Genomic DNA, 57,671 nt, shown 5'->3' with positions numbered 1-57,671 from the left:
CTGTCTAGCCATGCTTCTACATCGCTTGCGCGGTAGCGGATGTTGCGGCCCAGCTTGATGAACTTAGGTCCAACTCCGAGATATCGCCACTGAGCAAGGGCGGCCTGGGACTTGCCCAGCCTCGCGCCCAATTCAGTGGGTGCCAACAAATCATTCACCATCATTCCTCCATCTTTGATCGCTCTATATGCAACTTTGATTGCGATGAAGCCATCGAAGCATGGTTGATGCCAAAGATGCAAAATTGATCTTGATATCTCCATCTTTGATCGCTACAGTAGCGGAATGGTAGGTAAAGAACTCGCACCAGGGACGACTGGCGTGGCAACGATGGAAAACCTGAAACGCGCTCGAGGCGAAATGACTTACGCTGAGCTCTCGCGGAGGCTTGAGGCGATCGGACGCCCGATTCCGCCCTTGGGTCTTCGCCGCATTGAGGCTGGAGACCGCCGTGTGGATGTTGACGACCTTGTGGCGCTGGCCGTGGTACTCAACGTTTCCCCGCTAGCACTGCTGCTGCCCCACGGCGGTCAATCGGAAACAAGTGAAATCGGGGGCGATAAAGTCCGCAACGATGAACTGTGGCAATGGGCTATTGGCGAGCGCCCGTTGACCGGCGGTGATCCCCGCCGGTTTCAGGGGGACTCGTTGCCGCCTTGGCTGGAAGTGCGTAGCCTGACGGCCACGGTCGGTCGCGACCCTATTCCAGTAAAGGATTTTTCAGCTTTTTGGGATGGGGGCGGGAGTGGCAAGCGTTGAGAAATATCAGACGGGGGCGGGACCGCGCTACCGTGTGCGGTATCGCAAGCCCGATCACACACAGACGGACAAGCGAGGATTCAAAACCAAGAGGGATGCTGAGCTATTCCTGGCTAGTGTCGAAGTGTCGAAGGCCCGCGGGGAGTTCGTAGACGCGACTGCCGCCCGGGCGCTCATAGGGCCGCTGGGGGCCGCGTGGCTGGCTCGGCAGACGCATCTGAAGCCGTCGTCCTATCGACCGCTCGAATCAGCCTGGAGGATCCATGTGCTGCCGAGGTGGGGGAGCATAGCCGTGGCCGACGTACGGAAAACCGCCGTTCAGCAGTGGGTCTCCGAAATGACTACTGGAGATCCCGGCGCAACGCCTGCCCGGAAGCCCAAAGGGGCGACGCTGGTTATTCGGGCCTATGGTGTGCTGGCCTCGATCCTGGATGACGCCGTGAGTGACCGGCGGACCCTCAGCAACCCGTCCCGGGGCGTCTCACTTCCCCGGAAGGTGAATAAACCTCACGTCTACCTTAGCCATGAGCAGGTGCACGCCCTTGCCGCTGCGAGCAAGTACCCGGGCTTGGTCTTGGTGCTGGCTTACTGCGGCATCCGGTGGGGTGAAGCCACCGCTCTGAGGGTGAAGCACCTGGACATGCTGCGCCGTCGGCTGATGATCGAGGAAAACGCTGTGCAGGTGGGCTCTGTGATCGAGGTGGGCACTCCGAAGAACCACAAGAAGCGCACTGTGCCGTTCCCTCGGTTCCTGGGTGAGCACCTAGCCCGGGCCTGCGAGGGGAAAAAGCGGGATGCACTGGTTTTCCCCGGTGAGAGCGGGCACCACTTGCGGCTGGCCAGAGTGCATGAGGACAATATGAGCTGGTTTGGCAGTGCCGTGAAGCGGACAGGCATTCCCCGAATCACGCCACATGACCTCCGGCACTCTGCGGCTAGCTTCGCCGTGTCGTCTGGCGCAAATGTGAAAGTGGTTCAAAAGATGCTGGGACACAGCTCGGCGGCCATGACTCTGGATACATACGCGGACCTCTTCGATGGTGACTTGGACTCGGTTTCAGACGCCCTGGATCACGCCGTCTCTCAGGCGAGTGTGGGCAAAATGTGGGCACAGCCCTAGCCCAGACAAAGCGAAAGGCCCCGCTTCCCTTTGTTTGCAAGGGAAGCAGGGCCTTTCTCATTCGCGGTGACGGTGGGATTTGAACCCACGTTGGCTTTGACACCAAACAACATTTCGAGTGTTGCACCTTCGGCCGCTCGGACACGTCACCAACCTGACTAGGGTACCGGAGCAAGGCGCCCATCCACAAAACGAGCCGCGACGGCACCCGAACAAACCCGTTGCCCGCGCGCGCCGCCCTTCCCCGCACACGGGCAGGGCACTAGATTCGGAAGCACCATGACTACTTCTCAAGGGCCCGCCACCGCGACCGCCTACTGGACTGTCGGCCCGGAACAGGGTGAGCTCCGCAGCGAGGAACTACCCGCCCCCGGACCCGGCGAGGCACTCGTCCGGACCCTGTACTCGGGCATCAGCAAGGGCACCGAGCTCGTCGTCCATCACGCCAGCGTCCCCGAGTGCGTCGCCGGGGCCATGGCCGCCCCCAACCAGGAGGGGGACTTCCCCTACCCCGTGAAGTTCGGCTACCTCACCGTCGGGGTGGTCGAGGCCGGCCCGGACGGCTGGGCAGGCAGAACCGTCTTCTGCCTCTACCCGCACCAGGACCGCTTCATCGTCCCGGTCGGATCACTCACAGTGATTCCCGACGGCGTCCCCGCCCGCCGCGCCGTGCTCACCGGCACCGTGGAAACCGCCGTCAACGGCCTCTGGGAAGCCGGACCCCGTCTGGGGGACAGGGTTGCCGTGATCGGGGCCGGACTCGTCGGAGGAACCGTGGCCAGGCTCCTGGCCGGCTTTCCGCTGGCGCGGCTGCAGCTGATCGACGTCGACCCCGCCAAGCGCGCGTTCGCGGACGCCCTCGGCGTCGACTTCAGCCACCCCGACGACGCCCTCCCGGACTGCGACATCGTCATCCACTGCTCCGCCTCGCAGGAAGGCCTGGAGCGGAGCCTGCAGCTGGTGGGCGACGAGGGCGACATCATCGAAATGTCCTGGTACGCCGACCGGAGAATCAGCCTGCCGCTGGGCGAGGACTTCCACGCCCGCCGCCTGTCCATCCGGGCCAGCCAAGTGGGCAAGGTCGCGCGCGCCCGCCGGCACCGCCGCACCAACGCCGAGCGCCTCGCGCTTGCCGTGTCCCTGCTGCAGGACCCGGTCTTTGACGTCTTCCTCACCGGATCCTCGGAGTTCGCGGAGCTCCCCGACGTCGTCCAGCGACTTGCCGACGGAACCCTGGACGCCCTGTGCCACGTCATTGAATACCCGTCCGACGAAGCCCCGTCCACTGATCCATCCATCGCCCAGCCCATCGAAGCCACGAGGTAGCCCGTGTTCAGTCTGACCGTCCGCCGTAACTTCATGATCGCCCACAGCCTGCCCCGCGAAGTCTTCGGCCCCGCCCAGGGCCTGCACGGGGCCACGTTCGTCACCGAGGTGACCTTCCGTCGTCGTGAGCTCAATGACGACGCGATCGTGCTGGACATCGGCGCGGCGGGGGTCGTGGTGGATGAGGTCCTCGACGAGCTGAACTACAAGAACCTCGACGAGCACCCCGACTTCGCCGGCAAACTGAGCACCACCGAGGCCCTGGCCCGGTACATCGGCGACGGCGTCGCCGCGCAGATCCGCATCGGCAGGGACGGCCGCGCGCTCACCGGGCTGGACGTCACCCTGCGGGAGACCCCCGATGCCTGGGCCAGTTACTCGCTGGACTTCGACGCCAGCTAAGCAGATGCCGCCGGTCAGCCTGCGCATCCGGTTCGTGGTGCCCGGGAACGTCCGGCACAACTCCGGCGGGAACGTCTATAACGCCGCACTTGCCCGGGAACTTACCGCCCTGGGCGCGGACGTGGAGACGTGCCCGCTCGACGGCGACTGGCCAGGCGGCAGCGGCGCGGACCGGCGTCGCCTGGCCCGGCTGCTGCACGCGACGCCCGACGCCGGCGCCCCTGCTGAGTCGGGTCGCGCCACTTTGGGGTCAGACCCGACGGGCCCGACGCCTGGTTCCGTGACGCTGGTCGACAGCCTCCTCGCCTGCGGAGCGCCCGACGAACTGGAAGCGGCCGCCGCCGCAGGCCAGCAGGTCTGGATCCTGCTGCACATGCCCCTGCCGGACCGCCCGGAGCGTGAACACCGGGCCCTGCAGGCCGCGGCCGGGGTCATCTGCACGAGCGGTTCGGCCGCGGCAGACATCCGCGCCCGGCACGGCCTGGACGGCATCAGGGTGGCCCTCCCCGGCACCGCGCCCGCACCGTTGGCACCGGGCAGCCTGTCCGCCGGCTCCGGCGAGCCGCACTTCATTGCCGTGGCCGCACTGCTGCCGAACAAGGACCAGGCGCTCCTGCTGGAAGCGCTATCACGGCTCACGGACCTCCCATGGACGGCGTCCCTCATCGGCTCGGACGCCGCCGATCCGGCCTATGCCGCGCAACTCCGGGACACGGTACAACGGCTGGGCCTGGCCCGGAGGGTCAGCGTCCCCGGGGAGCTCCGGGGCTCAGCGCTCGACGCCGAATGGAATGCGGCGGATCTCAGCCTGCTGATTTCCCGGGCCGAAACCTACGGCCTGGTGGTCACCGAATCGCTGGCCCGCGGCATTCCCGTGGTGGTGCGCGAGGGCACCGGCGCCGTCGAAGCCCTCGCCGCCGGCACGCCACAGAACCTGCCGAGCAACTCGGCTGGGAACCCCGCCGGCAGGCCGCCCGCCCCGCCGGTGCCGAACCCGCCGCTGCCGGGCGCCGCCGTCGGCCTTGGAACGGACCCCGCCCCGCTGACAGGCCTGCTGCGCCGCTGGCTGGGCGACCCCGCGCTCAGGCAACGCTGGCGGGACACGGCAGTCGCCGCACGCGGCCGGTTGCCCGGCTGGGACACCACCGCCCGTACCGTGCTGGGGTTCCTGGCGACGGAAACGGCAGAGGCCGGAAAGCGACCGGCAAACCCGACGGCGCGGGTTGATACCCTTCTTGATACCGCTGACGGAGAAGCTGTTGGAGAATGAGCCCATGAGCACCCAGCCTGTGACGACGCACGCACCGTCGGTCAAAGAGCCCGTGGACATGCCGGAGCCGCAGAGCCTGACCCGGGAACGGCTCCGGGCTTGGGCCTGGCACCGGCAGGGTCTGGACGGATCGCTGGCCGGCTCCACGGCGGAGCAGGTGCTCGCCCGGGCCGGCTGGGCCCGGTCCGTGGGCGGCGCCAATCCGTACCTCACGCTCTTCGCCCGCGCCGGCATCCGCCGCGAACAGGTGGACGCCGACGTCCTCGCCCACCGGATCCTCGAGCTCCCCGCCGCCCGCGGCTGCACCTACGTCCTGGGCCGTGACGACTTCGCCTGGGCGCTCCAGCTGGGCCGCGACGCGGCCGAATCGGCCTTCAAGGTGGTGGGCAGGCTCGGAGTGGACCGTGGCGAAGTCACGCTGCTGGAAGAGCAGGTGCTGCACACGCTCGCCGAAGCGGACGGGCCCCTGGATCCGCGGCAGCTCAAGGACGAGCTCGGCGATTCCGTTCGCAACCTCGGGGAAGAAGGCAAGAAAAAGGGCGCCACCACCACGCTGCCCACCGCGCTGGGGCTCTTGCAGTCGGACGGCAGGATCCGCCGGGTTCCCGCCAACGGGCGCCTGGACCAGCAGCGCTACGCCTACGAGCCTTGGGGCCTGCCGGCTAGCAACTTTGACGACGACGCCGCTCGCACCGAGCTGATCCGCCGCTACCTGGGCTGGACCGGCGGCGCCACCTTCAAACAATCGCAGTGGTTCACAGCGTTCACCGTGGCGCAGACCAAGGCGGCGCTCGCCGCCGTCGGCGCCGTCGAGGTACCCACCGCCCAGACCTCACAGGACGCCGCCGGGGGAGACGCGCTGTGGATGCTGCCCGACGACGTCGGACTCCTCGCCGCCTTCGACGAACCGGCAGAAGAACAGGTCCAACTGCTTGCCGGAACGGACTCACTCTTCCTGCTGCGCCGCAACGCGGCGGACCTGCTCGCCGACGAAGACCAACACAAGCCGGCGCTGGAATCGCTCGCTCTGCAGGCGGACCTCCCGGACCACCCCATCCTGGACCGCGGCCGGATCATCGGGCTCTGGCAGTACGAACCGGCCAAGGAACGGATCGTGCCGTGGCTGTTCCACGGCCCCACGCCAGCCGTGTCGCAGCGGATCGCCGAGGTGGAAGCGTGGATCCGCGAGGACCTCGGTGATTTCCGGGCCTTCAGCCTCGACTCGCCGGCCACCCGGCAAAAACGCATCGATGCGCTCGCAGCATCTGCGGAAGCCTCCGGGGCCGGGTAGCCGGAACGGATCAGGCGCGGTGTCCGGCGAAAAAGTCCCGCAGCAGCGCGGCGCATTCCTGCTCCCGGACGCCGGCATAAACTTCCACCCAGTGGTTGAGCCGGCGCTCGCGGAGGATGTCGAACACGGACCCCGCGGCCCCGGCCTTCTCATCCCAGGCCCCGAACACCACCCGCGGAATCCGGGCCAGGACAATCGCCCCCGCGCACATCGCGCACGGCTCCAGCGTGACCACCAGGGTGCAGTCCTCCAGCCGCCAGCCGTCGTCGTCCCTGCCTTCCAGGGCCCGGCGCGCCCGCAACCGCGCGGCCGCCTCGCGGATGGCCACCATCTCGGCATGCGCCGTCGGGTCTCCCAGGGCCTCGCGTTCGTTCCGCCCCGCGCCCAGCACGGAACCGTCCGGTCCGATCACGACGGCGCCGATCGGCACGTCCGCGGTGGCCAGGGCATTCCGGGCCTCGGCCAGGGCAAGGCCCATCCATTGGGCATGGCGGGGCTCCTGAGAAGTCATGGGTCAATGATAGTTTCGATCCTAAGTATGCTGTTCAGCCGGGCTGTGCAGCCCGCGGGTTAAATTAGTCAAGTATCCGGGAGACGGCCGTGACCACCAGAACAGAGAACTGGCTGACGCAGCGCTGGGGCAAGTGGGTGGTGCCCTACGCGGCGCTGTGGATCACGATGCTGATCGGCGGCGTGGTGGTGGTGATCCTGGCACTGACCAGCGCCGAGGTCTACGACAACGTGGTGGACGACGCCGGCCTCGCGAACCTGGACAAGCCGGCGCTGGCGTTCATGGAAAATTTGCGCAGCCCCGGCCTGGACGCCTTCATCACCGGGTTCACCAACATCGGCGGCGGCATCGGCATGCCCATCCTGGCCAGCATCCTGACCGCGATACTGATCTATACCTCCCGCAGTTGGCGGCCGCTGATCCTGATCGGCGGCGCCGCCGCCGTCTCCGTGACCGCCACGGCCCTGGGCAAGAAACTGATCGGCCGCGCCCGCCCGGACCACGCCGACGCCGTGCCGCCGTACGAAAACTCGCCGTCGTTCCCGAGCGGGCACACGCTGAACACCACGGTGGTGATCGCGCTCGTGGTGTACCTGGCCTGCCTGCAGATCAAACGGACCAGCGCCCGGATCGCCCTGATCACCGCGGGGGCGATCTTCATCATCGCGATGGGCCTCAGCCGGGTCTATCTGGGCCACCACTGGATGACGGATGTGATCGTCGGGTGGGTGCTGGGACTGGCCTGGGTGGGGATTGTGATCCTGGCCCACCGGCTCTTCCATGTGCTGCGGCACCGCGAACACGCCGGCCCCCCGCCGACCTTTGAGCACCCCGCGCACCTGCACGAAGGCGCCGCCGGCGCCAGTGCCCGGGCAGGGACGGACGACGCCGATACTCCCGGCCCGGCGGGACGGTCCCCGGGATCCGGATGATAGTTTTGACCCATGCGCACTCTCGTTGTGGACCACCCGCTGGTCGCCCATAAGCTCACCGTTCTGCGGGACAAGAACACCCCGTCCCCGGTCTTCCGCCAGCTCACCGAAGAGCTTGTGACGCTCCTCGCCTACGAGGCCACGCGTGATGTCCGCACCGAACCGGTGACCATCGAGACGCCCGTCAGCACCACGATCGGCACCGCGTTCACCAAGCCCACCCCGCTGGTGGTCCCGATTCTGCGCGCCGGGCTCGGCATGCTCGAGGGCATGACCAAACTGGTCCCCACCGCGGAGGTCGGCTTCCTGGGCATGGCCCGCGACGAAGAGACCCTGGACATCATCACCTACGCCGAGCGGCTCCCGGAGGACCTCACGGACCGCCAGATCTTCGTCCTCGACCCCATGCTGGCCACCGGCGGAACCCTGCGCGAGGCCATCAAGTTCCTCTTCAAGCGCGGCGCCTCCGACGTTACCTGCATCTGCCTCCTGGCCGCCCCCGAGGGCCTGGCCAAGCTGGAAGAAGAGCTGTCCGAGGCCAACGTGACCATTGTCCTGGCCTCGATCGACGAGAAGCTCAACGAAAAGTCCTACATCGTGCCCGGCCTGGGCGACGCCGGAGACCGGCTCTACGGCATCGCCGGCTAGGGCCGGCTCCCCGCGGGGGATCCCTTCCGCATTGCGGCGGCCCGCGTTAGCCTGTGCGCCATGGACTGGAAACTTGAACTAGTGTTTGTGCCCGTGTCCGACGTCGACCGGGCGAAGGATTTCTACGTCAACAAGGTGGGCTTCAACGCCGACTACGACGAACGCCCCATGGAAGGCATCCGGTTCGTCCAGTTGACGCCGCCGGGCTCCGGCTGCTCGATCGCGATCGGGGAGGGCCTCAACGACGCCCCGCCCGGCACGGCGCCGAGCCTTCAGCTCGTGGTGAGCGACATCCAGGCTGCGCACCGGCAGCTCAAGGACAACGGCGTGGACGTCAGCGACATCGACGTCCAGGACTGGGGACACTTCATCTACTTCGCCGACCCCGACGGCAACAAATGGGCCGTGCAATACATCCCCGGCCGGCCCAACGGCTGAGCCCGCCACATTGCGCCCGGTGACGCCTGCGCCCCGGACCGCAGGGCCTAAGCCCGGGGGCATGGGGCAGGATGGAACCATGAGCCTTCCCTCCCGCCGCAGGGCCACGACCCTGACCGCCCGCGCCGTCCTGTTCGATATGGACGGCACACTGGTGGATTCCACCAGCATCGTGGAACAGGTATGGACCACCTTTGCCGGGCGTTACGGCCTCGACATCGCGGAGATCCTGCGTTCCTCCCACGGAGTCCAGGCGATGGATACGGTCCGCAGGTTCGCCCCGGCCGGCGCGGATATCCACGCCCTCGCGGCGGAACTGGGCCGGATGGAGCTGGCCGAGACCCGCGGCATTGTCCCGGTGCCGGGCTCGCTGGAGCTGCTCGCGAGCCTGCCGCCGGATGCCGTGGCGCTGGTGACGTCAGCGTCACGGGACCTGGCAGAGGTCCGGATGGCCGCCGCGGGGATCGGCATCCCGGCCGCCGCGGTCACCTCTGAGGACGTGGCCCGGGGCAAACCGCACCCCGAGGGATACCTCCGGGCGGCCGCACTGCTGGGCGTGGACCCGGCCGACGCCGTGGTGTTCGAGGACGCCCCGGCGGGCATCGCTGCGGGAGTCGCCGCCGGCATCCGGACCGTGGCGGTGGGCCCGAACGCCGGCGAGCTGCCCGACGGCGTGCTCCACATCCCCGACTACTCCGAGGTTGCCGTGACCACGCACTTCACGGTCGCCGGCGTGCGCACCCTGTCCTTCGACTTCTAGGGCCCGCCCGCCGTCCGGACGCGGCAGCCTACCGCGCCAGCTGGTACACGCTGGTCCCGCCCACGGTCTGGGCGGTGAAATTGTCCTGCACCCACGCGGCAATCTGGGCGGCGTCATTGGATCCGCTTTCGCCCTGCATCATGCGTCCGGCGATGAAGTAGTGGATCTTGCCGTCGGCCACGTACTGCTGGAACTGTGCCAGCGTCGGCGCCGGGTCCGTGCCGTTGAACCCGCCGACGGCCATCACCGGGAGCTGTGTGGCCAGCTGGTAGCCGGCGGCGTTGTTGGATCCGACGACGGCGGCAGCCCACGTGAACTTGCCGGCGTCCGTCTGCAGCGCGGTCACCAGGGCCGTCGACGGGGTGCTGGCCCCCAGCAGGCCGCCCATGCCGCCCGCGCCACCGGCCCCCGGGCCGCGGCCGGCACCCGTGAACGTGCCGTTGCCATTCCCCGCGGCTGGACCGCCAAAGCCGGCGCCGCCGCCGAAGGCCGCCGGCATCCCCGCCCCGCCCCGGCCGGACACGGCCGGTCCGGCACTGACGATCGAGCCGCTGTGGGCGGTGGCCGCGGTGGACAGCGAGTACGCCAGCGGTCCGGCGAGGGCAGCGGCCACCGCGAGGACCGCCGTCGTCCGCGCCATGACCCTGGACGCCTTCAGGCCGGACGCGTTGACCCCAGTCCCCTGAAATCCGGTCCCCTGAAAGGTCCCCTGAAATCCAAGCCGCTGAAATCCCGGGGCGGCGGCGGCCAGCACCAGGCAGGCCGCGGCGAGCGCGCCCAGGAGCGCCACCCAGCGCAGCCACGGCACGAACGTCGCCGTGCGGCCCAGCAGCTCCGAGGCCATGGCCCCGGCCGCCACGATCGCCGCGGCGAGCACCGCCGCCGCCACGGGCTGGTCCCGCCGCTGCCAGAGCAGGACGCCGCCGAGCCCGGCGAGCCCGGCGATCCCGGGGGCCAGCGCCACCATGTAATACGGGTGGATGATCCCGGCCATGAAACTGAACGTCAGGCCGGTGACCGCCACCCAGGAACCCCAGATGATCACTGAGGCCCGCACGGCGTCGGTGCGCGGCGCCCGGCGCCCCAGCCACAGCAGTCCCGCCCCGAGCAGCAGCACCGAGGGCAGCAGCCAGGCAATCTGGCCGCCAAACTCGCTGTTGAAGAGCCGGAACAGCCCGGGCGTGCCCCAGCCGTTGCTGCCGCCCACGCTCCCGGTTTCATCGCCGCTTAGTCGGCCCAGGCCGTTGTAGCCGAGGGTCAGTTCCAGGATCGAGTTGTTCTGCGACCCGCCGATGTAGGGGCGGTCCGCCGCCGGAATGAGCTCGACGGCGGCCAGCCACCACCCGGCCGCGGCGGCCATCGCCACACCCGCACCGAGCAGGTGAACGATGCGCCTGCCCAGCCCGGCCGGCGCCGCGAGCAGGTAGGCGAGGGCGAAGCCGGGGACAACCAGCAGGACCTGCAGCTGCTTGGTGAGGAATCCGAAGCCCAGAAGGACCCCCGCAAACAGGAGCCAGCGCAGGCGCGCATCCTGGATGGAACGCAGCACGGCGTAGGCGGCCGCGGTCATCAGGAGCACCAGCAGGGCATCGGGGTTATTGAAGCGGAACATCAGCACCGCCACCGGGGTCAGCGCCATGACCGCACCGGCAAGAAGCCCTGCCCGGTGGGCCAGGCGGGGATCGGCCGTGGCAGGGGCCGCGGCCCGGCGCACGGCCAGGTACACGAGCCAGACCGTGCCCACCCCCATGAGCGCCTGCGGCACGAGGATGCTCCACGGGCTGAGCCCGAAGAGCCGCACCGAGAGCCCCATCACCCACAGCGACGCCGGCGGCTTGTCCACGGTGATGGCGTTGGCGGCGTCGGAGGAACCAAAGAACCAGGCCGTCCAGTCCTGCGACGCGGCCTGGGCCGCGGCGGAGTAAAAAGCGTTGGCCCAGCCGGAGGCGCCGAGATTCCACAGGTCCAGCACGGCCGTGGCCACCAGCAGGGCCGCCAGTTCCAGCCGCGGCCGCCAGGCTCCGGGGCCGCGGCGTGCAGCCCCGGCCGCCCGGGGTGCCTGCGACACCGCGGACTTCGGGGACTGCTGGTGCGGCGGGACCTGCGGGAGGTTCGGGGCTTGCGGGCCCGCCGGTCCCGGCGTGCGGGCCGGCGTAGGGCCTGTCCTGGGGTTCAGGGTGTCAGTCATGGCGCCCTATGCCCCCAGCTTGTAGACGGTGGCGTTGCCCACGGTCTGGGCCTGGAAGTTGGCCTCGACCCACGCGGCGACCTCGGAGTTGCCGCCGCGGCCCCCGCCCATGCCGCCCATGCCGCCGGAAATGAAGTAGCCGATCTCGCCGCGGTCCACCATCGCCTGGAACTGCGCGAGCGTCGGGTAGGGGTCTCCGCCGTTCCAGCCGCCCAGCGCGATCACGCTGGTGCCCGTGGCGAGTTCCAGGCTTGCGGCTTGGGTGGCGCCGGAGACAATCGCGGACCACTTGGCACCGGAGGACTTCAGCAGGGTCGTCAGCTCGGCCGAGGCCGTTTCCTCGCCGGGTCCGCCGAGCGCCCCCGGCGCGCCGCTGGTGTCGGCGTTCGCGCGGTCGCCGAATGCCCTGCCTGCCGTCCCGAAGCCGCCGCCCATCGCGGACGCGGTTGGCCCGGACGTGGGGATCGAACCGGAGTGCGGCTGGGCCACCGTTGCCAGCGTCCATGCGCTGCTGCCGAGTCCGCCGGCCAGCAGGGAGAGAACCACGACGCCGGCCGTGGCGGCCTTGCGGAACCGGGCCGGAAGCCCCGCGAGGCTGTCCGCGCGCAGGAGCAGCGCCGCGGCCGCCAGGACGCCAAGGATCACGACGATCACCCGGAGCCCGGGAAGCCAGGACGGGTCGCGGCCAAGGAGCACGGCGGACCAGACCGAGCTGGCCAGTACCGTCACGGCCAGGACAATCCGTGCGGGCCAGTAGGCCCGGCCCCGCCACAGTTCCACGGAGCCGATGCCCGCCAGGGCTGCGACCGCGGGGGCCAGCGCCACGGCGTAGTACGGGTGCACGGTGCCGCTCATGAAGCTGAAGATCCCGGCCGTCACCACCAGCCAGCCGCCCCACAGCAGGAGCGCCGCACGGGTCCTTGAGGTCCGGGTCTCGCGCCGGGTGAACCACAGCCCCGCAGCCAGCAGGATCAGGGCCGCCGGCAGGAGCCAGGACACCTCGCCGCCGAAACTGGTCCCGAACATCCGGGCGATCCCGGCCGCGCCACCGAAGCCGACGTTACCGTTGCCGCCCGGGCCTCCGGCGTTGCCGCCCATGTTGCCCCCGCCGGGCATGCCTCCGCCGGACCCGGTGATCCGGCCCAAGCCGTTGTACCCGAACGTGAGTTCCAGGAAGCTGTTGGTCTCCGAACCGGCCATGTACGGCCGGGCCGAGGCCGGGGTCAGCTGGAACAGGACGATGTAGCTTCCGGCCACGACGGCGATCCCCGCGGCTGCGGCCAGCAGATGCAAGAGCCGGCGGCCCAGGGTGGCGGGCGCCGCCCACAGGTAGGCCAGGGCCAGTCCGGGCACAATCAGGAAGCCCTGCAGCATCTTGGACAGGAACGCCAGGCCGATCACCGCGCCGGCCGCAGCGAGCCATTTCCAGCCGGCCTTCTCGATGGCGCGGGTGGTGAGGTAGGCGGCCAGCACCAGGCACAGGGTAAGCATGGCGTCCGGGTTGTTGAACCGGAACATGAGGGCGGCCACGGGGGTCAGCGCCAGGGCGCCGCCGGCCATCAGGCCCGCGGCCGGCCCGGTCACCCGCTTAACGGTCAGATAGAGAAGCCCGACGGCGGCCACTCCCATCAGTGCCTGCGGAATGAGCATGCTCAGTGCCGAGAAGCCGAAGATCCGCCCGGCGAGGGCCGGGATCCACAGGGCGGCCGGCGGCTTGTCCACAGTGATGGCGTTCCCGGCGTCGAGGGAGCCGAAGAGCAGCGCGGTCCAGTCCTTGGTCCCGGCCTGGATCGCCGCGGCGTAGAAGGAATTGGCGAAGCCGGTGGCTTCCAGGTTCCAGAGGTACAACACGGCGGTGATGGCCAGGAGCATAGCTGCCGAGGGCCGCACCCAGCGGGGCTGGGGTCCGTACATCAGGAGTTCCCGGCGGTTCCGGGATGCGGGCGGGCGGGATGCGGGCGGCTGTGGCGCCGTCCCGCCTGCCTCGAGTGCCGAGGCAGGGGATTCCTGGACTGCCGGCGTGCCGGCGGGGGAGCCCGCCTGGGCTCCGGCGGTGGGGCTGATGGTTGACGTCATTTACTGGGCCGTTTCTGTGCGGGGAGGGGAAGCGTCGGTGGCAGCGGGCGCCGGAGCAGTGCCGGCGGTGCTGGCGGGCACGGCAGGAGTGCCGGTGCTGCCGGGAACTGCGGTGACGGGCCGGTGACGGAACACCACCAGACGGAAGAGCAGAAATTTGACGGCTGTGGCGGCGAGGTTGGCGGCCGTGACCGTGACCAGTTCAAGCCAGCGGTCCGGTGCCCCTCCTGACGCGTTGTGAACCACGGCGAGGGCGCCTGAGGTCAGGGCCAAGCCGATCCCGAAGACCAGCAGGCCCTCGAAGTGGTGGCGTGCCGCCTGGCTGCTGCCCTGTATGCCGAACGTGAAACGCCGGTTGGCCGCGGTATTGGCCACGGCGGTAGTGAGCAACGCGAGGAAATTTGCCAGTTGCGGGTCCATGATCCCGCGGCAGAGCAGGAAAATCACCAGGTATGCCAGAGTGGAGGCCACCCCGATGCTGCCGAAGCGGACGAGCTGTCCGAAGAGGCTTCCGCCGGGACTTTGTTCCTGGGCCCGCGAGGATGCAGGAAGCGGTCCCCGGGTGAGGGCTGCGCGCAGCTCGGGAACCGGGATCCGGCCCGAGACCAGGTCCCGGCTCAACCGTGCCATGCCGCGCACGTCCGCGATGGCGGTCTGGACGATGTCCACGCTGGAATCCGGGTCATCGGTCCAGTCCACCGGGACCTCGTGGACGCGCAGGCCGCACTTTTCGGCCAGGACCAGCAGCTCGGTGTCGAAGAACCAGGCGTTGTCCAAAGTGTGCGGGAGCAGTTGCCGGGCCACGTCCGCCCGGATCGCCTTGAAGCCGCACTGGGCGTCGCTGAAATGGGCGCCCATGAAGGACTGCAGCAAGAAGTTGTAGCTGCGCGAGATGAATTCCCGCTTCGGCCCGCGGACCACCCGCGAGTTGCGGGTCAGCCGGGTCCCGATCGCGAGGTCGGAGTGCCCCGAAATCAGCGGGGCAAGGAGGGGGCCGAGCGCCGCCAGATCGGTGGAAAGGTCCACGTCCATGTATGCCAGGACCGGCGACGGCGAGGCAAGCCAGACTTTGCGCAGCGCATTTCCGCGGCCTTTTTCGGCCATATGGACCACGTTCACCTCGCGGAGCTCGCGGGCTACGCGTTCCGCCGTCTGGAGAGTTCCGTCGGTGCTGGCATTGTCCGCCACCGTGATCCGGAACGAGTGCGGGAAGGAGCCCAGAAGATAGGCGTGGAGCCGGCGCAGGCACGCCTCGAGGTCCCGCTCCTCGTTGAAGACCGGGATGGTGACGTCGAGCAGCGGCTCGCTGGTGCGCGTGTCAATAGCTGAGCGCCGGCTGCCCGGGCTAGTGAGCGGCCCGCCGAACCGGGCCTGGGCCGGCGCGTCGGCCACGGCGAGCCCGGAAAGTGCGGCGGGTGCTGCCGGACCGGCCGGCGTCGCCGTGGAGTGTGGCAGGGCTCCTGAGGCCTGGTCTGTGAACGTCATGGCTCAACTGTCCCGGCGGTCCATATGAGGGCTTTAGGGTCAAGCTGTGCGGGGGCTGTGGAAGTCCGCCGGCGACGCACGGAGTCGTCTGCATTGCCCGTGCTGCCGGAGCTCCGGACAGACAACCGGGGGCGGTGCCCACAACGCGGTGGTGGTGCACTGCCCCCGGTTGATCCGTCAGGGAGCCAGCAGAGGACAAACGTTCGTTGCAGTGCCCGGTCCGCTGAACCTCCTCAGCTCCGAGTTGTCCAGGTTGAGGGCGTAGTTGACGTTGCCGGTGGTCAGGTACAGGCCGTCCGGCGAGGGGAGCAGCAGTAGATTCCTGCCCGTGGAGACTACCTCAACGCTGTCGCTGAGGAATGTGTAGCGGCTGGTACCGGTGATCACGTAGTTGAGGGTCTTGCCGTTGGCCGTCAGTGTGATTTTCAGTCCTGGCGACGTACTGATGACAGTGCCGGCAGGCGTCGCGATGTTCTTGAACTTGCCGGTGAGCTGCGCCGTGACCGGAAAGCCACAATTATCCAATGTGAACGTGGCTGGATCGGCGGGCTGCGGAGGTCCCGACGGCACCGCCCCGGCCGGTCCGGCGCCGACAAAGAGTGCGGCCGCGAGGACCGCCGGAATTGCCCATTTTTTCATGTTGTGCTCCTGGAATTTGATTCCGTGCCCTGGAGCGGGCACCCCGCGTACTTGGTGAATGGAGGCAGCGGTGCCCAAGCCTCCCGCCCCGACCTTGAGAAAACCTTGTTCTCCGAAATACGCGAAGGCCCCGGATCACGATGGATCCGGGGCCTCATGGGCGCTGCTGGCTGGTGCCGGCTTAGTACCAGTTGTGGGACAGGTGGAAGTTCAGGGCGCCGCAGGGGGAGCCGTAGCGCGACTTGACGTAGTTCAGACCCCAGTTGATCTGGGTCCGGTAGTTGGTCATGTAGTCCGCGCCGGCGCTCGCCATCTTCGAGGCGGGCAGGGACTGGACCACACCGTAGGCGCCGCTGCTGGCGTTCGTGGCCGTCGTCTTCCAGTCCGATTCCTTGGTCCAGAGCTTCTGCAGGCACTGCATCTGGCCGGGTGCCCAGCCATAGCTGCCCAGCTGGGCCGCGGCGTAGGCCTGTGCCCCGGCGGGGTCGTCGATGGCGACCGGCGCCGGTGCCGGCGCGGGAGCCGCTGCGGGAACGGGGGCTGCTGCGGGAGCGGGCGCCGGTGCTGCCGCCGGGGCCGGCGCGGCCGGGGCAGCAGCGGCAGCGGGTGCCGGTGCTTCGGCGGCCTTGACCTCCGAGATCTGAGGTACCGCGCCGCTGGGTGCTGCAGCTGCCGGCGCGGCGACCTGGACCCGTTCAAAGTTCAGCTTGGCCAGGGGATCGGCCATGGTGGCCGTTTGGGAGCTCGCAACAGTCGCCCCGTAGCTGCCGGGCTCTGCGGCCTGGCTGGCGGCGGCGCCGCCAGCCACCAGTACTGCGCAGGCGGCGGTGACGACGGCGGCGCGGCGTCCGGTGATGCCGAGCCCGGTGGCCAGTCGCGACAGGGCGGACGCCTGCGGGGCCGGTGCGGCACGGTGGCGCGACTTGCCGGCGCGGGAATGTGAAACGCCGTCACGGCGCGTTTGTACCTGGAATTCAGTCATGATGGCCTCTCAACGCCTGCGGAGTTAGCTGTCGGGTTCGGATGAGGTCATCCGGCCGCACGGAATATCACGTGTCGGCTTCACCCCAAGGGCGCATGTGTGCAGAATGCCCGGGAACTCTGGGTCCCCCGCCTCTGCCTGGTCCAGCGGAATCCGGGAAGCGGCAGAGTTTGGCGTCCATCCGGATATGCGGCACAAATGGAGGCCGCACTCGAAAAACGGTACAGGACTCCTGGGCTTAAGTCACATTTGGGTAACGGCAGTCACAGGGGCGGCGTGTCGCGTTGCGCGAGATTCCCCGCGCGGGTGCCGGTAGCCGACCCTGCAGCCCCGGTGCCGGTTACGCCGACGGCGGTACGGCCGGGAGCCGTACAGCGAACTCCGTCCGGCCCGGCCGGGACGTGACCTCGACGGTCCCCCCGTGGGCCTCCACGATCGACTGGACGATGGACAAGCCCAGCCCGCTGGTGCCCTCGGACGTCGGTGCGCCCGCCGTGGCATATCCGCTGCCGTTGCTGGCGGCTGCACCCCCGGACCTGCCGGAAACAGAGCCGGAAAGAGGACCGGTAGAAGAGCCGGAAGCGCCGCGGGCAGCGGACCCGGACCGGGCCCCCGCCGTCGCTGCCGCAGGGCTGCCTGCGGAGCTGGCTGCCGGATTGGTGCGCGACGCGTCAGCCCGCGCGAAGCGTGCGAAGACCCGGCCGACGAATTCGGGGGCGATGCCGCTGCCGTTGTCCGTCACAGTGACCACGGCGCTGCCGTCCGCCGAACGCATGACGCCCGTGACCACCTTGGTCCCCGGTTCCGTGTGCTTGCGCGCATTGGACAGGAGATTGGCGAGGACCTGGTGGAGCTGGGCCGCATCGCCGCGCACCACCACCGGCTCATCCGGCAGTTCCAGCTGCCAGATCCGGTCCGGGGCCATGACCTTCTCATCGCTCACGGTCTCGACGGCCAGCTGGGTGAGGTCGACGTCGGCGACCTTGAGCGGCTGCCCCTCGTCCAGGCGCGCCAGCAGCAGCAGGTCCTCCACCAGGGTGGTCATCCGCTCGGACTGGCTTTGGACGCGGGCCAGGGATTTCTCGCCGTCGGGCGTGAAGTGCTCGGTCATCCGCATCAGCTCCGTGTAACCGCGGATGGCCGTGAGCGGAGTGCGGAGTTCGTGCGAGGCATCGGCGACGAACTGCCGCACCTTCATTTCGCTCTCCTGCCGCGCCTCAAGGGCGTTGGAGACGTTGTCCAGCATCTGGTTCAGCGCGTAGCCCACGCTGCCCACTTCGGTGCCGGGGTGGGCGGCCGACGCCGGGACACGCACCCCGAGCGCCACCTCGCCGGCGTCGAGCGGCAGGCGGGAGACCTTGGTGGCCACCTCGGAAAGCTGCTCCAGCGGCTTCATGGTCCGCCGGATGACCGCCGTGCCGGCGAGGCCGATCAGCACCAGCCCGCCTGCGGACACGACCACCATGGTCCACACCAGCGAGGCCAGGGTTTCCTGCTTTTCCGCCAGCGGGAGCCCGGTGACAATCACGTCGCCATACGGTGCACGCACTGCCATGAGCCGGTACGCGCCGGCCGAGAGCGTCCGGTCCACCGGCACACCGTTCGGGGCCAGGGTGAGGAGGACGGCGTTGTCGTCGGGGGAGAGGCTCTTGCGGGTGGCGTCCCCGGCCAGGAATCCGGCGCTGCTGACCTCGCCGTCCGCCAAGCGGGCGTTGAGCGTTCCGACGCCCTGCCCCCGGGCCTCGAGGGGGTCGGGGCGGCCGCCGGAGCTGCCGGGCACGGGCCGGCCGAACTCGCTGGAGCGGTGCGATGCTTCGCCGAGCTGGTCATCGAGCTGCCGGGTCAGGAAGAGGTCCATGGAGGCGTAGCTGAACAATCCCACAGCGCCGCAGATGGCCACGAGCAGCCCCATGGCAACGAGGACCAGCCGGGTGCGCAAATGCCACGTGGACGGGTTGCGCCAGTCGCGCCCGGGGACGCGGGTGACGCCGGAAAGGGTGGGCACGGATCAGTCCGCCGGCTTCAGGACGTAGCCGGCGCCGCGCACCGTGTGGATCATGGGAGCGTGGTTGGCATCCACCTTCTTGCGGAGGTACGAGATGTAGAGTTCCACGATGTTCGCCTGGCCGCCGAAGTCATAGTCCCAGACCCGGTCCAGGATCTGGGCCTTGCTGATCACCCGCTTGGGGTTCTCCATGAGGTACCGCAACAGTTCGAACTGCGTGGCGGTCAGATGCAGCTCCTCGCCGGCCCGGGTGACTTCACGGGTATCGACATTGAGCACAAGGTCACCCACCACGAGTTCGGCGGTGTCCATGGCGGCCACCCCGGAGCGCTGGACCAGCCGATGCAGGCGCAGCAGGACCTCTTCCATGCTGAACGGCTTCGTGACGTAGTCATCGCCGCCGGCCGCCAGGCCGGTGATGCGGTCCTGGACGGCGTCCTTGGCGGTGAGGAACAACGCCGGAACCTCCGGCGCGAACGCGCGGATCCGGCTGAGCAGCTCGACCCCGTCGAACCCGGGAAGCATCACGTCCAGCACCAGCACGTCGGGGCGGAACTCCTTGGCAAGCCGGACCGCGCTGGGCCCGTCGGCCGCCACGGCCACGGACCAGCCGGCCATCCGCAGGCCCATGCTCATGAGCTCGGAGAGGCTGGGCTCATCGTCCACCACCAGCGCGCGGATGGGGGAGCCGTCCGGATGCGTGAGCTGGGGAAGGTTGTTGGTCATGGAGTGCGAAGTGGCCATGGGACAACTCTCCGATCTGCCGGTTAGGCGGGGCTTTGGGGACCCTGTGCGGCACCTGTGAATCCCAGCCTAGCGAGCTGAACGCCTTTCCGGGCCCCGTCCGGGCTGCTTCGGAAGAACAGTGGGTAGCCGCCCGGCCGTCTGGTCCGCCGGAGGGTCACAGGCGCGGCTGTCGGCCCGCACAGCGCAGGCACAGGATCGCTCAGCACTCTGGAGTGAACATCGATCCGCATCCTGAAGGAGAAGCACCATGAGCGGTCAGCATCCCGGAGCCGGTTCCGGCCCAGTCCCTGAACCCACGGCACCCGCGCCCGTTACGACGCCTCAGGGAGTCGGGCCTCAAGCGGCCTGGCAGCACGACGCCCCGCCGTACGACGCCTCGCAGAGCCAGGCCGGTCAGCGCGGCGACGGCGCTACCCTCGGCCGGGGCGCGCCCTCCGCTGATTCGACCGTTCCGGAGTCGGCCCCGGTCTGGGGCATGCCCGGTCAGGAACTGCCGTCCCCTCCAGCTGCCGGGTGGGGTGCCCCCGGAACCGGATCCAAAAACGCCTCAGCGGCCAAGCCCTGGACGCTCAAGCGGGGCCTCGCCGTCGCCGGGGCGGCAGCAGTCCTGGCGGTCGGCGCCGGGGCGGGCGTCTACGCCCTTACCTCAAGTTCTGCGGCATCCGCTGGCACGGCGGGCGGGGTAGGCGGCGCCCTGGGTCCCGGCGCCCAGGGTTTCGCCCCGGGCATGCCGGGATCCGCACAGGGCGGAGCCGCGGGCGGCGGAATGTCCGGGCAGGGTGGTCCCGGCAACTTCGCGGCCGGTGGAATGGGCGGGCTTAACTCAGCCGTGCATGCCGATTACGTCGTGCTGCAGGGAAGCGACTACGTCACCATGGCCGAGCAGATGGGGACGGTGAGCGCGGTCACTTCGTCCTCCGTCACGGTCAAGAGCAGCGACGGCTTCACCCGCAGCTATGCACTGGGCAGTGACGTGGTGGTGAGCAATCTGCAACAGCGGCGCCAGCAGGCTGGCGGCGGCTCGGGCACACAGCTGAGCGTGACGGACATCGTCGCCGGCGGGACGGTGCGGATCGTAGCGGCCAAAGATGGCTCCGGCTACACTGCAAGGTCCGTCATGGTGGTGGCGGCGACCTCCACCGGTCAGTCCAACTGACCCCGCTGGGGCGCCCAGTGTTGCCGGGTCCGGCCGGCCCGGCAGCACGCCCACTCTGTGGACTGCGACGGCGGGGACGCCGGGTTTTGCTGATTCGACCTGCTGTGAACGATTTCCGCAGTTCAGCGACTCGCATCGAACATAATTCGGAGTGAAGCGCTTGCCGACCGCCGAGTCAAAAAAACACCTGTTATTTTATTACGCCGACCAAATTGTGATTTACGCTACACTTGCGGAATTCGTCTCACTATGTGGAACCTGCGGTCCATTGTTACTTGCACGTTCGCATTGTTACGTTGCACACTTCAATTGTGAACAAGAACTCAACAGCACCTGCAGCTGCAGCTTCCTGGGTCAGCACACCCGCTGGTACCGAGATGCGCTGTTGTCGAATGCACGCCTAACTTTTACACCCCAAGAGTTTCTAGGCATTCGCCCCCCAGCCCAGAGTCGGGCGCCCCTCCCCAGTTTTCATTGCGGGGAAAGTAGCATTCGAGCCGCGATGACGGCCATTCACATTGAGGTAAGCATTCCATGTCAGTTGCATCCGGATACGTCCACATCTCCGTCCGTAACGCCAGCAAGGCCGGCCAGACCTCCGGGATCCGCCAGGGCTTTGGTGGCCGCTCCGCATTCGCACCCGCCGGTTCGGCCGGCACCTTCCCGGCCCCCGGATATGCAGCCCAGGGCTACAACCCTGACTCCTACGGTCAGCTCCGCGCCGTTCCGCCCGCCCCGGCCACTGCGCCCACTCCCGTGATCGCTCCGGGTGCCGGCAGCGCGGTCCGTCCTGCTCCCAGTGACAACGTCGCCCGCGGCTTCGTGCTGTACATGGGGATCGACGAGGAAACTGCGGCCGCCGCCGGCACCTCGATCGCCAAGCTTGCCCAGGAGATCCGGGCCTACGCCCAGTCCCTTGTTGCCGGCGCCGAAAGCTACGCCGCCGTCGCCGTCGCGCCGGCCAGCGCCCCGGGTTCCGCCCTCGACGTCGTCCGTTCGACGTTCGGAGACCCCACCGCCGCTGCCCGCCAGCGTACCGAGACCGCCCGCCTGCAGCAGCCGCAGGATCCGCGGCCGTCCGGTGTGCTGATCGATCTGGCCCGCCGGGAGGTGCACCTCGACGGCGAATCCCTGAACCTGACGTTCAAGGAATTCGAGCTCCTGAACTACCTTGTGGAGAACGGCACCCGCACCGTAGGCCGCGACGAGCTCCTCGAAGGCCTGTGGCGGAACGCCGAAGAGGTCCCCAACGAGCGGACCATCGACGTCCACATCCGCCGCCTGCGTTCCAAGCTCGGACGCCTGGCCAACACGGTCCGCACCGTCCGCGGCCAGGGCTACCGCTTCTACGAGCACCCCGAGGTCGTCGTCTGGGCCGCTCCGGAATACTCGATCTAGCCTTGGCTTCACGCAAAGCGTCCGTTCCTCCTACTGCGGGGACGGGCGCTTTCGCTTTCGCGGCACGATCCCTCGGCGCCTGCCGCATTAGGATTGGGGCATGAGCGCGCATCACATCAAACGGCTGGTGATCATGAGGCACGCCAAGTCCGACTGGCCCGGCGGGGTGGCCGATCACGAACGGCCGCTCGAAGAACGCGGCCACAGGGATGCTCCCGTCGCCGGAAAGTGGCTGCTCAAGCACGACGTGGTCCCCGACTTCATCCTCTGCTCCAGCGCGCTCCGGACCCGCCAGACCTGCACCTGGGTGTGCCACGCGCTCGGTGACAAAGCGCCGACGCCGAAGCTTGAGGACGGCCTGTACGCCGCGTCCGCCTCGCGAATGCTGGCGGTGATCAACCACGTTCCGGATACCGTGAACACGCTCATGGTGATTTCGCACATGCCCGGTGTCCAGGACCTTGCCATGCACCTGGCGTCCCGGGATTCCGATCACGATGCGTACATGGACGCGGCCACCCGATATCCGACCAGCGGGCTGACCGTGCTGGAAACGGAGAAGTCGTGGGCCGAACTGGACGGGCAGGACGCGCGGCTCACCCATTTCAAGGTTCCGCGCGCAAAATAACCGCCCGGCTGCCCGGGCGATGATTCCGGATTCCATAGCTACCGGCTGCATTCTGCGGTTTACTGTTCCTGTTTGCTGATGTGGTTTTTCCAATGGTTTTGGGGCAGGTAAGGCAACCTCAGAGAAAAGGTGGATCAACGTGGATTCAGGGCAGCTCATAGGAATTATCATCGGCATCGTTGTGGTGCTGGCGATTGTCGCGGTCGCAGTCATGGTCAGCCGCAGGCGCAAAGTCGCCGCGGACCGGAATCGCGCTGCTGAAATGCGTGAACAGGCCAAAGCCGACGAGCTCACGGCGCGGGAACGCGAGGCCAAGGCGACGCGGGCCGAGGCGGACGCGCAGCAGGCCGAGCTTGAGGCCGAACGCTTGCGGCAGGAAGCCCGCAGCCGCCAGGAAGAAGCCGAAAAAGTCCGCTCCGGCGCGCAGGAGCAACTGCGCAAGGCCGACGAACTGGACCCCGACGTCGTCACGTCCGAGCACGACGATGCGGCAGTCGAGACCCCCACCCGGCGGAGTCTGCGGTCCGAGCCGGCCACCGGTGGGCCGGTCTCCGGTGAACCAGGGGCCGGCGAGCCGGTTTCCGGCGCGCGCGTTTCCGGTGAAGAGCGCAACCCGGACGACGTGACGCAAGCCGACACGGCCCAAACCCACACCACGGATACCAACCCGTCGGACGACAGGCCGCGAAACCTCTGAGCCCGGAATCAGGAACCCAAATTCCCGCGCCCGGAATTCCAAGGCCGGAATCCTGCGCTGGCCGCGGCGGCGTGATTATCGGCGGGCGGAATTCCGGGCGGGCGTTTTCGCACTGGGTGGCTTGGCGGGTGTTTTTGCTGCGGGTGACCGGACCGGTGATTTGACGGAGGGGACCCTCGCGGGTGCCTTTGCCGCAGACTTGGCGGCCGGCCGCGCAGCCGCCGGACGTGCGGTGGTTCCCCGCGCCGTCGTGCGCGACGCCGCCGGCCGCGGGCTTGCGGTCCTGGCCCCCGCGCCCCGTGAAACCGGCGCCGGACGGCGCCGTGGGGGCTGGCCGGGGGCGCGCCGGCCGCGGTTCCTGCCGGGCAGGGCGGTGCCGGCGAACAACAGCAGCAAGGTGACGGCTCCGGCGGCGCCGGCCAGATAGAAATACAAATCCGGGTGCGCGGAATCGACGCGTGTGGACAGGGCATTGGGGTCCGGGTTGAAGGCGAGGCCCCACTGGCGCAGGAAAGCGATTCCGAACGCGATGAAGAGGATGCTGCCGGCCCCGCTCGCCACGAGGGTTTTGTGCCGGCGCCGGATCACGACCTCGGCCACGCAGGCCACATAGGCCGCCGCAGACGCACCGAGGAACCACACGAACACGGTCTCGTTCAGGGTGATCCCGGTCAGGACCAGGAGGGCCCCGGCGGCGAGAAACGCTCCGATGGCGATCTTCCCGCTGATACCCATGTGACGCATGTGAATAATCATGCCTGAGCGGGCGGCTGCTTCACGACGTAGCCGCGCATGGAGGCCATAATTGCGGCCACGCTCTGCTCGCGGGTCCGCTCCGGGTTGTAGGCGTGGCGGTCCAGTCCCACCACGAAACAGGCGCCAAAGATGGCCGTTTCGAGGCTTCCCCGGGACACTCGGGGGTCCACGGGATAGACGGCGGCGACTCCGTCGATGGCAGAGCCGATCACCGCGAGCAGGCGTCCGCGGAGCTCGGCGAAGGTGTCCTGCCATTCGCTGGGGGTCCGCCAGTTCTCGCTGACCCAGAGCCGGGCGAAGGACGGGTACTCGGCCATGAAGTCCATGGCCTGGCCGATCATCTCCTCCATGGCGGCGAGGGGATCGGCGGAGTCGTCCCGGACGCTCAGGAGCCGCGCCATGAGGATGTCCACACCGTGGCGCAGCAGCTGGGCAATAAGGTCCGATTTGCTGCCGAAGTTATAATACACCGTGCCCTTGGACACCCCGGCGGCCGTTGCGATCTCGTCGACGGTCACGCCCGCCGCACCCCGTTCGCCGATCAGTTCCATGGACGCTTCGAACAGCTTCTGCTTTGTGGCGTTGGTGCGGCCGGGACGGAGCTTCTTCTCCGGATCCCCGGGGCCCGCCGTGCTGCCGCCGCGTGGGCTGTTGGTCATACGGCGATCTCCGGTTTCAGCGTCTTGAGGGTCCAGTACTTGTTCTTGCGGACGGCCGCGGTTGACATGGCCAGTCCCAGCAAAGTGTAGCCAACCAGACCGAGCATGGTGGGCAGGATGATCGCGAGGTCGGCTCCGTAAATCAGGTGCCGCATGCCGCTGACGACGTAGCCCATGGGCAGGATCTGGTGCACGACGTGCAAGGGCTCCGGCGTGGTCTGCCAAGGGAACGTGCCGCCGGAGGACACCAGCTGCAGCACCAGCAGGATGAGCACCACGAGCTTGCCGGGCGAGCCCAGCAGCGCCACGACGCCCTGGATGATGGCGCTAAACGCCATCGCGGCCGCCAGCATGAGGAACCACATCAGTACCGGATGGGCGGGGTCCAATCCGAGCCCCACGTCCACCACGAGGGTCAGCAGGCTTGCCTGGACGGCGGACACCGCCAGGAACGGAAGCCAGCCGCCCGCAGCGATCTTCCAGGCGGGCGCGTTGGAGGCCAGCGCGCGCTGGGTGACCGGGCGCATGGCCTGGACCAGCATGAAGACGCCGATCCACAGGGCCAGCGTAAGGAAGAACGGCGCCAGCCCGGCGCCGTAGGACCCGGCCTTGGCCTGCGAGACATTGCTGACCGCGACGGGGTCGGCCATGACCTTGGAGAGGCTGTCCTTCTGTGCGTCGTCCGGGTTGGGAACCTTGCCCGCGCCCTGGGCGAGTTCCCCGGCGAGGGTTCCCGCGCCGTCGGAAGCAGTGGCCGCGCCGGTCTCCAGCTGGGCGGCGCCGTCGTCGAGTTTCTGGGCTCCCTGCACGAGCTTGCCGGCGCCGTCCACGGCATTCTGCTGGCCGGCGGCGAGGGTGGCGGAACCGCTGGCGAGCTGGTCCGCCCCGGCGGAGGCCTTGGTGACGGCGTCGCTGAGGGCGGGCGCCGCACCGGCCAGCTGCGAGGCGCCGGCGCTGACGGCGGCGGAACCGTCGGCGAGTTTCTGGACCTGGGTGGCGGCAGTCTGCAGTTTCGCGGCGGAAGCGGCAGCAGCCGGCGAGGGCGCGGCCGGCGCGGGGGTGGCGTCGACGTCGGCCACGACCGCGTCGGCCTGCGCCTGGGTGAGGACTCCGGCGGCGACCAGGTGGCCTGTGGATGCCACCACCCGGCTCCGCTGGCCCTGCGCGGCGGCTTGTTGCGCGGCCTGGTTGGCGGCGGCGAGCTGGCCGGGGATGCCCTGCATCGCGGTATTGAGTGCGGCGTTGCCGGCAGCCACCTGGGCGGCGCCGTCAGCCAGCTGCTGCGCGTTGGCGGGCAGGGCTGCCGTCTTGTCTTTGAGCTGGGTGAGGCCGCCGCTGAGCTGGGCCGCCCCGGCGCTCAGCGACGTGGCGCCGTCCCGGAGTTTGACCTCGCCGTTGTAGAGCTCGGTGGCGCCGCTCTTGAGCTCGCCGGTGCCCTGGTGCAGGGTCACCGTGCCGTCGTGGAGCCGGGCGACGCCGTCGGCCAGCTGGCCTGCGCCGTCGGAGGCCTTGAGCATCTGCGTGTGGATGGTGCCGAACCCGGTCAGGAGCTGGTTGGCGGTCTCCTCTCCCACCTCCTTGGCGACCGTCGTGTGCACGGCCGTGGTGAGTTTGTCCACGATGGTGCTCAGGAGGTAGTTGTTGGCGTCGTTGGTGGTGACATTGAGCATGGCCTGGTTGGCGGCGTCGAAGCTGCCGGGCGAGGCCAGGTTAGCGGAAAAGTCCTTCGGGATCTTCAGGGCGAACGCGTAGGTGCCGTCGCTGACGCCCTGGTCGGCTTCCTCGGTGCTGGCGACCGACTTCCAGTTGAAGACGTGGCCGTCCACAAGGCTCTCGGCCACCTTCCGGCCGGCCTCGAGCCGGGTGCCGTGGGCGGACGCGGCGCCGGAGTCCTCGACCACCAGGGCCGCATCGATCTGGTTCAGCTTGCCGTACGGATCCCAGTTCGCGTAAAGGTACACGGCGCCGTAGAGCAGCGGGACCAGGGCCAGGGCCAGGATGGTCAGCTTGGGCAGCAGACCGCCGGTCATTCGTTTGAGCTCGGAGCGGGCCAGCCGCAGCACAGTCACTTTGCGTCCTCGGTTTCGGGTAGAAGGGTTTCAGTGGGGCGGGTTTCGTCGGGCTCGGGGACCGCGTTGCCGATCACGGCGGCGGGCCCGGTCCAGCCGTCCGGAATGCGGGTGACGGTAGCGACGACGGCGAGCGGCCGCCCGGCGTCGTGCGCCAGTTCCATCAGACGCGGCAGCCAGTCGGAGGCGTCGCCGCTGTGCCGGTCGGGCGAGTCCATCACGAGCAGGCCCGTGTCCGGATCGGCGAGGGCGAGCGCCGTGAGCAGTTCGACGCGCCGGCCGGCCGGCAGCTGCTCGGTCCAGAGCCCGGCGATGTCCTCGAAGTTGTTGAGCTTCAGCCAGGGGGTGCTGCGCAGGGCACCGCGGTGGCGGCGCGGGATCAGGGACAGGTCCTCCGTGACGAGGTCGCGGACGCTCAGGTGCTGCTCGGGCTCGTTGACGCCGGGGGAATCGACCACGTTGCTGGCCTGTCGGAGCGCCTTGATCCGGCCGCTGCCGTCCCAGCCGATGTTCCCCGACGAGGGCCTCATGCGTCCGGTCAAGGCCAGGGCGAGGGCCGTCCTCTGGTCCTGACGGGGGCCCTCGACGAGCAGGAGCTCACCGCGCGCGGCCTCCAGCGAGGTCGGCGGCAGCAGGTCATCCCGCCGGCCGGTCACGGAGAGTTGTTGTACGCAGAGCAAAGCGTGCCTTTCGCAGAAACGGTGTCTGCTCCAAGGCTAACTAAACTGACCAGTCAGTTCAAATAAGAAGTCGGTGATGTGATGAACGAGACGCGCCGGCAGGTTCAGAGGCCGTAGGCCTCCAGCAGGCGGAGCCAGACCTCGCTGATCGTCGGATAGGAGGGCACGGCATGCCACAGTCGGTCCAGCGGCACTTCCCCCACGATCGCGATGGTGGCCGCGTGCAGGAGTTCGGCAACATCCGGGCCGGCGAACGTGGCGCCCAGCAGCACCTTGCGGTCTTCATCGATGACCAGCTGCGCCCACCCTTCGTAGTTTTCGGCGTGCAGGGAGGAACCGGAAACCTGGATGGGAAGCTCCACGGTGGAGGCCCGGAAGCCGTCCTTCCCGGCCTGCGCCTTGGTCCGGCCGACGTTCGCCAGTTCCGGGTCGGTGAACACCACGTTGGGCACCGCGTGGTCATAGGCCGTCTGGGCAAAGCCGGTCCACGGTGCCGGCTCGCCGGTGAGCTCACCCTTGGCACGGGCGGCAATGGCGTCTCCGGTGGCCCGGGCGCCGTATTTGCCCTGGTGCGTCAGCATGGCCCGTCCGGCGGCGTCGCCTGCCGCGTACAGCCACGGGCTGCCGGACACCTCGTTTTCTGCGGCGCGGTGGACTAGGCCGGTGGAATCGGTGGTGAGCCGCAGCGGGCCGCCCTCCGGCGCGGAAATCCCGACGCTGTCCAGGCCGATCCCCTCGAGGGCAGGGTGCCGGCCGGTGGCGACCAGCAGTTTGTCGGCCGTGAGGCTCGCGCCCGCGCCCGCGGCTGCCCCTGCACTGGCGCCGGTACCGCCCCCGGACCCGCCGTCGAGCACGAGCGTGAGGGAACCGTCGTCGTTCTCACTGACGCTGCGTGTACCCGTATGGAGGCGGAGGTCGACGCCGTCGGCGCGCAGTCCGGCAGCGACCAGTTCGGCGGCCGGCTCCGGGAAGGCGCCCAGGAGGGCGCCGCGGGCAACGAGCGTCACGGCCGCGCCAAGGCGGGCGTAGGCCTGGGCCAGTTCGACGCCGGCCACCCCGCCGCCGAGCACGGCGAGCCGCTCGGGAACTTCGCGGGCGGACGTCGCCTCCCTCGTGGTCCAGTATTCGATGTCCTGGAGTCCCTCGACCGGGGGCTGGTTGGGCGTGGACCCCGTCGCAACCACCACAGCGTGCCGGGCCGTGAGCGCGTAGCTGTTGCCGTCCAGCCCGGCCACCTCCACCTGCCGCGGGGCGGTGATCCAGCCGTGGCCGCGGATCAGATCTATCCCGGTGTCTTCCACCCATTTGACCTGGCCGTCGTCCTGCCAGTTCGAGGTGAAGTAGTCCCGGCGATTAAGGACGGCGGCCACATCGAGGGTTCGGGTGACGGCCTCCAGGGCGCCGGGGACGGTCTGCGCGCCGTGCAGCGCGGTGCCCGGCCGCAGAAGCGCCTTAGACGGCATGCACGCCCAGTAGGAACACTCGCCGCCCACCAGTTCAGCCTCGATCAGGACCGCCGTCAGGCCGCCGCGGACCACGCGGTCCGCCACATTTTCCCCGACCGCGCCCGCGCCGATCACAATGACATCGAATTCCCGCTCGAGCCGTAACGTCATGGCACCAGCCTACGCCGGGGCCGTGACGCGCTCGGGGCGGGTGCTGGGGCAGGCGCTTCGTGCACCGCCGCGGCCGGGGCCCGGCGTAATGTGCCGGGAAAAGCCCTTTGCAGGACCGGGGACCATCGATACTGTTGGGACCATACTTGGGGGAGGAGGCGGCCATGGCCGCAGGAAATATCACAGCAGGCAAGACCATACCGATGGCGAGGTTCAGTGCGCAGGCCCGGCTCCGGGCGCTTCAGGCGGACATCCTGGAGCTGATCCTCGAACGCGATCTTGTCGCCGGGGACCCGCTGCCCACGGAGAGTGAGCTCACCGCCGCTCTCGGCGTCGGCCGCAATACGCTCCGGGAATCGCTGAAGGCGCTCCAGGCGGTGGGAGTCATTGAGATCCGGCACGGCTTCGGCATGTTCGTGGCCCCGAGCAATTTCGAGGCACTGACCGACGGCCTCACTTTCCGTGCGCGGTTGTCGCTGCGCCACCACGGCGAAGAGGCGATGCAGCTCGTCGATGTCCGGCAGGCGCTCGAATCCGGCTTGGTCGGTGCCGCGATGGACAAGATCACGCCCGAACAGCTGGCCACAGTGGAGGAATCGGTGGAGCGCATGGAAGCCTCGGCCGCTGCCGGGGAGCCCTTCATCGAAGCCGACGCGGAGTTCCACCGCCGGCTGTTCGAACCGCTGAACAACGAGCTCCTGATCAGTCTCATGGATGTTTTCTGGAAGGTCTACCGCCGGATCCACCTTGAGGTCGGCAGCCTGTATGCGGTGGACCTCCACGAAACCGCCGCGCTGCACAGGGAGATCTACGAGGCTGTTGCCTCAGCGGACAAAGTCCTCGCTGCCGAGCGGCTCAACAGCCATTTCGATGGAATCCGCAGCATCATCGCCCAGACAACGGCCTGACGGCCTGGCCAGCTGATTCGCCGTCAACCGGCGTCGACCCGCATCGATTGCTCCGTAGCCGCCCCTTTTGACCCGTCAGAAGGGCAGTTACGGAGCAATCGACGGTTAGCGGACTGCGGGCCGAGGCTTAAAACAGAAGATCCGCCCCGGCGAACCGGGGCGGATCTTCTTCTTCTGTGCGCCCAAAGGGATTCGAACCCCTGACCTTCTGTTCCGTAGACAGACGCTCTATCCAGCTGAGCTATGGGCGCATTCTCGGCTCTTGGAGAACTTCTCGCTCCCCGAACCTCGAATTACTTTACGCGAGCCCGGGCCCAGTTACAAATCGAAACGGGTGTAATTTGGGCAACTAGACCGGTCTACGTGACCTTAGTCACAAAAAGTGCTACTGTTCACCGGTAAATTCCTTGGATTTCCGCGGGTTTTGATTCGCGCAGCCCTGGTCATCCCATGTCCGAGCCCAAAATCGGCACCGTGGCGAGCCCTAGCATTTAGGACACACCACTGAACCCGAGGAAGGGAACCGTAATGGGAGATCTGGCGCGACTGCCGTTGCTTGAAAAGGCACCCACCACACATGCCGGTCTGCTGGCATGGGTTGAAGAGGTGGCTGAACTGACTCAGCCGGACCGGATCTACTGGGTTGACGGCTCGGAAGAGGAAAACACCCGGCTGACCGATGAGCTCGTTGCCGCGGGCACCCTGACCCGGCTGAACGAGAACCTGTTCCCCAAGTCATTCGCGGCCTTCTCCGACCCGGCCGACGTGGCACGCGTCGAAGAGCAGACCTTCATCTGCTCCGAGAACAAGCGCGATGCAGGGTTCACCAACAACTGGATGGCACCGGCGGAGATGAAGGAGAAGCTGCGCGGCCTGTTCGCCGGCTCCATGCGCGGCCGCACCATGTACGTCATCCCGTTCGTGATGGGCCACCTGGACGCAGAGGACCCCAAGTTCGGCGTGGAGATCACGGACAGCGCCTACGTTGTCGCCTCCATGCGCATCATGGCGACCATCGGCACCGAGGTCCTGGACAAGATCACCGCCACGAACGCGTTCTTCGTCCCCGCACTGCACTCCCTGGGCGCACCGCTGGCCCCGGGGCAGGCCGACGTCGCATGGCCCTGCAACCCGGACAAGTGGATCGTGCACTTCCCGGAGGAGCGCTCCATCTGGTCCTTCGGCTCCGGCTACGGTGGCAACGCCCTGCTCGGCAAGAAGTGCTACGCCCTGCGCATCGCCTCGGTAATGGCCCGTGACGAAGGCTGGCTGGCCGAGCACATGCTCATCCTCAAGCTGACCTCGCCGGAAAAGAAGAACTACTACGTCTCCGCCGCCTTCCCCTCCGCCTGCGGCAAGACCAACCTCGCCCTGCTGGATCCGACCATCGAGGGCTGGGAAGTCGAGACCCTCGGCGACGACATCACCTGGATGCGGATCGGCAAGGAAGGCGAACTGCGCGCCACCAACCCGGAGGCGGGCCTGTTCGGCGTCGCCCCCGGCACCGGCTGGGGCACCAACCCGAACGCCATGCGCGCCATCGCCAAGGGCCACAGCATCTTCACCAACGTGGCCCTCACGGACGACGGCGGGGTGTGGTGGGAAGGTATGACCGACGAGGTCCCGGCGCACCTGACCGACTGGCAGGGCAACTCCTGGACGCCTGATTCGGACAAGCCCGCGGCCCACCCGAACTCGCGCTTCTGCACCCCGATCTCCCAGATCGACATGCTGGCCGAGGAGTACTACAGCCCCGACGGCGTGGAGCTTTCCGCCATCCTCTTCGGCGGCCGCCGCAAGACCACGGTTCCCCTGGTGACCGAGGCCCGCAGCTGGACCAACGGCATCTTCATGGGCTCCACCCTGTCCTCCGAGACCACGGCCGCGGCCGCGGGCCAGGTGGGCGTGCTCCGCCGGGATCCCATGGCCATGCTGCCCTTCATCGGCTACGACGCCGGCGACTACCTGAAGCACTGGATCAGCGTTTCGTCCAAGGCCAACCCGGCACGGCTGCCCAAGATCTTCCTGGTCAACTGGTTCCGCCGCACGGCCGACGGTGACTTCGCGTGGCCCGGGTTCGGCGACAACGCGCGTGTCCTCAAGTGGGCCATCGAGCGCATCGAGGGCAAGGCCGACGCCGTCGAGACGCCCATCGGGTTCGTGCCGGCCGGCCACGCGCTGGACCTTACCGGCCTGGACCTGACCCACGCCCACGTTGAAGACGCCGTCCGCGTCGACCCGCAGGAGTGGGCCACCGAGCTGGCCTCGATTGAAGAGTGGTACGCCAAGTTCGGCGACTCCCTGCCCGAGGCCCTGCGTACCGAGCTGGAAGGCCTGAAGGCTCGCATGGCAGCCCAGCAGTAACAAGTACCGGTCAACGAACGGCGGCCCCGCACCTTGCGAAAGGTGCGGGGCCGCCGTCGCGCTCTCATCGATTGCTCCGCAGCGGCCCTTTTGACCCCTCAGAAGGGCAGTTACGGAGCAATCGATGAGTGTCTAGCTGGCGAGCCAGATGTCCGGGCCGAAGACCTCGTAGTGGATCTTCGTGGCCGGGATGCCGGCGTTGATGGCCTCGTTGCGGATGTTCTTCATGAACGGCAGCGGGCCGCACAGGTACAGGGACGCGTTGGCGGGCAGGTCCACTTCGCGCAGGGACATGAAGCCGGTCTTGGCCCCGGCTTCCGGGTGCTCGAGCCAGAGCTGGAGGTCGGCGCCGTCGAGGCGTTCGACGTCGTCAGTCATCTGGGAGCGCAGCGCCCAGCTGTCCAGGGTGCTTTCCGCGTGCAGGACCAGGACCTGGCGGTCCGAACCGGACTCGGCGAGGGAGCGCAGGATGGACGCCGTGGGGGTGCAGCCGATGCCGGCCGAGGCCAGGACCACGGGGCCGTCGCCCTCCTTGAGTGTGATTTCGCCGTAGGGGTTGGAGATTTCGATGACGTCGCCGACCTCCACGGTGTTGTGCAGCACGGGGGAGACCTCGCCGCCGTCGTCGAGCTTCGTGGTGAAGCTGCGGCTGGTGCCGGCGTCGCCGGAGAGGGAGTACTGGCGGACCTGACGGAGCCCGTCCGGCAGGGTGACTTTGACGCTGACGTACTGGCCGGGGAGGGCCGCGGTGATGGGGGTGTCGTCGGCCGGTTCCAGGGTGAAGGTCATGGAGCCGGTGCCGGCGGCAGTCTTGGCGGCAACCTTCCAGGGGGTCCACATCTCGCCGTTCGCCTGGGCGGCGTAGAGGCCTTTCTCGAGCTTGATCAGCGCGTCCGCCATGAGCCAGTAGACCTCGGTCCAGGCCTCGGCGATTTCCGGGGTGATGACCTCGGCGAGGTCCTCGGCGATGGCGGCGAAGAGGTGCTCGTAGACCACCTGGTACTGCGGTTCGGTGATGCCCAGGGAGGCGTGGCGGTGCGCGATGCGGGACAGGACGGTCTCGGGCAGGGTGCCGGGGTTGTTCACCAGGTGGGTGGCGAAAGCGGCGATGCTTCCGGCCAGGGCCTGCTGCTGGTTGCCGTTGCGCTGGTTGGAGCGGCTGAAGAGCCCGTCCAGCAGTTCCGGATGCGCGGCGAAGAGCCGGGCGTAGAACTTGGGGGTGATCTCGCCGATGCGGGAACCGACCAGCGGCAGGGTGGCCTCGATGACCGGGAAGGACTTGTCCGAGAGCATGCTGACTCCTGAGTTAGTGGCCCGGGGTCTTCAACCGGACCGCGATGTGAATACTAATATTTGAAATGCGAGTATTTACACCTCAGTTCTACATGGCGTAGAAGAGTGATGCAAATCGGGTGGGCGGGGCCGTGGCTAGAGTCCGGGACTAGAGGCCGGGACGCAGCCCGATCATTTGGAAGACCGGCGTCATTTGCCGGGAGGTCGGCAGCGAGGCGATGACGATCCCGTCGAGTTCGCGATAGAAGGCCTCGCGGGCCCGGGCAAGCGCGGCCCGGAGATGGCATTCGGTGATGAGCGGGCAGGTGCCGCCCGCGGCGACGCAATCGGCCGGGTCCTGGCGGGTGTCGAGTTTCCGCAGCAGCTGGCCCACCGTCGCGGCGCGGCCGGCGCTGCTGAGCCGGGATCCGCCGTTGCGGCCGCGTTCGACGTCGATCAGGCCCAGTTCGCGCAGCTTCGCCATCGCCTTGCTGACGTGGTTGTAGGGCGTGCCGACGGCGTCGGCGATGTTCTGGGTCGTCAGGAGCCCGCCGTCGGGAGCGGCCGCGAGCACCATCATGGCGCGCAGGCTCACATCAGCGAAGGCGTTGATCTTCATATCCCCAGCTTACGGCCGGTCTAGTCCACCCACACGGCGGGTTCGTTGGTATCGGCGGAGAGCTGGCCGAATTCGAGCTCGCGGGTCCCGGGGTTCGGGGCGTAGGGCAGGACCGCGGCGAACAGCGATCCGTCCTGGTGTTCGGCGGCCACGTGAATGGCGTCCGAGTCCTCCTCGATCAGCGTGATGTCACAGACCACCGCGGCGGCCCGGAACTCGTCCCGGTGCTGGCGGAGCAGCTCGTGGAGGTCCCGGATCATGGTGTCCGCGTCGAAGTCCGCGTCGGATCCGTCGTCCGCGTCCGCGGGGGTCACGGCAACCAGCCGGACTTCGCCGTCGTTCTGCACTACGAGCGCGAACGGCAGGAAGCCGCCGTTACGCTCCAGCTGCTCCTGCGCGGCCCCGACGCCGGTACCGAGCAGGTTTTCTAGGTCCGTGGCGCTGGCTTCCGGCACGGACTCGCGCCAGGAGCCGGCGTCCGGGGTTTCTTCGGGATGCGCGGCCACTGCTAGCCCCGGACCAGCGCCAGGACGCGGTCGCGGACCCGCTCCATGGTGGCGGTGTCCGTGGCTTCGACGTTGAGGCGCAGGAACGGCTCGGTGTTGGACGGGCGCAGGTTGAACCAGTAGCTGCCGTCGGTGGCAATGAAGGTGCTGCCGTCGAGGTAGTCGACCTCGACGTCTTCGTCAAGGAAGTCCTCGCGGACGCGCTCGACCGCGCCGGCCTTGTCCTCGATTTCCGAGTTGATCTCGCCGGAGGACCGGTACGGTTCGTATTCGCGGCCGAGTTCGGAGAGCGGGCCGTCCTGTTCGCCCAGGGCGGCCAGGACGTGCATGGCCGCCAGCATGCCGGTGTCCGCATTCCAGAAGTCGCGGAAGTAGAAGTGGGCCGAGTGCTCCCCGCCGAAGATGGCTCCTTCCGCGGCCATGACGGCCTTGATGAAGGAGTGCCCCACGCGGGTGCGGACGGCGCGGCCGCCGTGGCGTTCGACGAGTTCCGGAACCGCGCGGGAGGTCAGCAGGTTGTGGATGACGGTCGGCATGTCCTCGCCGAGGGCCTGGGCGCGGGCGATTTCGCGGCGGGCCACCATGCCGGTGATGGCCGACGGCGAGACGGGCTCGCCGTTTTCGTCGATCACGAAGCAGCGGTCGGCGTCGCCGTCGAACGCCAGGCCGATGTCCGCGCCGTGCTCGACGACGGCGGCCTGCAGGTCGCGCAGGTTTTCCGGCTCCAGCGGGTTGGCCGGGTGGTTCGGGAACGAGCCGTCGAGCTCGAAGTACAGCGGCACGATCTCCAGGGGAAGCTTGGGCAGCAGCGCATCACCCAGCAAGGCCGGCGTGGTGAGGCCGGCCATGCCGTTGCCGGCGTCGACGACGACCTTCAGCGGCCGCGAGCCGCGCAGGTCCACGAGGCTGCGCAGGTACTCCGCGTACCCCTTGAGGACATCATGCACGCCCACCAGGCCGCGGGTGCCGGCGGCCGGGATGGTGCCGGCGTTGAGGTATTCCTCGGCGCGGGCCTGGATTTCCTTGAGCCCGGTTTCGGAGGAGATCGGCACCGCGCCGGCCTTGGCCATCTTGATGCCGTTGTACTCGGCCGGGTTGTGGCTGGCGGTGAATGTGGCGCCGGCGGCGTTGAGGGCGCCGCACGCGTAGTAGAGCTCGTCGGTGGAGATCAGGTCCAGCAACTGGACGTTGGCGCCGCGGGTGGCGGCGCCGTTGGCAAAGGCCTTGGCGAACTCGGGGGAGGAGGGGCGCATGTCCCCGCCCACGAGCACGGTCTGCCCCGTGAGCTCCAGGACGTCGACGAAGGCCGCACCGACGGCTTCGACGATTTCCGCGGTGATGGATTGGCCCACGATTCCGCGCACGTCATAAGCCTTGAACGAGGCCGAGAGGTCAAAAGTCTTTGTCTTGTCCGTAGTCACGGGTCTTATCTTACGTTGCGGCTCTGACGCTGCGGGCTGACGTGGCCGCGCCGGTGTTGTCCGCCGCGGTGTCCAATGCGTGGGTTGTCCACATAGCGGGGTGCTCGCTGTGGCGGTGTCGGAGGGGGCTGGGATACTGAATCAATGGCCAGTAACCAGAACGTCCTTTCCAGCCCAGCAGATTCCGCCACCGTAGATTCCGCCACCTCAATTTCCGGGGCCGCTGTCTCCGGCGCCGCTGTCTCCCCGACCCGGGAACAGGCCCAGGCTGTGCTGCGGGAGCTCGTGGGGCACCCCGAGGCGCAGTTCCATGACGGCCAGTTCGAGGCCATTGAGGCACTGGTCGACGGCGGCCGGCGCGCCCTGGTGGTGCAGCGCACCGGCTGGGGAAAATCGGCCGTGTACTTTGTCGCCTCGCTGCTGCTGCGCCGCCGTGGTGCGGGACCCACCCTGATAGTGTCCCCGCTCCTGGCTCTCATGCGGGACCAGGTGGCCGCCGCGGCCCGGGCCGGGGTTCGGGCGGTCGCCATCAACTCCGCGAACCAGCTGGAGTGGGACACCGTGCGCGAGCAGCTTGCCGCCGATGAAGTGGACGTCCTGCTGGTTTCGCCCGAGCGCCTCACCAACCCGTCCTTCCGGGAAAACCAGCTTCCCGAACTCGTCCGCCGGACCGGGCTGCTGGTGATTGACGAGGCCCACTGCATCTCGGACTGGGGCCACGACTTCCGCCCCGACTACCGGCGCATCGCGGACCTCATCACTCAACTGCCGGAGACTGTCCCGGTGCTCGCCACCACCGCCACGGCCAATTCCCGGGTGGTCCATGACATCGAAGAGCAGCTCGGCAAGGACGTCCTGACCATCCGCGGCGCCCTCGGCCGGGAATCGCTCCGGCTGGGCGTCCTGACCCTGCCGGATTCCCGCGAGCGGCTGGGCTGGCTACTGACCCACCTGCAGGACCTGCAGGGCAGCGGCATCATCTACACGCTCACGGTGTCCGCCGCCGAGGACACCGCCCGGCTCCTGGCCGAAGCCGGGCATGAGGTGCTTGCCTATACCGGACGCACCGACCCCGCGGACCGGGAACGCGCCGAGCAGCTCCTCAAGGACAACCAGGTCAAGGCGCTGGTGGCCACCTCCGCCCTCGGCATGGGTTTCGACAAGCCGGACCTCGGCTTCGTGGTGCACCTTGGCGCGCCGTCCTCTCCCGTGGCGTACTACCAGCAGGTGGGCCGCGCCGGGCGTGGCGCGGCGAACGCCGACGTCCTGCTCCTGCCAGGCTCGGAGGACCGCGACATCTGGCAGTACTTTGCCACCGCGTCCATGCCGTCCGAGGACAAAGCTGCCGCCGTCCTGACGGCCCTTGCCGAGGCCGGCACGGCAGTGTCCACTGTGGCCCTCGAGGCCCGGGTGGACCTGCGCCGGACCCCGTTGGAGCTGCTGCTGAAGGTGCTGGCTGTGGACGGCGCCGTCGAACGCGTGGGAGGCGGCTGGCGCTCCACGGGACAGCCCTGGAGCTACGACGCCGAACGGTACGGCCGGATCGCCGAGGCCCGGGTGGATGAGCAGGACTCGATGGTCATTTACCAGGACACCGCCGGCTGCCGGATGGAATACATCACCTCGGTGCTGGACGACGAAACGGCGCGCGCCTGCGGCCGCTGCGACAACTGCGCGGGCCGCTGGTTCCCGGCCGATATCGCCGAAGCCGCCACGGAGGCTGCCGGGCAGACACTCCGCCGTGCCGGCGTTGTCCTGGAGCCGCGGCTGCAGTGGCCCACCGGCATGGACCGACTGGGGGTGCCCGTCAAGGGCAAGATCAAGCCGGACGAGGCCCTCGCGGACGGCCGGGTCCTGGCACGCCTGACGGACCTCGGCTGGGGCGGTGCCCTGCGTGAGGCCTTCGCCGCCGGTGCGCCCGACCGGCCCGTGGACCCCGGCATGCTGCAGGCCTGCGTCCAGGTGCTCAGGGAATGGGGCACCGGAGACTCGCGGGCCCCAGGCTGGAGCGGTGCCGGCCGGCCGGCCGCGATCATCAGCCTGCCGTCCCGCGGCAAGCCCGTGCTGGTGGACTCCCTGGCCCGCGGGATCTCCGAGATCGGCCGCATCCCGTATCTTGGCCAGCTGCAGCTCCACCACGGCGGACCCACCGGCGGCCGTGGCGGCAACAGTGCCTACCGGCTCGCCGCCGTCTGGGACCGCCTGGTGGTGGGGCCCGAGCTGGAGGAAGCCCTGGCCGGAATCCGCGGCCAGAGCGTGATGCTCATCGACGACCTCGTGGACAGCCGCTGGACCCTGACCGTCTCCGGGCGCGCCCTCAGGCTTGCGGGCGCCGGCGCCGTTTTGCCGCTGGTGCTGGGCCAGGCCGGCTGACCGCGGCGCCCGCATGGCGGGGGAGCGCCAGACTGTCCAGCGTGCTCAGGAGCATCAGGACGGCGATGGCCACGAACGCCGCCCGGTACGGCGCCGCCGGGTCACCGGTCGCGGGGCCGGCGAGGGCATGGCTGCTTGACTCGAATACCCGCAGCAGCAGCGCCCCGACGGCAATCCCTGCCGCGGTCGCGAGCTGCACGAGCGTGGCGGAGACGGCGTTCGCGGACGGCAACTGGGCCGGGACGACGTCGGCGTACTGGACGGACGCGTAGGCCGAGAAGCCGATGGAGCGGAAGGCTCCGCTGGCCACGAGGACCGCGACGATCAGCGGCTCCGGCGTGCCGGCGTCGAGCAGCGCGCACAGCGCAAAGGTGACCGCCGAGGCCAACGATGCGAACACCAGGACGGGCTTGAAGCCGAACCGCCGGATGAGCGGCGTCGTGGCCGGCTTGATCCCGATGTTGCCCACGAACACAGCGGACACCATCGCCCCGGCGTGCAGGGGGTCCCAGCCGAAGCCGGCCTGGAACATCAGCGGCAGCAGGAACGGCACGGCGCTGATGGTCAGGCGGTACACAAAGCCGCCCGTGGCCGTCGCGCGGAACGTCCGCGCGCCGAAGACGGACAGATTGAACAGCGGCGTGCTGGACCTCCGCATCCAGGCCACGGCGGCGGTCAGGAACAGCAGGCCCGTCACGATCCCCGCGGCCGCCGCGAGTCCGGCGTCCCGGCCGCCCGTCAGTTCCAGACCCACCAGCAGGGAGCCCACCCCGAGCGTGGTCAATGCCAGCCCCAGCCAGTCCAGTCGCCGCGTGCTGTCGCCGGCGACCGCCGGGACCAGGCGCAGCGCGGCCAGGAACGCCGCCAGGCCCAGGGGGAGGTTGACCAGAAAGATCCAATGCCAGGACAGGTACGTTGTCAGGGCGCCGCCCACGAGCGGGGCCAGGACCGGGGCCAGCAGCCCGGGCCACACCAGGAACGCGGTCGCCCGCAGCAGGTCCTTCTTCGGCGTCCCGCGGAGCACCACGAGGGTTCCCACGGGGACCATCATGGCGCCTCCGGCCCCCTGCAGGACCCGGCTCAGGGTCAGCATGGTGAGGTCCTGGCTCAGCGCGCAGAGCAATGACGCGGCGGTAAAGGTTGCGATGGCCAGGCAGAACACTCGGCGTGCCCCGATCCTCTCCGCGAGCCAGCTGCTGAGCGGGATGCCCATCGCGACCGTCATCAGGTAGGCCGTCATGGTGATGTTGACGTCGGCCGGGGCGACCGAGAAATCGGCGGCGATGCTGGGAATGGCCGTGGTCAGGACGGTCCCGTCGAGGAATTCCATGAAGAACGTTGCGGCCACCAGGAGGGCCAGCCGCGGGCTCCAGCTGCCCTCGGCCGGAACAGTGCTGCGTGAGGAGGCTTTCATGCTCAAGGGTCCGCCGTCGGGTTCACGCATGGCGGAGCGGCTGTTCGGCTTCCAGCACGGCCATGGCGGCGTTGTGCCCGCCGATCGCGCTGACGGCACCGCCGCGGCGGGCGCCGGAGCCGCAGAGCAGGATCTGCGGATCGTCCGTGGCCACGCCCCAGCGGCGCGCCGGCGTGTCTAGCGGGTCGCCGTCTTCCACGAACGGCCAGTCGAGCCCGCCGTGGAAGATGTTGCCCCGGGGCATGCCGACGGCGCGTTCGATATCCAGGGTGGTCTTGGTTTCGATGCAGGGGCGACCGTCCGGACCCGTCAGGAGCAGATCCTCTATGGGTTCAGCCAGGACGGAGTTCAGGGAGGCCAGGACGGCGGACTGCAGTTCGGCCCGCCGGTCCTCGTTGTTCTCGGCCGTGACCAGCCGGTCCGGGACGTGCAGCCCGAAGACCGTCAGCGTCTGGGCACCTGCGGCCTGCAGTTCCGGGGACAGGATGCTGGGGTCGGTCAGCGAATGGCAGTAGATTTCGCATGGCAGCGGCGAGGGCACGGATCCGCCCGCGGCGCTGAGGTAGGCGGCGTCGAGCTGGGACCACGTCTCGTTGATGTGGAACGTCCCGCCGAAGGCCGCCTCCGGGCTGACGGACCCGTCCAGCAGCCGGGGGAGCCGTTTGAGCAGGAGGTTGACCTTGACCTGTGCGCCCTCGCGGCGATGGTTCGGGTTGTCGGTGCCGGTGCGGGTTCCGCTGTCCCGGAGCCGGTCCAGGACCACCGGTGCCACATTGGAGAGGATCCACCGCGCCGTTGCCGTGTGGTCCTGCCCGCCGCGGCGGTAGACCACGACGCCGCCTGGCCGGACGGCCGTGACGTCCGCCGAGGTCAGGATGGTCGCGCCGGCGTGGCGGGCCGCCCGCTCCAGCTCACCGGACACGGCGCCCATGCCGCCGACCGGCACGTCCCAATCGCCCGTCCCGCCGCCGATCAGGTGGTACAGGAAACAGATGTTCTGCTGCAGGTCCTCGTCGTCGGCCCGGGCGAAGGTGCCGATCAGCGCGTCGGTGAGGACCACGCCGCGGACCAGGTCGCTGTGCAGGTCCCGGCTGATGGCATCTCCGATGGGACGTTCGATCATGGCCTCCCAGGCCGCGGACGCCCCGGCCCGGGCGGCGAGGGACCGCGCTTCGGACCGCGGCAGCAGCGGCGCGGTCATGGTGGGCCAGAGGGCTTCCGTGAGCTTCCGGCAGGCGGCGTAGAACGCGGTGAAGGCGCCGAATTCGCCGTCGGGCGCGCCTACGGCGGCGAAGGACGCCGCGGTGGCGGCCGCGTCCTCGTTGTCCACCAGCAGAGCCCGGCCGCTGTCCCGGGGGTCCGGGGTATAGGAGGAATAGCGCCGCCGCGCCAGTTCGATGCGCAGGCCGAGGTCGTCGATGATTTGCTGCGGGAGGAGGCTCACGAGGTACGAGTAGCGCGAAAGGCGGGCATCGACGCCGTCGAACGCGTGCGCTGAGACCGCGGCGCCGCCGGCGTGCTCCAGCTTTTCCAAGACCAGGACGTCCCGCCCGGCCCTGGCCAGATACGCCGCCGCGGCAAGGCCGTTGTGGCCGCCGCCGACGATGATCACGTCAAATTCCGTGTTGCTCGACATGGGCCTATCCTGCCATCCGGATCCGCCGTCGGGCGCGCGGCGTCCGGCCACCGGACGGGTGCCCCCATCTGTCCTAAGGAACGCAAAAGGCCCCGGTCAGGGACCGGGGCCAAACGCGGAGACGGGGGGATTTGAACCCCCGGTGGAGTTGTGCCCCACACTTCATTAGCAGTGAAGCCCATTCGGCCGCTCTGGCACGTCTCCAATTGCTATTAACTAGCCAACCAAGGATACGCAGAAGGTGCCACACAGTGCAAAACGGCCGGTCCAGGACAACGCGGGATCACCTACGGCCCATGATGGGCCGGATGTGACCCCGCGTTGCTTGTCGCTAACGGGAGTGCGGGATCAGGCCTCCCGGCCGGCCAGGGCACGCCACAGGAAATGCTGACTCCGGCTTTGCAGGGCCGCGGCCTGCCGGTTGTCGGACGCGCCCGCGTGACCGCCCTCCAGGGCCTCATGGAACCAGACGTTCGGGATGCCCATGGCCTGCATGCGCGCCGCCATCTTCCGGGCCTGGACCGGCCCCACCCGGTCATCGGAGGTCGCCGTCCAGATGAACGTCTCGGGGTAGTCCACCCCGTCCTTGAGCAGATGGTAGGGCGAGAACGTCTTGATGGACTCCCACTGTTCCGGGTCGTCAGGGTCGCCGTATTCGCCGATCCAGGAGTAGCCCGCGGAGAGTTTGGTGTACCGGCGCATGTCCAGGAGCGGGACCCCGCAGGACACGGCGCCGAACAGTTCCGGATACTGCGTGAGCATGTTGCCCACCAGCAGCCCGCCGTTGGAGCCTCCCACGCAGCCGAGCCGCTCGCGGGACGTGACACCGCGGGAGATCAGGTCCTTCGCCACGGCGGCGAAGTCCTCATAGGCGCGGTGGCGGTTGCCCTGCAGTGCGGCGCGGTGCCAGGACGGCCCGTATTCGCCGCCGCCGCGGATGTTCGCCACCACGTAGACGCCGCCCCGGCGGTGCGGGGCCCCGCCCTCAGCGCCGGTGGACGCCGCGGTGCGCCGTTCCAGCCAGGCCCGGCCGACCGCCCCGCTGTAGGCCGGGGTCCGCGAGATCTCGAAGCCCCCGTAGCCGGACAGCTGGGTGGGGTTCTGGCCGTCCAGGACCAGGTCCTTGGAGCCCACCTGGAAGTAGGGGATCCTAGTGCCGTCCTTGGAGACGGCGAAGTGCTGCTGGACTTCGTAGTCCGCCTCGTTGAAGAACGACGGCGAGGTCCGGATCACCTCGTGCGTGCTGGTTGCGCCTGCGCCGGAGTCACCGCCGCGGGTGAGTGTTCCCCGGGTCAGGGTGGTGGGGGTCGTGAAACCGGTGGCGATGAGCCAGAAGTCATTCCCGGCGCCGGGCGACTCGCCCTCGGACACCGAGGCGGCGCCGCCGGTGCCGTCGTCGTCCGTGCCTTCGGCGTCGTCTTCGTCGTCAACTGCGAAGGCGTTGACGTCGTGCAAGGGCGGGCAGGCGTCCAGGACGGTGGCCTCCCATGCCGAGTCCGTTCCCGGGCGCCGCGGATCCAGGACATGGATCTCCGAGGACACGTCCCGAAGCAGATTCAGCAGCAGGAAGTCCCGCGTCCAGCTCCAAGACTGCAGGGAGGTGTGCGGATCGGGCGAGAAGAGCACGGCCAGGTCCCGGCTGCCGGCGAGGAAGTCCTCGAAGCCGGCCGCGAGGAGGGAACCCGCGGGATATGTGGTGCCGTTGACCGTCCAGTCGCGCTGCGGCCGGAACAGCAGCCATTCGCGGTGCGAGCTCAAGTTCACGTCCGCGGGCACGTCGATCTGCACCCACTGGCCGTCGCGCAGCACGGAGGTGTTCTTTTCGAAGAAACTGATCCAGTCGACCGCAAACGTGCGTTCGAAGCCCGGCGTGGAGTCATGGGCCACGATCGCCATCATGTGGTCCTCGGGGATGTCGAAGAGCTTCTCGGCCTGTGTGAGGGATTCGCCCCGGCGCAGCTTCACCCCGGTCCGGGCGTAGGAGGAGGTGGTCCGCGGCAGGCCGTCGGCCGTGGTGGCGACAAGCAAGGTGTCCGCGTCCAGCCAGGAGGCGTTGCCCTTGCCGGTCGGGAGGTCGAAGCCGCCGTCCGCCGGATCCACGAAGCCGCGCGCCTCGACGTCGAACTCCCGGTAGCGGTTCGCGTCCCCGCCGTCGGGAGAGAAGGCCAGCAGCGCCCGACGGTGCGGTTCGCCCGGGGCAGGGCGGAGGAAGTTGGCGCCGTGGAAGACCCAATCCTGGCCTTCGGCGGCGGCGAGGGCATCGACATCCAACAGGACGTCCCATGCGGGGGTCCCGGACCGGTAGCTGTCCCAGCCGGTCCGCCGCCACAGTCCCTTGGGGTTGTCCCGGTCCTTCCAGAAGTTGTAGTACCACTCGCCGTGCTTGCCCACCATGGGGATCCGGTCGGTGGAGTCGAGGACCTCCAGGATTCTGTTTTCCAGCTCGGTGTAGTCGGCATCCTCGAGGAGTTCTTCGGTGCGGGCATTTTGCTCACGGACCCACGCCAACTGCTCCTGGCCGTAGACGTCCTCGAGCCAGATGTTCTCGTCGATTGGTTCGGGTGCAGTCCCTGCAGCCGGGGCGGCGCCGGCGGCTTGGCCGGACGCGGACGGGTGATCAGCTTCTGTGGCGGTCATTTTTCCATCCAAGAACATCGGTGCGGCAGTAGCAAGTCACGCGGCGGGTCCGGCCCGCGGCCGGGTTGCCGATACGCTGGATGCCGTGGGCATATCGCGAAGCATCCGGACGGCAGTGATAGGCGCCGGTCCCCGGGGCACGAGCGTGCTGGAGCGGCTCCTCGCCAACTGGGCCGCCGCCGGCCCCGCCGGAACCCTGCACATCGACGTGATTGACCCGTACCCTGCCGGGCCCGGGCATGTCTGGCAGCCCGGGCAGTCGCGGCTGTACCTGATGAACACGCAATCGTTCTATCCCACGGTCATCCCGGAAGACCCGGCGCTCGCCGCGCCCGTGGCCGGGCGCACCTTTGACCAGTGGCGTGACCTCCAGCAACGCCAGCCGGATCCGTCGCTGACGGACGCGGAGCTCGCCGAGGTATCCGGGCTCGGCCAGGCGGACTTCCCCAGCCGGGCCCTGTACGGCCGTTACCTGCGCTGCACCCTCGAGGAGCTGCTCACCCGGCTCCCGGCCGGCGTCACCGTGGACTTCCACCCGGCGACGGCGACCTCCGTGCGTCACGCGGCTGCAGCGGGCGCTGACCCGGCGGCTGCTGACCCTGTTGCCGCACAGGATTCTGCGGTGCGGTTCGACGTCGTCCTCGACGACGGCACGGTGCTCATCGTCGACTCCGTGGTGTTGGCCCTGGGCCATCTGGACGCGCGGTTGAACGCCGAACAGCGGGAGCTGCTCACCGCGGCGGAGGAGCTCGGCCTCCTGTACCTGCCGCCGGCGGCGCCCGCCGACGTCGACTGGTCCGTGGTGCCGGCCGGTGAACCAGTCCTCGTGCGCGGTATGGGCCTGAACTTCTTTGACGTGATGGGACAGCTGACGGAAGGGCGCGGCGGGCGGTTCCTGGCCGCGGAGGACAACGCCGAACTGACATACGTGCCGTCCGGCCGCGAACCTCTCATCATCGCCGCCTCACGCCGCGGGACTCCCTACCGGGCCAAGGCCACGCTCACCGGCTACTACCCGGGCTCGGTCCAGCTGCGGTACTGCACCGAGGACGCGATCGCGAAGTTCGCCGAGTCCGGTATCCGGCCGTCCTTCGACTTTGACCTCTGGCCGCTCCTGCACCGCGACGCGATCTGGGCCTACTACTCGACGCTCGCGCGCTCGCAGCCCGGTGCGGTCCTGACCGATCCGGCCGAGTTCCTGCGCGCCCTGGACGAGTCGCTGCGGCCGCACGCGCATTCGACCGGCAAGTGGGAAAACACCATGGAATCCGTGATCGCCATCCATGTCCGGGCAGCCCACCGCCTGGACTTGCTCGGCCTCGCAGCTCCCCTGGCCGGGCGCTCGTTTGGCTCCCGGGCTGAACTGGATGCCGCCGTCGTGGACTATCTGCTCGACGACGCCCGGCGTTCGGCGCTCGGCGAGAACGACGCCGTGAAGATGGCCATCGGCGCCCTGCACCACGGCCGGGCGGTGCTCAAGACTGCTGTGGCCGACAGTGGCATCACGGACGAATCGTGGGTCGCGGGCCTGCGCGGCTGGTTCGAATCTTTCGTGGAAGGCCTGGCGAGCGGTCCGCCGGCGCTGCGTGCCGCGCAGCTCGCGGCCCTGGCCCGCGCGGGGGTTGTCCGCTTCGTGGGCCCGGACCCCAAGTTCGGCGTGGACCGCCGCGCCCGGACGTTCATCGCGGCGTCGCCCTGGGTGGGCTTCGGCACCGATGAAAGCGTCGACGGCGGGTCCGGCGGTGTTCTGGGCGGCGCGGGGGGTGCCGGCGCGAGCTCCGGGACGGGCGGTGCCGGCCTGGGGACCGCCTCGGGCGGTGCTGGCTTGGGGGCCGCCGTGGCGGGCGACTCCGCTGCGGGCTCCGTGGCGGCGTCGGCGATGATCGAGGCGCTTGCGCCGGCCAACCGGGTGGCCGTGAACGCCTCGCCCCTGCTGGAGCAATTGCTGGCCGAGGGGCTGGTGCGGCCGCGCCTCATGATGAGCGTGGAGGGGACCCCGGTACAGGCCTCGGGACTGGACGTCGTCCCGCATCCGTATCGGCCGCTCGGGGCCAACGGGTCCGTGACGGAGGGAATCTACGTGCTCGGGCTCCAGCTCTCCGCCGCGCAATGGGGCACGGCAATCGCCGCCGAGGCCCGGCCGGCGTCGGGCCCCGTCTACCGCAGCGGGCAGCGCACCCTGCGCGACGCCGACGAGATCGCCCGGGACATCCTGGGCCGCTGACACGCAGCTGCACGTCTCTGGCCCGTATCCGCCCCTGTGAAAAGTGGACATGCCCTCCCGTGGGGCGCGGCGGTGGACTCTTGGTGCTTATGACCAGTCCTGAGGCTTAGGGCTGGGCATGTCCCGTGTTGTGGCGGGCCGTGAAAAATGAGCATGCCCTCCCGTGGGGCCCGGCGGTGGGCTCTTGGTGCTTATGTCCAGTCCTGAGGCTTAGGGCTGAGCATGTCCCGTGATGTGGCCGCGGCATCCTGGCTCCTTGGGTTCCACCCCGACACCTCGACAAATGGACATGCCCTCCCGTGGCGCCGGGCGGTGGACTCTTGGTGCTTATGTCCAGTCCTGAGGCTTAGGGCTGAGCATGTCCCGTGATGTGGCCGCGGCATCCTGGCTCCTTGGGTTCCGCCCCGACACCTCGACAAATGGGCATGCCCTCCCGTGGCGCCGGGCGGTGGACTCTTGGTGCCTATGTCCACTGCTGCGGGCCAGGGGAGGGCATGCTCACTGCTGCGGGAACTACGAGAACGGGGCTACGTGCCCCGGGCTACGGAAGCCCGGGCCACGGATCAGCCCTTGAGGCACTTCCGGTAGGCGGCCATGGCTGTCCCGTAGTTCACCTGGCCCACGACGTCCGCGGGCCGCGTCGGCTTGACCGGCGGGACGCACTTCGGCGGGACGGGGGTGCTGGCCGCGATCAGCACCGCAGTCTTCACCACAGTGCCGGATTCGACGGCGGTGAGCACCAGGGTGCCCGTGCCGGCAGCCGCGGCTGCAGGAACCTTCACGTCCACCGTGGCGGCGCCGGCGGACACCGGAACTGAGCCAAGGGACGTCACGGCACCTGCAGCATCCGTAAATTCGGCGCGCAGCGAGGTATTCACCGGGCTGCCCAGCGAGGTGAGGTCCAGCTTCGAAACCGCCAGGGTGACGGAGTCCCCGCCCTTGACCTCCGCCGCCGTCGTGTTCACGACCGCCACGGAGCGGCGGGCGAAGTCCGGCGAAACGGGGTTATGGCCCTGCAGGTAGGCGATCCAGGCGTCGCGGTCCACCAGCCCGGAGTCCTTGGTGCCGGCACCTTCCTTGAAGATGCGGAAGTTGTCGCCGCCGGTGGCCAGGAAGTTGAACGTCCCGATTCGGTAGGACTTCGCCGGGTCGACCAGCACACCGTTGACCCGGATCGAGGTGATCCGGTCACCGGCGGCGCGAGCGGCGTCGTAGGTGTAGTTCACGTTCTTGGACAGGCCCAGCTGCTGGTACGCACGGCTGGGAACCGTGCCGTCCGGGTTGGTCTGCCACTGCTGCTCCAGCAGCGTCTTGAACTGCGCGCCCGTCAGGGACGTGGTCCACAGATTGTTCACGAACGGCAGCACCGCGTTGGCCTCGGCGTACGTGATGGTGCCGTCGGGCGCGTAGTACAGCTCGTTGCGCAGACCGCCCGGATTGACGACGCCGATTTCTGCGGCGCCGAGTTCCGGCGCCTTCAGCGCATCCACGAGGGAGTCGGCCACCAGGTTGCCGAGCGTGGACTCGCTGGCCCGGTCATCGCGCACGGCCGGGGAGCCGCCAAATGCCGTCGTGATATCCGCGGTGACCTTGCCGACAGGCTGGTTGCCCACCACGGCGGCGTCGGCCAGGGCCTTGTCCACGATGGTCTTGACGGCGGCGACCCGCGGGTACTGGGCCACGAGGTCCGCTGCAGGCTGCGCGGCACTCGTGGTGCGCTGGACGTTGCCGGCCTTGTAGCCGGTCACCGACATGGTCTTGGTGTCGACGGTGAGCTGGATCTGGCCGATGAACTCGCCGTAGTTTCCGGTCTGGACGATCGGGCGGGACCTGCCGGTGGGCTGGCCCGCCGAATCCAGGACCGGCGCGTCCCAGGCGTACTGCTTGTGGGTGTGGCCGTTGAAGATCGCGGCAACATCCGGGGTGACCTTCTGGACCATCTTGGCGAAGGGGCCGCCGGCGGCGACTTCCTGTTCCAGGGTGGCGCCCTCAGGCGCACCGGACCCGGCGCCGTCGTGGTTCTCCACGATGATGACGTCGGCGAGCTTGTCCGCCTTGATCTTTGCCGCGACCCGGTTGATGGCCTCGACGGGATCCCCGAACTCCAGGTCCGCGATGCCCGACGGCGTGACGAGCGAGGGCACTTCCTGGGTCACGGTGCCGATCACGGCGACCTTGACGCCGTTCATGTCCAGGACCGTGTACTCCGGCAGAACCGGCGTGGTGGTGCCCTTGGCATAGACGTTGGCGCCCAGGTACGGGAATTTCGCGTTGGTTCCGCTGGCGCTGACGCGGTCGCGCAGGTCCGCCCAGCCGCCGTCGAACTCGTGGTTGCCCACCGCGGAGGTGCGCAGGTCCAGCGCGTTCAGCACGTCGATGGTCGGCTGGTCCTTGGCGGTCGCGGAGGCGAACAGCGAGGCACCGATGTTGTCGCCGGCCGAAATGAACGCCGTCGCGCCCGGCGCGGCGGCGGCGCGAAGCTTCTCGATGGTCCCCGCGAAGAACACGGTGTTGGAATCGATGCGGCCGTGGAAATCGTTGATGCCCAGGAAGTTCAGCTCAACGCTGGCCGGGGTGACGGGCAAGTTCAGGCCCACCACCACCGGATCGTGATCGCTCGCCCGGAACTGGTCCGGCGTGTAGTAGTCGGTGACGTTGTTGTTGTAGCGGCTGTACTCCAGCGCCACGGACTCCACGGAGTTGATGTTCCAGATGTCGGCGCCCGTGACCGCGGCGTTGGCTGCGGGGGAGGCGAGGATGTGGTCCAACGAACCCACGAGGCCGCCGAAGAGGTAGGAATGCTTGGCGGAGCCGTCGGCGTTCTTTGCCTTCTCATCCTGGTTGACGTAGCCGGCGCCTGTGAGGACGTTGATCGGGTCCTCCTTGGCGTAGGAGTTGAAGTCGCCGATCAGGAAGACCTTGTCCGTGCCCTTGGACTTCTGCAGTTCATCCGAGAACGCCAGCAGGGACTGCGCCTGGGCGGTGCGGGCTACGTTCGAGGCGCCCTGGCCCTTGTCGGTGTCATCCGGTGTGGCGGCGGAACCCTTGGACTTGAAGTGGTTGGCGATCGCGATGAACTTCTTGTCATCCGAGGCTCCGACGGGCTTGAAGACCTGGGCCAGCGGCTTGCGGGCGCTGGCGAATGCGACGGTGTCATTGTGGATGATGGACTCGCCCACCGGCTCGGCGGTGGCCTTTTTGAAGATAAACGCGGTGCGGATCATGTCCTCATCGGCCAGCGGGGGTGCGTTGGCGGGCGTGCGGACGTAGTCCCAGATCCCGGGCGTGGCGATGTTCAGGGCGTCGACGAGCCTGGCGAGGGCGTCGTCGCGGTTCTTGCCGAACTGGGCCGAGTTTTCGACCTCCATCAGCGTGACGACGTCGGCCCCGGACTTGGCGATGGCGGCGACGATCTTGTCCTGCTGCCGCTTGAAGTTCTCCGCATTCGCGGCGCCGCGGACGTCGCAGCCGCCGCTGACGGTGATGGGGTTGCCCGCCCGGTCGTTGTAGAACTTACAGCCGGAGATCGTGTCGCCGGTGGTGGGAAAGTAGTTCAGCACGTTGAAGGAGGCGATCTTGAGGTTGCCGCCGACGGCCGCCGGGGAGTCCGCGCGGGTGGCGCCGAAGCTTGCCGGCTGCACGGTGTCCGCGTTGGCGGCCGTGAGCTGTGTCAGGGGCTGGAACTTCCAGGCGTTGTTCGCGTAGCTGAGCACCACATTGGTTTTGAACGTCACCGGCGCGCCGACCCGGACGTGGTCGTCCGTGGTCAGGTACGGGAGCACCTGGGCCTTCGTGGCGGCGTCCTTGAGGAAGTTCGTGGTGGCGCCGTCGTCGAGCTTGATGCCGCGGGCGGCATTTGCCGCTACAGCGGCGGTGTATTCTGCGGAGCCGAACGGCGCGACGGCGGTGGGCTGCTCCAGCGCGGTGGTTCCGCCGGCCAGGCCGATCTCGCCGTACTGGTTCAGCGAGAAGTTGTCCGCCACGGTGACCGGTCCCTGAGGGGTGAGCAGCATGCCTTCGAGGGACTCACGGAACGCCTCGTCGGCCGGGAGGGCGAAGCCGGTGGCCTTGACCTCCGGGGCGGCATCGGTGAGCTTCTTCAGATCGGCTGCCGCGGCAACGGTCAGCTGGGTCATTCCGAAGAATTCGCTGACGGCGCCGGTGAGCTCGACGTAGTCACCGATCCTGACGGAGTCCACCGTGGAGGGCGAGTAGACGAACACAGCGTCCGACGCCGTGTGGTTGGCCGGCGTGAGATCGCCGCCGGTGCCGGCGGTCTGGACGTAGTAGCCGGCGAAACCGCCGGTGGGGAACGTCGCGGTGACCCTACCGCGCGTCGTGACCGTGGACCCGGCCAGCGGGCTGGCCGCGCCGGTGCCCTGGATTTCGGCGATGGTCTTGGTGGCCGGAGGCGTGCCGGGGTCCGCGGGCGGGTCGACGGGGCCGGGATCTGCGGTGCCGTTGGCAGCCTTCGGTGTGATGGCTGCGTTGAGCGCGAGGTCGGCGGAGTTGTTGTTGGTGTCCGCGCCGTTGCTGCGGTTCAGGCTCTTGACGTCGGTATTGCCCGACGGCGCCGCGGCCGCCTGGGTCTCGAAGGTGTTCGACGTGCCGTAGCCGAGCACGTCCGCGACGTTGGCCGGTTCAATGACCGAGCCGGTCGGCAGCGGGTTGAGTGCGGTGGACTGTTTGGCCAGCACGATCGTGCCGCCGCCCCCGGCCGGGTTGAACCCGGTGGCGGTGGTGTCCGCGGCCGGGAGGTCCGCGCCGGCGGTGCCGTTGCTGCCGCCCTTGAGGAGGTAGTACCCCTGGGCGGGGATGCTGCCGCTCAGGGCTGCAACCGAGCTCGGCGCTCCCGTGCCTGTGGCGGAGCGGTACTGGAGGGACCAGCCGTCCAGCGAAACGGGCGCGTCGGAGCTGTTGTAGAGCTCGACGAATTTGTTCTTGAAGGCGGCGCCGGTGCTGCCGCCGCTGAGGTAGGCCTCGTTGATGACCACCGGTGAGGTTCCGGTTGCCGCCGGGGAAGCCTCCACGGCATGTGCCGGGGCTGCCGCTAGCGGAGCCGCTATGAGCGCCGCCGACAGGGCTGTGCCCAGCACTGATTTCCAGGGTGTTTGTTTCATCCGCTCTAACTCTCATTAGGGTGCCCCGGGTAAAGGGCAGGGTGCAGTGCGTCCGCCGGGTGCAGCGGACAGTGGCCGGCCTGAACTCCTGGTCAAGTCGTGCCGGGCCCATCCAAACAGGGGTGAATGAACAACGTATGGATTAAACGTGCATTCGGCGGGACGTCCCCCAGCGAGACGCGCCGCAGCCTTCCCGGAGCGGCTCGAAAGCCCCGGGCAGCGGTGACTGATGATGCAGGTGAGCGGTGTCCGGGTGCCTCCACCGGGCGCTCCACAGCAGAATACCGGCCAGTAGCCCTCGGGGAAGGGACTGGCCGGTATTTCTTCCAACAATTTTTGTAATTAGGTGGCTGAGGCCTTTCGGCCCTGCCTGTCGGGGAGGCCGGGGCTAGCGGTCCCGGGCTCCGGGGCTACGCGTCCGCGGCGGGCTGGCCTCCCTGGCTGGTGTCAGCCACGATCTTGAACATCGCGCCGGTGGGGTCGGTCAGCGTCGCGAGCCGGCCGAAGGGGGTGTCCTCCGCCTCTTGGATCACCGTGGCGCCGAGGGAGACGGCCTGGGCAACCGTGGCGTCCGTGTCTTCCACGGCGAAGTAGACCTGCCAATTGGAGGGAACCTCGGCGGGCAGGTAGGCCGAAGCGTCCATGATGCCCGCCTTGGCCGCCGGGCCCGCGCCCAGCGTGGTGTAGCGGAATTCCGGGGTGTCGCTCATGACGTCGGTGTCCCAGCCGAACACGTCCTGATAGAACTTGACTGCAGTGGCGTAGTCCTTGGTGTGGAGCTCATGCCAGGCCGGCGCGCCCGGTTCGGCCGCCAGCTCAAAGCCCTTCATCTCGGCCGGCTGCCACACGCCAATCGACGCGCCTGTGGCGTCCGCGATCATGGCCATGCTGCCCTGCTCGGGAACTTCCATGGGCTCCATATAGACCTGCCCGCCGTGCTCCGTCGCAGCCTCGACCGTGGCCGCGGCGTCCTCAGACCGCAGGTACGTGGACCACATGTCGGGCCAGGCTGCCTGGTCCGGCCGCTGCTGCATCATGCCGGCCACGGACTTTCCGTCCTTCGAGGCGGTGATGTAGCCGCCGTACTTTTCCGCGTCGCCGGTCTGGAAGGTCCAGCCGAACAGTGCGCCGTAGAAGGACTTCGCCTTCTCGGCGTCCGACGTCATGAGGTCGATCCAGCATGGTGCGCCGTTGGAGTGGTCGGGTGTGGGCATGGGGACTCCTGCTCTCTGTGGCGGACTGGCATCGTCGTGCGGCCGCCGGACTAGTGTGCGTGTTGGAGGCGTTGTGGTGGAGACGAACTGGTGGAGACACAGCGAGACTATGACGGGGCCCCGACACTTTCAATGGGGAGGCTGTCCGCGGCGCAAATGGCAGCACGCGTGGCCGCACTCAACCCGTGCTCCGCTGCGGCCGCCGTCGTGCTCCCCGCGCGGTCAACAAGCGGTCAAGCACCGCCGCAAACGCGCACCACGCGCGCTTAGAGTGACGCGTAGAGCTTGCCCGTTGATGTCAACGTGCCGTCCAGTTTGAACAGCGAAGACGTGCCCATTTGGGGGTCGTTGATGGGGCGGTTCTTCCACGCGAACCGTTCGACGTACGGCAGCTTTCGCATGCCCGCGACGGTCTCGCGCATGAACTTCTCGACCATCGGGCGGGTGAACTCGTTCTTGTGGGTCTTGGAGACATTCCAGTCTGCGACGGCGTATTCGGTGACCCAGACGGGGCGCTGGTACTTGTCGTGGAGGCGGGCAACCTTCCTGAGGAAGTCTGCGGTGTCCGGCCAGGCGTAGCAGTGCATGGTCATGAAGTCGACGCGCAGGTTTTCCCGCTTGACCCGGAGCATGAACTGGTCCAGCCATTTGGCGTCCGGGCTGATCGTGGCCGGAGATCCGAGCCGCAGCCCGGTCGTCTGCAGCAGCGGCCACAGCCGGACTGCTTCATCGACGGACATATTGGCCTGAAGCGGGTGGTCGGGTTCGTTGAAGCCGAGGAGGTTGGCGGTTTTCGTCTGGCTCAGCTCCCGGTTCACAAAGCCGAGCGCATCTTGTTGGAGCAGTCTCCTGCCGTCCTTGATCATCGGGACGAAGGGTTTGCCGGTGTAGGTCCGCGTGGCCTGCCAGGTGTAATACCAGTCGGGGTTGAGGCTCTTGATCTGCCTGAATGACAGGGCGTCACTGCCGCCGTTGGATGCGCCTTTGAGAGCCTGGACAGGAGTGGCCGCATTAGCCGAGCCGGCACCGGCTGCCATCAGTCCGGGGACCGCCAGAGCGGCCAGCGGGAGTGTGAGAAAGTGTCGGCGTTCCATGGGTTCCTTTATCAGGTCGTGGGGCGTTCTGCCTTGGCCCCGCTGTTCGATGGGCCTTTCGCTTCAGGTGTCAGCTTTTGTACGCAGGGTAGCTTGCGCGCAGACGCGCCAGCGCCGTGGTGTATTTCGTCCCTGCCGCCGCGAAGGCGGTGACGGTGGCCGCCAGCCGGGTTCCGTTGCCGGCTACTGTCCGGGCGTATTTGGTGCGGAGCGCAGAGGTGCTGGCTTTGTAGTCGGCCACGGCCTTGGCGTGCGCGTCTGCCAGCTGGGCCCGCTTGAGGCTGTAGTCAGCCTGGGATTTGGTGTACCCGTCTTTGAGGGCGGCGACCCGCGCGTCCCGGGCGGGGGCTTCCTTGGCGTAGGCGTTCTTGAGCTGCGTCCGGGCCTTCTTGTAGTCGACCTTGGACTGGGTGTAGGCGTTCTTTAGGGCTTCGATGCGGCCGGATTTGGCGCGGTATTCGCTGTCGCGTTGTGCCGCCAGCTGGGCTCGCGCGGCTGCGTAGTCTGCCTTGGATTGGGTGTACCCGTCGCGGAGCGCCTGGATGCGGGTGTCCCGGGCGGGGGCCTCTTTGGCGTACGCGGCCTTGAGTGCGGCGATTTCAGCGGCGTAGCTGGCTGTGGCTTTCGCGTACGTCGCTTTGGCCAGGTCCTTCGCTGCGGTGGTTTTCGCTGCTGCGTATTCCTTGGCGTAGGCGACTTTCTTTGCGGAGAGTGTCGTATTGGCTTTGGATACTGCCGCGTCGTAGGCCGCTCTCGTGCTGGCGTATTTGGCGTATTCGTTGGCGATGGCTTGTTCGAGCGCTGGTTTGACCCGGTTATTCGCTTCGGTCAGGTCGGCGACGGCTTTGGCGTAGGCCCGGGTCTTCCGGTCGAAGGCAGCGTTTTCGGCCGCGATAGCGGCATCCAGGGCGGGCCGCTTTTTGTCTTGGGCGGCGGCGAGATCGTCCATGGCTTTGATGTGCTCTGCGGCTTTCTGGGCGTACGCCGCCTTTTCCGCTGCTAGAGCCCTGTCGAGCGCGGGCCGTTGTGCGCTGTTCGCCTTGCTCAGCGCCGCGGTCGCTTCGTCGTAGGCCGCGTTGGTGGCGTCAATGTCGGCCTTTTTGGCCGCGAGTGCTTTGTCCAGGGTGGGCCGGAGGCTCGCCTGGTAGGCGTATTCGCTGGCCTGAGCGTCAACGAAACGCTGGGCGGCGGCCTGGTAGTCAGCCGCCAGGAGGACGAAGGATGCATTGTATGCGGCCCTGGTCATGGGGGCTGCCGTGAGCGAGGGGGCCGCTGTGCCTGCGGAGCCGGTTGCGGTTGTTTGGGTGGCAGCGCCGGCGGCTGGAGACACCGCCATGGCACCAAAGGTCAGCGCAAGGCTGAGGCCAAAGATGCTGGTGATGCTGGTGGTGTTCTTCTTCACGAGGCTGATCGTACCGCCCAGCTTTGCGTTTTGGGCATCAGAATGCTAGTCACGCGGAAAGAATGCGCTGATCTTGCGGCATGCAAAGCGAAACCCTCGGCCGCAATGCCGGACGAGCGAGCCGGGGGACGAGTGAGGCCGGCTGGGACAATCTCTCGATTGCCTCAACCGGCCTCTGAACCGCGCAAACTTTGCGCTAACTGCATCGCGCAGACTCTGCGCTCTCGCGGAAGGTAAGAGATTCGAACTCTTGGTACGGGGTTACCGCACACTGGTTTTCAAGACCAGCTCCATCGGCCGCTCGGACAACCTTCCCTAACGAGTAGTCTTTCATAGGCAGTCGGCTGCCACAAAAAACGCGCTGCGCTTGCGGACGCGTATGGCTCCCCGCCATATTCTGGGGAGAGATGTTGATCGGACCTGGCGATCGCGGCGCAGGTGCGCGGGGCCAGTTAGGAATCGGGAGTGCTCCATGAAGGCTGTCTATATCTCTGAGCCCGGCGGACCCGAGGTCCTGGAAGTCCGTGAGGTCGAGGCCCCGGTGGCCGGCCCCGGCGAGGTTCTGATCGACGTCGTGGCCGCCGGCCTCAACCGTGCGGACGTCCAGCAGCGCAAGGGGTTCTACCCGCCGCCCCCGGGCGCCTCCGAGATCCCCGGGCTGGAGGTCTCCGGCAGGATTGCGGGCTTCGGCCCGGGCGTCACCAAGGCGTTCTCGGTGGGGGACAAGGTGGTGGCGCTGCTCTCCGGCGGCGGCTACGCCCAGAAGGTTGCCGTGCCCGCCGGGCAGGTTTTGCGGATTCCCGACGGCGTGGACCTGGTCACTGCGGCATCGTTGCCGGAGGTCGCGGCCACCGTCTATTCCAACCTGATCATGACGGCGCAACTGCAGCCGGGCGAAACGGTCCTCATCCACGGAGCCACCGGCGGTATCGGCACCATGGCCATTCAGCTGGCCAAAGCCATCGGCGCGCGGGTGGCCACGACAGCCGGAAACGCGGAGAAGGTCAGCACTGCCAAGGCGTTCCTCGGCGCTGACATCGCCATCAATTACGCGGAGGAAGACTTCCCCGCGAGCCTGCGCGCGCAGAACGGCGGCAAAGGGGCGGACGTCATACTCGACGTCGTCGGCGCCAAGTACCTTGGGCAGAACATCGAGGCGCTCGCCGACTACGGACGTCTGGTGGTGATCGGGCTGCAGGGCGGAGCGAAAGCGGAACTGGACCTGGGGCAGCTGCTGCGCAAACGGGCGGCCATCATCGCCACGGCACTGCGTCCCCGACCGGTCGAGGAAAAGACCGTCATCATGAACGCCGTCCGCGACGCCGTCTGGCCGATGCTGACCGACGGCAGGATTCGGCCCCTCGTGGCCAAGACCTTCCCCTTGGACCAGGTCGCCGCCGCGCACACCTACTTCGATTCAGGCGACCACGTCGGCAAAGTCCTGTTGGTCATGTAGCGCCGGGCTCGGAGCGGACTCTGTGGACTAGACGCCACGGCCCCGCCGGGTCTTAAGCCGCAGGTCAAACCGCAGGTCGGCAACGACTTATTCCATCAATGGCATGCGCTGTTTTGCTGTCGGTCCATGAATGACGATAATGTAATTCCATACGCGGTATACACGCGTCTTGGGGCGCGTGTATGCTGTGTGGTTTCCTGCCCTCCGGGAGTGCCATGTCTATCCGCCACAGTCTCCTCGCCCTCTTGCAGGACCGGCCGCGCTACGGCTACCAGCTCAGGACCGAGTTCGAGGACCGCACGGGAGCATCCTGGCCACTGAACATCGGGCAGGTCTACACCACCTTAGACCGGCTGGAACGCGACGGACTCGTCCAAAAAGACGGCGGCGACGGCGACGGGCACATCATCTACAGCATCACCCCGGCCGGCCGAACCGAGGTCCGGGAGTGGTTCGCGCTCCCGGTCTCCCGCGCGAATCCGCCCCGGAATGAACTGGCCATCAAGCTCGCGCTCGGTCTGACGATTCCCGGAACCGACGTCGGCGCCATCATCCAGGCCCAGCGCGCCGTGTCCATCCGGGCCCTGCAGGAGTACACCAAGTCCCGGCGCGACACCGCCGCCCTCCAGCGCCCGGCCGATACCGCCAGAGTCCTGGTGCTGGACTCGCTCATCTTCCAGACCGAGGCCGAAGTGCGCTGGCTGGACCTCTGCGAGGCCCGCCTGATGCAGCTCAGCAACCCCCCGGCCTAGCCCGCCGCCCCCGGCCTAGCC

General features: G+C 68.4%; 45 protein-coding genes, 4 tRNA genes and 1 riboswitch (1 of these 50 running past the window's edge). Of the genes, 20 read left to right on the top strand and 29 right to left on the bottom strand.

The genetic code is table 11. From position 1 onward, the window contains the following. Positions 1-263 carry the 5' portion of a helix-turn-helix transcriptional regulator gene (locus C9424_RS18835; protein ID WP_237563562.1) on the bottom strand. 46 nt of this gene lie to the left of the window's left edge, so the window shows 263 of its 309 coding nt (coding positions 1-263); it begins with the start codon at positions 261-263; its stop codon lies beyond the left edge, outside the window. A gap of 22 nt (positions 264-285) precedes the next feature. On the opposite strand from C9424_RS18835, the gene C9424_RS21750 reads away from it, so the two are divergent. Together C9424_RS21750 and C9424_RS18825 are read left to right on the top strand one after the other, a co-directional pair. Further along, entirely contained in the window at positions 286-759 is a 474-nt protein-coding gene (locus C9424_RS21750; RefSeq protein WP_202615924.1) for a helix-turn-helix domain-containing protein, read from the top strand. Next, positions 746-1,879, top strand: a complete 1,134-nt coding sequence (locus C9424_RS18825) for a tyrosine-type recombinase/integrase (RefSeq protein ID WP_116768408.1) — start codon at positions 746-748, stop codon at positions 1,877-1,879. Before C9424_RS21750 ends, C9424_RS18825 begins: the two co-directional genes overlap by 14 nt. A gap of 64 nt (positions 1,880-1,943) precedes the next feature. On the opposite strand, the gene C9424_RS18820 is transcribed toward C9424_RS18825, so the two are convergent. Then, positions 1,944-2,030 (bottom strand) — tRNA-Ser (locus C9424_RS18820). 128 nt (positions 2,031-2,158) lie between these two features. Here C9424_RS18820 and C9424_RS18815 point away from each other — a divergent pair. From C9424_RS18815 to C9424_RS18800, 4 genes are read left to right on the top strand one after another with little or no spacing between them, the layout of a single operon-like run. Then, positions 2,159-3,205, top strand: a complete 1,047-nt coding sequence (locus C9424_RS18815) for a dehydrogenase (protein ID WP_116768386.1) — start codon at positions 2,159-2,161, stop codon at positions 3,203-3,205. A gap of 3 nt (positions 3,206-3,208) precedes the next feature. After that, positions 3,209-3,607, top strand: coding sequence for a 6-pyruvoyl trahydropterin synthase family protein (locus C9424_RS18810; RefSeq protein ID WP_116768385.1), 399 nt, complete (start codon positions 3,209-3,211; stop codon positions 3,605-3,607). Positions 3,608-3,611: 4 nt separating this feature from the next. Next, a complete protein-coding gene (locus tag C9424_RS18805; protein ID WP_202615923.1) occupies positions 3,612-4,877 on the top strand; it encodes a glycosyltransferase family 4 protein in 1,266 nt (421 codons plus the stop codon). Between the two features lie 4 nt (positions 4,878-4,881). Then, positions 4,882-6,168 (top strand): DNA glycosylase AlkZ-like family protein, encoded by a 1,287-nt coding sequence (locus tag C9424_RS18800; RefSeq protein WP_116768384.1) that lies wholly within the window; start codon positions 4,882-4,884, stop codon positions 6,166-6,168. Positions 6,169-6,178: 10 nt separating this feature from the next. On the opposite strand, the gene C9424_RS18795 is transcribed toward C9424_RS18800, so the two are convergent. Next, positions 6,179-6,679, bottom strand: coding sequence for a nucleoside deaminase (locus C9424_RS18795; RefSeq protein WP_116768383.1), 501 nt, complete (start codon positions 6,677-6,679; stop codon positions 6,179-6,181). Positions 6,680-6,768: 89 nt separating this feature from the next. Between C9424_RS18795 and C9424_RS18790 the strand changes: the two genes are divergently transcribed. From C9424_RS18790 to C9424_RS18775, 4 genes are all read left to right on the top strand, one after another. Then, entirely contained in the window at positions 6,769-7,611 is an 843-nt protein-coding gene (locus tag C9424_RS18790; RefSeq protein WP_237563561.1) for a phosphatase PAP2 family protein, read from the top strand. Between the two features lie 12 nt (positions 7,612-7,623). Continuing rightward, entirely contained in the window at positions 7,624-8,259 is a 636-nt protein-coding gene (gene upp / locus C9424_RS18785; RefSeq protein ID WP_091255877.1) for a uracil phosphoribosyltransferase, read from the top strand. A gap of 60 nt (positions 8,260-8,319) precedes the next feature. Continuing rightward, a complete protein-coding gene (locus C9424_RS18780; RefSeq protein WP_116768382.1) occupies positions 8,320-8,697 on the top strand; it encodes a VOC family protein in 378 nt (125 codons plus the stop codon). 79 nt (positions 8,698-8,776) lie between these two features. Next, positions 8,777-9,457 carry an HAD-IA family hydrolase gene (locus C9424_RS18775; RefSeq protein ID WP_116768381.1) on the top strand — a complete coding sequence of 227 codons (681 nt, stop codon included), beginning with the start codon at positions 8,777-8,779 and terminating at the stop codon, positions 9,455-9,457. 28 nt (positions 9,458-9,485) lie between these two features. Here the strand turns inward: C9424_RS18775 and C9424_RS18770 are convergent, their stop codons facing one another. From C9424_RS18770 to C9424_RS18740, 7 genes are all read right to left on the bottom strand, one after another. Next, positions 9,486-11,645, bottom strand: coding sequence for an ArnT family glycosyltransferase (locus C9424_RS18770; protein ID WP_116768380.1), 2,160 nt, complete (start codon positions 11,643-11,645; stop codon positions 9,486-9,488). Between the two features lie 6 nt (positions 11,646-11,651). Further along, entirely contained in the window at positions 11,652-13,721 is a 2,070-nt protein-coding gene (locus C9424_RS18765) for a glycosyltransferase family 39 protein (RefSeq protein ID WP_116768379.1), read from the bottom strand. Next, positions 13,722-15,206, bottom strand: coding sequence for a bifunctional glycosyltransferase family 2/GtrA family protein (locus C9424_RS18760; protein WP_237563560.1), 1,485 nt, complete (start codon positions 15,204-15,206; stop codon positions 13,722-13,724). A gap of 177 nt (positions 15,207-15,383) precedes the next feature. Next, entirely contained in the window at positions 15,384-15,845 is a 462-nt protein-coding gene (locus tag C9424_RS18755; protein ID WP_116768378.1) for a hypothetical protein, read from the bottom strand. Positions 15,846-16,026: 181 nt separating this feature from the next. Next, positions 16,027-16,827: a hypothetical protein gene (locus C9424_RS21500; RefSeq protein ID WP_116768377.1), complete on the bottom strand. Its 801-nt coding sequence runs from the start codon at positions 16,825-16,827 to the stop codon at positions 16,027-16,029. Further along, positions 16,827-16,986, bottom strand: a riboswitch (cyclic di-AMP (ydaO/yuaA leader). It overlaps the preceding gene by 1 nt. 181 nt (positions 16,987-17,167) lie before the next feature. Then, positions 17,168-18,832: a sensor histidine kinase gene (locus C9424_RS18745; RefSeq protein WP_116768376.1), complete on the bottom strand. Its 1,665-nt coding sequence runs from the start codon at positions 18,830-18,832 to the stop codon at positions 17,168-17,170. Positions 18,833-18,835: 3 nt separating this feature from the next. Continuing rightward, on the bottom strand, positions 18,836-19,576 hold the full coding sequence (locus C9424_RS18740) for a response regulator transcription factor (RefSeq protein ID WP_116768375.1): 741 nt from the start codon (positions 19,574-19,576) through the stop codon (positions 18,836-18,838). A 250-nt stretch (positions 19,577-19,826) separates the two neighbouring features. Between C9424_RS18740 and C9424_RS18735 the strand changes: the two genes are divergently transcribed. The 4 genes from C9424_RS18735 to C9424_RS18720 all read left to right on the top strand — a co-directional run bounded on the left by C9424_RS18735 (position 19,827) and on the right by C9424_RS18720 (position 23,458). Continuing rightward, positions 19,827-20,735, top strand: coding sequence for a hypothetical protein (locus tag C9424_RS18735; protein ID WP_237563559.1), 909 nt, complete (start codon positions 19,827-19,829; stop codon positions 20,733-20,735). 534 nt (positions 20,736-21,269) lie between these two features. After that, on the top strand, positions 21,270-22,133 hold the full coding sequence (locus tag C9424_RS18730) for a winged helix-turn-helix domain-containing protein (RefSeq protein ID WP_091255892.1): 864 nt from the start codon (positions 21,270-21,272) through the stop codon (positions 22,131-22,133). Positions 22,134-22,233: 100 nt separating this feature from the next. Next, positions 22,234-22,761 (top strand): SixA phosphatase family protein, encoded by a 528-nt coding sequence (locus C9424_RS18725; protein ID WP_091255894.1) that lies wholly within the window; start codon positions 22,234-22,236, stop codon positions 22,759-22,761. A gap of 139 nt (positions 22,762-22,900) precedes the next feature. Next, positions 22,901-23,458 (top strand): hypothetical protein, encoded by a 558-nt coding sequence (locus tag C9424_RS18720; protein WP_116768373.1) that lies wholly within the window; start codon positions 22,901-22,903, stop codon positions 23,456-23,458. A gap of 75 nt (positions 23,459-23,533) precedes the next feature. Here the strand turns inward: C9424_RS18720 and C9424_RS18715 are convergent, their stop codons facing one another. The 5 genes from C9424_RS18715 to C9424_RS18695 form a co-directional block, all read right to left on the bottom strand. Continuing rightward, positions 23,534-24,193 carry a hypothetical protein gene (locus tag C9424_RS18715; protein ID WP_161958253.1) on the bottom strand — a complete coding sequence of 220 codons (660 nt, stop codon included), beginning with the start codon at positions 24,191-24,193 and terminating at the stop codon, positions 23,534-23,536. 17 nt (positions 24,194-24,210) lie between these two features. Then, positions 24,211-24,873 carry a TetR/AcrR family transcriptional regulator gene (locus C9424_RS18710; RefSeq protein ID WP_116768371.1) on the bottom strand — a complete coding sequence of 221 codons (663 nt, stop codon included), beginning with the start codon at positions 24,871-24,873 and terminating at the stop codon, positions 24,211-24,213. After that, complete coding sequence (locus tag C9424_RS18705; RefSeq protein WP_116768370.1) at positions 24,870-26,942, bottom strand: YhgE/Pip family protein; 2,073 nt, start codon at positions 26,940-26,942, stop codon at positions 24,870-24,872. The genes C9424_RS18710 and C9424_RS18705 overlap by 4 nt, the downstream gene beginning before the upstream one ends. Then, entirely contained in the window at positions 26,939-27,622 is a 684-nt protein-coding gene (locus C9424_RS18700) for an ABC transporter ATP-binding protein (RefSeq protein WP_116768369.1), read from the bottom strand. Before C9424_RS18700 ends, C9424_RS18705 begins: the two co-directional genes overlap by 4 nt. Positions 27,623-27,726: 104 nt before the next feature. Next, complete coding sequence (locus C9424_RS18695) at positions 27,727-29,238, bottom strand: dihydrolipoyl dehydrogenase family protein (protein WP_116768368.1); 1,512 nt, start codon at positions 29,236-29,238, stop codon at positions 27,727-27,729. Positions 29,239-29,402: 164 nt separating this feature from the next. Between C9424_RS18695 and C9424_RS18690 the strand changes: the two genes are divergently transcribed. Continuing rightward, the gene (locus C9424_RS18690) at positions 29,403-30,146 is read left to right on the top strand and encodes a FadR/GntR family transcriptional regulator (protein ID WP_116768367.1); all 744 of its coding nucleotides are present in this window, start codon (positions 29,403-29,405) and stop codon (positions 30,144-30,146) included. A gap of 177 nt (positions 30,147-30,323) precedes the next feature. Here the strand turns inward: C9424_RS18690 and C9424_RS18685 are convergent. Next, positions 30,324-30,397, bottom strand: a tRNA-Arg gene (locus C9424_RS18685). Between the two features lie 277 nt (positions 30,398-30,674). Between C9424_RS18685 and C9424_RS18680 the strand changes: the two genes are divergently transcribed. Further along, positions 30,675-32,510: a phosphoenolpyruvate carboxykinase (GTP) gene (locus tag C9424_RS18680; protein WP_091255910.1), complete on the top strand. Its 1,836-nt coding sequence runs from the start codon at positions 30,675-30,677 to the stop codon at positions 32,508-32,510. A gap of 132 nt (positions 32,511-32,642) precedes the next feature. Here C9424_RS18680 and C9424_RS18675 read toward each other — a convergent pair whose 3' ends face one another. From C9424_RS18675 to C9424_RS18660, 4 genes are all read right to left on the bottom strand, one after another. After that, the gene (locus tag C9424_RS18675; RefSeq protein ID WP_116768366.1) at positions 32,643-33,803 is read right to left on the bottom strand and encodes a globin domain-containing protein; all 1,161 of its coding nucleotides are present in this window, start codon (positions 33,801-33,803) and stop codon (positions 32,643-32,645) included. Positions 33,804-33,951: 148 nt separating this feature from the next. After that, entirely contained in the window at positions 33,952-34,401 is a 450-nt protein-coding gene (locus C9424_RS18670) for an RrF2 family transcriptional regulator (RefSeq protein WP_116768365.1), read from the bottom strand. Positions 34,402-34,421: 20 nt separating this feature from the next. Next, on the bottom strand, positions 34,422-34,907 hold the full coding sequence (locus C9424_RS18665; protein WP_116768364.1) for a hypothetical protein: 486 nt from the start codon (positions 34,905-34,907) through the stop codon (positions 34,422-34,424). Between the two features lie 2 nt (positions 34,908-34,909). Then, entirely contained in the window at positions 34,910-36,328 is a 1,419-nt protein-coding gene (locus tag C9424_RS18660; protein WP_116768363.1) for a phosphomannomutase/phosphoglucomutase, read from the bottom strand. A 144-nt stretch (positions 36,329-36,472) separates the two neighbouring features. On the opposite strand from C9424_RS18660, the gene C9424_RS18655 reads away from it, so the two are divergent. Further along, positions 36,473-38,701, top strand: a complete 2,229-nt coding sequence (locus tag C9424_RS18655) for a RecQ family ATP-dependent DNA helicase (protein ID WP_116768362.1) — start codon at positions 36,473-36,475, stop codon at positions 38,699-38,701. On the opposite strand, the gene C9424_RS18650 is transcribed toward C9424_RS18655, so the two are convergent. From C9424_RS18650 to C9424_RS18635, 4 genes are all read right to left on the bottom strand, one after another. Continuing rightward, positions 38,646-40,115: an MFS transporter gene (locus tag C9424_RS18650; protein WP_116768405.1), complete on the bottom strand. Its 1,470-nt coding sequence runs from the start codon at positions 40,113-40,115 to the stop codon at positions 38,646-38,648. The two genes, C9424_RS18655 and C9424_RS18650, sit on opposite strands and share 56 nt — an antisense overlap. Positions 40,116-40,137: 22 nt before the next feature. Next, positions 40,138-41,751, bottom strand: coding sequence for a phytoene desaturase family protein (locus C9424_RS18645; RefSeq protein ID WP_116768361.1), 1,614 nt, complete (start codon positions 41,749-41,751; stop codon positions 40,138-40,140). A gap of 116 nt (positions 41,752-41,867) precedes the next feature. Then, positions 41,868-41,955, bottom strand: a tRNA-Ser gene (locus C9424_RS18640). 144 nt (positions 41,956-42,099) lie between these two features. Next, complete coding sequence (locus tag C9424_RS18635; protein WP_116768360.1) at positions 42,100-44,388, bottom strand: prolyl oligopeptidase family serine peptidase; 2,289 nt, start codon at positions 44,386-44,388, stop codon at positions 42,100-42,102. Positions 44,389-44,473: 85 nt separating this feature from the next. Between C9424_RS18635 and C9424_RS18630 the strand changes: the two genes are divergently transcribed. Further along, positions 44,474-46,612: an FAD/NAD(P)-binding protein gene (locus C9424_RS18630; protein WP_116768359.1), complete on the top strand. Its 2,139-nt coding sequence runs from the start codon at positions 44,474-44,476 to the stop codon at positions 46,610-46,612. A gap of 563 nt (positions 46,613-47,175) precedes the next feature. Here C9424_RS18630 and C9424_RS18625 read toward each other — a convergent pair. The 5 genes from C9424_RS18625 to C9424_RS18605 all read right to left on the bottom strand — a co-directional run bounded on the left by C9424_RS18625 (position 47,176) and on the right by C9424_RS18605 (position 55,757). Further along, complete coding sequence (locus C9424_RS18625) at positions 47,176-51,732, bottom strand: ExeM/NucH family extracellular endonuclease (RefSeq protein ID WP_116768358.1); 4,557 nt, start codon at positions 51,730-51,732, stop codon at positions 47,176-47,178. Positions 51,733-52,142: 410 nt separating this feature from the next. Further along, positions 52,143-52,946, bottom strand: a complete 804-nt coding sequence (locus C9424_RS18620; RefSeq protein ID WP_116768357.1) for a VOC family protein — start codon at positions 52,944-52,946, stop codon at positions 52,143-52,145. A gap of 266 nt (positions 52,947-53,212) precedes the next feature. Further along, positions 53,213-54,040 carry a glycosyl hydrolase gene (locus C9424_RS18615; protein WP_116768356.1) on the bottom strand — a complete coding sequence of 276 codons (828 nt, stop codon included), beginning with the start codon at positions 54,038-54,040 and terminating at the stop codon, positions 53,213-53,215. A gap of 70 nt (positions 54,041-54,110) precedes the next feature. Further along, complete coding sequence (locus C9424_RS18610) at positions 54,111-55,442, bottom strand: hypothetical protein (protein WP_116768355.1); 1,332 nt, start codon at positions 55,440-55,442, stop codon at positions 54,111-54,113. 227 nt (positions 55,443-55,669) lie between these two features. Continuing rightward, positions 55,670-55,757 (bottom strand) — tRNA-Ser (locus C9424_RS18605). A 157-nt stretch (positions 55,758-55,914) separates the two neighbouring features. Here C9424_RS18605 and C9424_RS18600 point away from each other — a divergent pair. After that, on the top strand, positions 55,915-56,898 hold the full coding sequence (locus C9424_RS18600) for an NAD(P)H-quinone oxidoreductase (protein ID WP_116768354.1): 984 nt from the start codon (positions 55,915-55,917) through the stop codon (positions 56,896-56,898). A gap of 215 nt (positions 56,899-57,113) precedes the next feature. After that, a complete protein-coding gene (locus tag C9424_RS18595; protein ID WP_116768353.1) occupies positions 57,114-57,650 on the top strand; it encodes a PadR family transcriptional regulator in 537 nt (178 codons plus the stop codon). The last annotated feature ends 21 nt before the right edge of the window (positions 57,651-57,671 follow it).

The sequence above is a fragment of the Arthrobacter sp. H-02-3 genome (genome assembly GCF_003097355.1).
Classification (GTDB): domain Bacteria; phylum Actinomycetota; class Actinomycetes; order Actinomycetales; family Micrococcaceae; genus Arthrobacter; species Arthrobacter humicola.
Note: the sequence above shows the minus strand (reverse complement) of the source record. Positions and strands in the feature narration are given on the sequence as shown.

Excerpts from the sequence above, each read along its gene's own strand:
- C9424_RS21750 (WP_202615924.1), top strand. The coding sequence starts at position 286 with ATGGTAGGTAAAGAACTCGCACCAGGGACGACTGGCGTGGCAACGATG.
- C9424_RS18815 (WP_116768386.1), top strand. The coding sequence starts at position 2,159 with ATGACTACTTCTCAAGGGCCCGCCACCGCGACCGCCTACTGGACTGTC.
- C9424_RS18805 (WP_202615923.1), top strand. The coding sequence starts at position 3,612 with ATGCCGCCGGTCAGCCTGCGCATCCGGTTCGTGGTGCCCGGGAACGTC.
- C9424_RS18800 (WP_116768384.1), top strand. The coding sequence starts at position 4,882 with ATGAGCACCCAGCCTGTGACGACGCACGCACCGTCGGTCAAAGAGCCC.
- C9424_RS18795 (WP_116768383.1), bottom strand. The coding sequence starts at position 6,679 with ATGACTTCTCAGGAGCCCCGCCATGCCCAATGGATGGGCCTTGCCCTG.
- upp (WP_091255877.1), top strand. The coding sequence starts at position 7,624 with ATGCGCACTCTCGTTGTGGACCACCCGCTGGTCGCCCATAAGCTCACC.
- C9424_RS18780 (WP_116768382.1), top strand. The coding sequence starts at position 8,320 with ATGGACTGGAAACTTGAACTAGTGTTTGTGCCCGTGTCCGACGTCGAC.
- C9424_RS18775 (WP_116768381.1), top strand. The coding sequence starts at position 8,777 with ATGAGCCTTCCCTCCCGCCGCAGGGCCACGACCCTGACCGCCCGCGCC.
- C9424_RS18770 (WP_116768380.1), bottom strand. The coding sequence starts at position 11,645 with ATGACTGACACCCTGAACCCCAGGACAGGCCCTACGCCGGCCCGCACG.
- C9424_RS18765 (WP_116768379.1), bottom strand. The coding sequence starts at position 13,721 with ATGACGTCAACCATCAGCCCCACCGCCGGAGCCCAGGCGGGCTCCCCC.
- C9424_RS18760 (WP_237563560.1), bottom strand. The coding sequence starts at position 15,206 with ATGACGTTCACAGACCAGGCCTCAGGAGCCCTGCCACACTCCACGGCG.
- C9424_RS18755 (WP_116768378.1), bottom strand. The coding sequence starts at position 15,845 with ATGAAAAAATGGGCAATTCCGGCGGTCCTCGCGGCCGCACTCTTTGTC.
- C9424_RS21500 (WP_116768377.1), bottom strand. The coding sequence starts at position 16,827 with ATGACTGAATTCCAGGTACAAACGCGCCGTGACGGCGTTTCACATTCC.
- C9424_RS18740 (WP_116768375.1), bottom strand. The coding sequence starts at position 19,576 with ATGGCCACTTCGCACTCCATGACCAACAACCTTCCCCAGCTCACGCAT.
- C9424_RS18735 (WP_237563559.1), top strand. The coding sequence starts at position 19,827 with ATGAGCGGTCAGCATCCCGGAGCCGGTTCCGGCCCAGTCCCTGAACCC.
- C9424_RS18730 (WP_091255892.1), top strand. The coding sequence starts at position 21,270 with ATGTCAGTTGCATCCGGATACGTCCACATCTCCGTCCGTAACGCCAGC.
- C9424_RS18725 (WP_091255894.1), top strand. The coding sequence starts at position 22,234 with ATGAGCGCGCATCACATCAAACGGCTGGTGATCATGAGGCACGCCAAG.
- C9424_RS18715 (WP_161958253.1), bottom strand. The coding sequence starts at position 24,193 with ATGGGTATCAGCGGGAAGATCGCCATCGGAGCGTTTCTCGCCGCCGGG.
- C9424_RS18710 (WP_116768371.1), bottom strand. The coding sequence starts at position 24,873 with ATGACCAACAGCCCACGCGGCGGCAGCACGGCGGGCCCCGGGGATCCG.
- C9424_RS18695 (WP_116768368.1), bottom strand. The coding sequence starts at position 29,238 with ATGACGTTACGGCTCGAGCGGGAATTCGATGTCATTGTGATCGGCGCG.
- C9424_RS18690 (WP_116768367.1), top strand. The coding sequence starts at position 29,403 with ATGGCCGCAGGAAATATCACAGCAGGCAAGACCATACCGATGGCGAGG.
- C9424_RS18680 (WP_091255910.1), top strand. The coding sequence starts at position 30,675 with ATGGGAGATCTGGCGCGACTGCCGTTGCTTGAAAAGGCACCCACCACA.
- C9424_RS18675 (WP_116768366.1), bottom strand. The coding sequence starts at position 33,803 with ATGCTCTCGGACAAGTCCTTCCCGGTCATCGAGGCCACCCTGCCGCTG.
- C9424_RS18670 (WP_116768365.1), bottom strand. The coding sequence starts at position 34,401 with ATGAAGATCAACGCCTTCGCTGATGTGAGCCTGCGCGCCATGATGGTG.
- C9424_RS18655 (WP_116768362.1), top strand. The coding sequence starts at position 36,473 with ATGGCCAGTAACCAGAACGTCCTTTCCAGCCCAGCAGATTCCGCCACC.
- C9424_RS18650 (WP_116768405.1), bottom strand. The coding sequence starts at position 40,115 with ATGAAAGCCTCCTCACGCAGCACTGTTCCGGCCGAGGGCAGCTGGAGC.
- C9424_RS18645 (WP_116768361.1), bottom strand. The coding sequence starts at position 41,751 with ATGTCGAGCAACACGGAATTTGACGTGATCATCGTCGGCGGCGGCCAC.
- C9424_RS18635 (WP_116768360.1), bottom strand. The coding sequence starts at position 44,388 with ATGACCGCCACAGAAGCTGATCACCCGTCCGCGTCCGGCCAAGCCGCC.
- C9424_RS18625 (WP_116768358.1), bottom strand. The coding sequence starts at position 51,732 with ATGAAACAAACACCCTGGAAATCAGTGCTGGGCACAGCCCTGTCGGCG.
- C9424_RS18620 (WP_116768357.1), bottom strand. The coding sequence starts at position 52,946 with ATGCCCACACCCGACCACTCCAACGGCGCACCATGCTGGATCGACCTC.
- C9424_RS18615 (WP_116768356.1), bottom strand. The coding sequence starts at position 54,040 with ATGGAACGCCGACACTTTCTCACACTCCCGCTGGCCGCTCTGGCGGTC.
- C9424_RS18600 (WP_116768354.1), top strand. The coding sequence starts at position 55,915 with ATGAAGGCTGTCTATATCTCTGAGCCCGGCGGACCCGAGGTCCTGGAA.
- C9424_RS18595 (WP_116768353.1), top strand. The coding sequence starts at position 57,114 with ATGTCTATCCGCCACAGTCTCCTCGCCCTCTTGCAGGACCGGCCGCGC.